Origin of the sequence: Mesorhizobium sp. M0991 (genome assembly GCF_040318915.1) — a bacterium.
Lineage (GTDB): Bacteria > Pseudomonadota > Alphaproteobacteria > Rhizobiales > Rhizobiaceae > Mesorhizobium.
In genome coordinates this window covers 56,594-110,999 of the sequence record NZ_JAMYNE010000012.1, presented here as the reverse complement: position 1 = coordinate 110,999, position 54,406 = coordinate 56,594, and the positions used below count along the sequence as shown (strand labels likewise).

At 62.9% G+C, this 54,406-nt stretch carries 57 protein-coding genes, 1 tRNA gene, 1 other RNA gene and 2 pseudogenes (1 of these 61 only partly in view); 41 read left to right on the top strand and 20 right to left on the bottom strand.

Going from position 1 to position 54,406, the window contains the following annotated elements:
• From NKH70_RS18910 to NKH70_RS18900, 3 genes and pseudogenes are all read right to left on the bottom strand, one after another.
• Positions 1–680, bottom strand: the 5' portion of a protein-coding gene (locus NKH70_RS18910; protein ID WP_352721868.1) for a DUF2182 domain-containing protein. The gene continues 118 nt to the left of window position 1, outside the view; 680 of the gene's 798 nt are visible here — the first part of the coding sequence; the start codon lies at positions 678–680; its stop codon lies off the left edge, out of view.
• Between the two features lie 61 nt (positions 681–741).
• Positions 742–1,380, bottom strand: a pseudogene (locus tag NKH70_RS18905) (DUF1326 domain-containing protein).
• Between the two features lie 432 nt (positions 1,381–1,812).
• Positions 1,813–1,902: transfer RNA gene (locus NKH70_RS18900), tRNA-Ser, on the bottom strand.
• A 338-nt stretch (positions 1,903–2,240) separates the two neighbouring features.
• Here NKH70_RS18900 and NKH70_RS18895 point away from each other — a divergent pair.
• The 3 genes from NKH70_RS18895 to NKH70_RS18885 all read left to right on the top strand — a co-directional run bounded on the left by NKH70_RS18895 (position 2,241) and on the right by NKH70_RS18885 (position 4,021).
• Complete coding sequence (locus NKH70_RS18895; protein WP_352909791.1) at positions 2,241–2,948, top strand: 50S ribosomal protein L21; 708 nt, start codon at positions 2,241–2,243, stop codon at positions 2,946–2,948.
• A gap of 98 nt (positions 2,949–3,046) precedes the next feature.
• A complete protein-coding gene (gene rpmA, locus NKH70_RS18890) occupies positions 3,047–3,316 on the top strand; it encodes a 50S ribosomal protein L27 (RefSeq protein ID WP_023678077.1) in 270 nt (89 codons plus the stop codon).
• Positions 3,317–3,433: 117 nt separating this feature from the next.
• Complete coding sequence (locus NKH70_RS18885; protein ID WP_254820471.1) at positions 3,434–4,021, top strand: GNAT family N-acetyltransferase; 588 nt, start codon at positions 3,434–3,436, stop codon at positions 4,019–4,021.
• Positions 4,022–4,193: 172 nt separating this feature from the next.
• Here the strand turns inward: NKH70_RS18885 and NKH70_RS18880 are convergent, their stop codons facing one another.
• Positions 4,194–5,063, bottom strand: coding sequence for an endonuclease/exonuclease/phosphatase family protein (locus tag NKH70_RS18880; RefSeq protein ID WP_352909794.1), 870 nt, complete (start codon positions 5,061–5,063; stop codon positions 4,194–4,196).
• Between the two features lie 189 nt (positions 5,064–5,252).
• On the opposite strand from NKH70_RS18880, the gene obgE reads away from it, so the two are divergent.
• The 5 genes from obgE to NKH70_RS18855 all read left to right on the top strand — a co-directional run bounded on the left by obgE (position 5,253) and on the right by NKH70_RS18855 (position 10,943).
• Positions 5,253–6,284: a GTPase ObgE gene (obgE, locus tag NKH70_RS18875; RefSeq protein ID WP_352909797.1), complete on the top strand. Its 1,032-nt coding sequence runs from the start codon at positions 5,253–5,255 to the stop codon at positions 6,282–6,284.
• Between the two features lie 2 nt (positions 6,285–6,286).
• Positions 6,287–7,441: a glutamate 5-kinase gene (proB, locus tag NKH70_RS18870; RefSeq protein WP_352909799.1), complete on the top strand. Its 1,155-nt coding sequence runs from the start codon at positions 6,287–6,289 to the stop codon at positions 7,439–7,441.
• A 13-nt stretch (positions 7,442–7,454) separates the two neighbouring features.
• Positions 7,455–8,741, top strand: a complete 1,287-nt coding sequence (locus NKH70_RS18865; protein WP_353025805.1) for a glutamate-5-semialdehyde dehydrogenase — start codon at positions 7,455–7,457, stop codon at positions 8,739–8,741.
• A 250-nt stretch (positions 8,742–8,991) separates the two neighbouring features.
• Positions 8,992–9,579, top strand: a complete 588-nt coding sequence (locus NKH70_RS18860) for a nicotinate-nucleotide adenylyltransferase (RefSeq protein WP_352910771.1) — start codon at positions 8,992–8,994, stop codon at positions 9,577–9,579.
• Positions 9,580–9,653: 74 nt separating this feature from the next.
• On the top strand, positions 9,654–10,943 hold the full coding sequence (locus NKH70_RS18855; RefSeq protein WP_352714529.1) for an MFS transporter: 1,290 nt from the start codon (positions 9,654–9,656) through the stop codon (positions 10,941–10,943).
• Positions 10,944–10,969: 26 nt separating this feature from the next.
• Here the strand turns inward: NKH70_RS18855 and NKH70_RS18850 are convergent, their stop codons facing one another.
• Positions 10,970–11,827, bottom strand: coding sequence for a mechanosensitive ion channel family protein (locus tag NKH70_RS18850; RefSeq protein ID WP_352714527.1), 858 nt, complete (start codon positions 11,825–11,827; stop codon positions 10,970–10,972).
• Between the two features lie 239 nt (positions 11,828–12,066).
• Between NKH70_RS18850 and rsfS the strand changes: the two genes are divergently transcribed.
• The 8 genes from rsfS to NKH70_RS18810 all read left to right on the top strand — a co-directional run bounded on the left by rsfS (position 12,067) and on the right by NKH70_RS18810 (position 20,316).
• Positions 12,067–12,444, top strand: coding sequence for a ribosome silencing factor (gene rsfS, locus NKH70_RS18845; protein WP_023678068.1), 378 nt, complete (start codon positions 12,067–12,069; stop codon positions 12,442–12,444).
• 61 nt (positions 12,445–12,505) lie between these two features.
• Positions 12,506–12,988, top strand: coding sequence for a 23S rRNA (pseudouridine(1915)-N(3))-methyltransferase RlmH (gene rlmH, locus NKH70_RS18840; protein WP_352714525.1), 483 nt, complete (start codon positions 12,506–12,508; stop codon positions 12,986–12,988).
• 151 nt (positions 12,989–13,139) lie between these two features.
• On the top strand, positions 13,140–14,483 hold the full coding sequence (locus NKH70_RS18835; protein ID WP_352909806.1) for a murein hydrolase activator EnvC family protein: 1,344 nt from the start codon (positions 13,140–13,142) through the stop codon (positions 14,481–14,483).
• Positions 14,484–15,809 (top strand): S41 family peptidase, encoded by a 1,326-nt coding sequence (locus tag NKH70_RS18830; RefSeq protein WP_352978949.1) that lies wholly within the window; start codon positions 14,484–14,486, stop codon positions 15,807–15,809. It begins immediately after the preceding gene.
• Between the two features lie 199 nt (positions 15,810–16,008).
• A complete protein-coding gene (locus NKH70_RS18825) occupies positions 16,009–17,205 on the top strand; it encodes a divergent polysaccharide deacetylase family protein (RefSeq protein ID WP_352909808.1) in 1,197 nt (398 codons plus the stop codon).
• Position 17,206: 1 nt separating this feature from the next.
• Positions 17,207–17,728: an RNA pyrophosphohydrolase gene (locus tag NKH70_RS18820; RefSeq protein WP_352714520.1), complete on the top strand. Its 522-nt coding sequence runs from the start codon at positions 17,207–17,209 to the stop codon at positions 17,726–17,728.
• 29 nt (positions 17,729–17,757) lie between these two features.
• Positions 17,758–18,927, top strand: a complete 1,170-nt coding sequence (gene alr, locus NKH70_RS18815; protein ID WP_352909811.1) for an alanine racemase — start codon at positions 17,758–17,760, stop codon at positions 18,925–18,927.
• A gap of 138 nt (positions 18,928–19,065) precedes the next feature.
• Positions 19,066–20,316, top strand: coding sequence for a D-amino acid dehydrogenase (locus NKH70_RS18810; RefSeq protein ID WP_352909814.1), 1,251 nt, complete (start codon positions 19,066–19,068; stop codon positions 20,314–20,316).
• A 39-nt stretch (positions 20,317–20,355) separates the two neighbouring features.
• Here NKH70_RS18810 and NKH70_RS18805 read toward each other — a convergent pair whose 3' ends face one another.
• On the bottom strand, positions 20,356–21,237 hold the full coding sequence (locus tag NKH70_RS18805; RefSeq protein WP_352666100.1) for a LysR family transcriptional regulator: 882 nt from the start codon (positions 21,235–21,237) through the stop codon (positions 20,356–20,358).
• A 375-nt stretch (positions 21,238–21,612) separates the two neighbouring features.
• Here NKH70_RS18805 and NKH70_RS18800 point away from each other — a divergent pair, with 375 nt between their 5' ends.
• Positions 21,613–23,109, top strand: coding sequence for a CoA-acylating methylmalonate-semialdehyde dehydrogenase (locus tag NKH70_RS18800; RefSeq protein ID WP_292658506.1), 1,497 nt, complete (start codon positions 21,613–21,615; stop codon positions 23,107–23,109).
• On the opposite strand, the gene NKH70_RS18795 is transcribed toward NKH70_RS18800, so the two are convergent.
• Entirely contained in the window at positions 23,090–23,278 is a 189-nt protein-coding gene (locus NKH70_RS18795) for a hypothetical protein (protein WP_352909817.1), read from the bottom strand. The two genes, NKH70_RS18800 and NKH70_RS18795, sit on opposite strands and share 20 nt — an antisense overlap.
• A gap of 137 nt (positions 23,279–23,415) precedes the next feature.
• Here NKH70_RS18795 and NKH70_RS18790 point away from each other — a divergent pair, with 137 nt between their 5' ends.
• Together NKH70_RS18790 and NKH70_RS18785 are read left to right on the top strand one after the other, a co-directional pair.
• Positions 23,416–23,712: a hypothetical protein gene (locus NKH70_RS18790; protein WP_352909819.1), complete on the top strand. Its 297-nt coding sequence runs from the start codon at positions 23,416–23,418 to the stop codon at positions 23,710–23,712.
• A 304-nt stretch (positions 23,713–24,016) separates the two neighbouring features.
• Entirely contained in the window at positions 24,017–24,331 is a 315-nt protein-coding gene (locus tag NKH70_RS18785) for a hypothetical protein (protein WP_352909821.1), read from the top strand.
• 14 nt (positions 24,332–24,345) lie between these two features.
• Here NKH70_RS18785 and NKH70_RS18780 read toward each other — a convergent pair whose 3' ends face one another.
• Positions 24,346–24,999 carry a GntR family transcriptional regulator gene (locus NKH70_RS18780; protein ID WP_352909824.1) on the bottom strand — a complete coding sequence of 218 codons (654 nt, stop codon included), beginning with the start codon at positions 24,997–24,999 and terminating at the stop codon, positions 24,346–24,348.
• Between the two features lie 103 nt (positions 25,000–25,102).
• On the opposite strand from NKH70_RS18780, the gene NKH70_RS18775 reads away from it, so the two are divergent.
• The 13 genes from NKH70_RS18775 (at position 25,103) to NKH70_RS18715 (ending at position 39,690) form a co-directional block, all read left to right on the top strand.
• Positions 25,103–25,996: a dihydrodipicolinate synthase family protein gene (locus tag NKH70_RS18775; RefSeq protein ID WP_352714509.1), complete on the top strand. Its 894-nt coding sequence runs from the start codon at positions 25,103–25,105 to the stop codon at positions 25,994–25,996.
• Positions 25,997–26,044: 48 nt separating this feature from the next.
• Positions 26,045–27,295: an NAD(P)/FAD-dependent oxidoreductase gene (locus tag NKH70_RS18770; protein WP_352909826.1), complete on the top strand. Its 1,251-nt coding sequence runs from the start codon at positions 26,045–26,047 to the stop codon at positions 27,293–27,295.
• Positions 27,296–27,323: 28 nt separating this feature from the next.
• Entirely contained in the window at positions 27,324–28,325 is a 1,002-nt protein-coding gene (locus tag NKH70_RS18765; protein ID WP_352714506.1) for a 4-hydroxyproline epimerase, read from the top strand.
• 336 nt (positions 28,326–28,661) lie between these two features.
• Positions 28,662–29,564 carry a branched-chain amino acid ABC transporter permease gene (locus NKH70_RS18760; RefSeq protein WP_023678052.1) on the top strand — a complete coding sequence of 301 codons (903 nt, stop codon included), beginning with the start codon at positions 28,662–28,664 and terminating at the stop codon, positions 29,562–29,564.
• Positions 29,565–29,568: 4 nt separating this feature from the next.
• Positions 29,569–31,197 (top strand): high-affinity branched-chain amino acid ABC transporter permease LivM, encoded by a 1,629-nt coding sequence (gene livM, locus NKH70_RS18755; RefSeq protein WP_352714504.1) that lies wholly within the window; start codon positions 29,569–29,571, stop codon positions 31,195–31,197.
• The gene (locus NKH70_RS18750) at positions 31,197–32,345 is read left to right on the top strand and encodes an ABC transporter ATP-binding protein (RefSeq protein WP_352909829.1); all 1,149 of its coding nucleotides are present in this window, start codon (positions 31,197–31,199) and stop codon (positions 32,343–32,345) included. The genes livM and NKH70_RS18750 overlap by 1 nt, the downstream gene beginning before the upstream one ends.
• A complete protein-coding gene (locus tag NKH70_RS18745; protein WP_254816420.1) occupies positions 32,345–33,073 on the top strand; it encodes an ABC transporter ATP-binding protein in 729 nt (242 codons plus the stop codon). Before NKH70_RS18750 ends, NKH70_RS18745 begins: the two co-directional genes overlap by 1 nt.
• A gap of 18 nt (positions 33,074–33,091) precedes the next feature.
• Positions 33,092–33,439 carry a DUF6867 family protein gene (locus NKH70_RS18740; protein WP_254816421.1) on the top strand — a complete coding sequence of 116 codons (348 nt, stop codon included), beginning with the start codon at positions 33,092–33,094 and terminating at the stop codon, positions 33,437–33,439.
• 138 nt (positions 33,440–33,577) lie between these two features.
• Complete coding sequence (locus NKH70_RS18735) at positions 33,578–34,708, top strand: branched-chain amino acid ABC transporter substrate-binding protein (protein WP_352714501.1); 1,131 nt, start codon at positions 33,578–33,580, stop codon at positions 34,706–34,708.
• A 234-nt stretch (positions 34,709–34,942) separates the two neighbouring features.
• Positions 34,943–38,401, top strand: coding sequence for a pyruvate carboxylase (pyc, locus tag NKH70_RS18730; RefSeq protein ID WP_352714499.1), 3,459 nt, complete (start codon positions 34,943–34,945; stop codon positions 38,399–38,401).
• A 160-nt stretch (positions 38,402–38,561) separates the two neighbouring features.
• A complete protein-coding gene (locus tag NKH70_RS18725; RefSeq protein WP_023719653.1) occupies positions 38,562–38,822 on the top strand; it encodes a DUF2312 domain-containing protein in 261 nt (86 codons plus the stop codon).
• 41 nt (positions 38,823–38,863) lie between these two features.
• A complete protein-coding gene (locus tag NKH70_RS18720; RefSeq protein ID WP_292658543.1) occupies positions 38,864–39,304 on the top strand; it encodes a hypothetical protein in 441 nt (146 codons plus the stop codon).
• Between the two features lie 71 nt (positions 39,305–39,375).
• The gene (locus NKH70_RS18715) at positions 39,376–39,690 is read left to right on the top strand and encodes a hypothetical protein (protein ID WP_352714497.1); all 315 of its coding nucleotides are present in this window, start codon (positions 39,376–39,378) and stop codon (positions 39,688–39,690) included.
• Between the two features lie 3 nt (positions 39,691–39,693).
• Here the strand turns inward: NKH70_RS18715 and msrB are convergent, their stop codons facing one another.
• The 5 genes from msrB to NKH70_RS18690 form a co-directional block, all read right to left on the bottom strand.
• Positions 39,694–40,098, bottom strand: a complete 405-nt coding sequence (gene msrB / locus NKH70_RS18710; RefSeq protein WP_352978950.1) for a peptide-methionine (R)-S-oxide reductase MsrB — start codon at positions 40,096–40,098, stop codon at positions 39,694–39,696.
• Positions 40,099–40,208: 110 nt separating this feature from the next.
• Positions 40,209–41,030 carry an MBL fold metallo-hydrolase gene (locus tag NKH70_RS18705; RefSeq protein WP_352909837.1) on the bottom strand — a complete coding sequence of 274 codons (822 nt, stop codon included), beginning with the start codon at positions 41,028–41,030 and terminating at the stop codon, positions 40,209–40,211.
• On the bottom strand, positions 41,031–42,221 hold the full coding sequence (locus tag NKH70_RS18700) for a vWA domain-containing protein (RefSeq protein ID WP_352909839.1): 1,191 nt from the start codon (positions 42,219–42,221) through the stop codon (positions 41,031–41,033).
• 8 nt (positions 42,222–42,229) lie between these two features.
• The gene (locus NKH70_RS18695; RefSeq protein ID WP_352909841.1) at positions 42,230–42,676 is read right to left on the bottom strand and encodes a GNAT family N-acetyltransferase; all 447 of its coding nucleotides are present in this window, start codon (positions 42,674–42,676) and stop codon (positions 42,230–42,232) included.
• 118 nt (positions 42,677–42,794) lie between these two features.
• On the bottom strand, positions 42,795–43,634 hold the full coding sequence (locus NKH70_RS18690; protein WP_352909843.1) for an AAA family ATPase: 840 nt from the start codon (positions 43,632–43,634) through the stop codon (positions 42,795–42,797).
• Between the two features lie 176 nt (positions 43,635–43,810).
• Between NKH70_RS18690 and ssrS the strand changes: the two genes are divergently transcribed.
• The 4 genes from ssrS (at position 43,811) to NKH70_RS18670 (ending at position 46,460) form a co-directional block, all read left to right on the top strand.
• Positions 43,811–43,966: non-coding RNA, 6S RNA (ssrS, locus tag NKH70_RS18685), on the top strand.
• A gap of 141 nt (positions 43,967–44,107) precedes the next feature.
• The gene (locus NKH70_RS18680; protein WP_352909845.1) at positions 44,108–44,695 is read left to right on the top strand and encodes a 5-formyltetrahydrofolate cyclo-ligase; all 588 of its coding nucleotides are present in this window, start codon (positions 44,108–44,110) and stop codon (positions 44,693–44,695) included.
• Positions 44,696–44,776: 81 nt separating this feature from the next.
• Positions 44,777–45,601 carry a TIGR00282 family metallophosphoesterase gene (locus NKH70_RS18675; RefSeq protein ID WP_352909846.1) on the top strand — a complete coding sequence of 275 codons (825 nt, stop codon included), beginning with the start codon at positions 44,777–44,779 and terminating at the stop codon, positions 45,599–45,601.
• A gap of 70 nt (positions 45,602–45,671) precedes the next feature.
• Positions 45,672–46,460, top strand: coding sequence for a TerC family protein (locus tag NKH70_RS18670; protein WP_352909848.1), 789 nt, complete (start codon positions 45,672–45,674; stop codon positions 46,458–46,460).
• Here the strand turns inward: NKH70_RS18670 and NKH70_RS18665 are convergent.
• From NKH70_RS18665 to NKH70_RS18650, 4 genes are read right to left on the bottom strand one after another with little or no spacing between them, the layout of a single operon-like run.
• Positions 46,457–46,924 carry an SRPBCC family protein gene (locus NKH70_RS18665; protein ID WP_352909849.1) on the bottom strand — a complete coding sequence of 156 codons (468 nt, stop codon included), beginning with the start codon at positions 46,922–46,924 and terminating at the stop codon, positions 46,457–46,459. The two genes, NKH70_RS18670 and NKH70_RS18665, sit on opposite strands and share 4 nt — an antisense overlap.
• Positions 46,925–46,955: 31 nt before the next feature.
• The gene (locus NKH70_RS18660) at positions 46,956–47,318 is read right to left on the bottom strand and encodes a VOC family protein (RefSeq protein WP_352909851.1); all 363 of its coding nucleotides are present in this window, start codon (positions 47,316–47,318) and stop codon (positions 46,956–46,958) included.
• A 55-nt stretch (positions 47,319–47,373) separates the two neighbouring features.
• Positions 47,374–47,766, bottom strand: coding sequence for a VOC family protein (locus NKH70_RS18655; protein ID WP_352640129.1), 393 nt, complete (start codon positions 47,764–47,766; stop codon positions 47,374–47,376).
• A gap of 28 nt (positions 47,767–47,794) precedes the next feature.
• A complete protein-coding gene (locus tag NKH70_RS18650) occupies positions 47,795–48,277 on the bottom strand; it encodes an SRPBCC domain-containing protein (protein ID WP_352909854.1) in 483 nt (160 codons plus the stop codon).
• Positions 48,278–48,328: 51 nt separating this feature from the next.
• Between NKH70_RS18650 and NKH70_RS18645 the strand changes: the two genes are divergently transcribed.
• The 3 genes from NKH70_RS18645 to NKH70_RS18635 all read left to right on the top strand — a co-directional run bounded on the left by NKH70_RS18645 (position 48,329) and on the right by NKH70_RS18635 (position 49,944).
• The gene (locus NKH70_RS18645) at positions 48,329–48,652 is read left to right on the top strand and encodes an ArsR/SmtB family transcription factor (RefSeq protein ID WP_352909856.1); all 324 of its coding nucleotides are present in this window, start codon (positions 48,329–48,331) and stop codon (positions 48,650–48,652) included.
• 234 nt (positions 48,653–48,886) lie between these two features.
• Positions 48,887–49,636, top strand: a complete 750-nt coding sequence (locus NKH70_RS18640; RefSeq protein ID WP_023678028.1) for a YebC/PmpR family DNA-binding transcriptional regulator — start codon at positions 48,887–48,889, stop codon at positions 49,634–49,636.
• Positions 49,633–49,944, top strand: coding sequence for an Rdx family protein (locus NKH70_RS18635; RefSeq protein WP_352909859.1), 312 nt, complete (start codon positions 49,633–49,635; stop codon positions 49,942–49,944). The genes NKH70_RS18640 and NKH70_RS18635 overlap by 4 nt, the downstream gene beginning before the upstream one ends.
• Positions 49,945–49,971: 27 nt before the next feature.
• Here NKH70_RS18635 and NKH70_RS18630 read toward each other — a convergent pair whose 3' ends face one another.
• Positions 49,972–50,451, bottom strand: coding sequence for an anthrone oxygenase family protein (locus NKH70_RS18630; RefSeq protein ID WP_352909861.1), 480 nt, complete (start codon positions 50,449–50,451; stop codon positions 49,972–49,974).
• Between the two features lies 1 nt (position 50,452).
• Positions 50,453–51,278 (bottom strand): annotated as a pseudogene (locus NKH70_RS18625) (Rossmann-fold NAD(P)-binding domain-containing protein).
• Positions 51,279–51,390: 112 nt separating this feature from the next.
• On the opposite strand from NKH70_RS18625, the gene NKH70_RS18620 reads away from it, so the two are divergent.
• On the top strand, positions 51,391–52,032 hold the full coding sequence (locus tag NKH70_RS18620) for a TetR family transcriptional regulator (protein WP_352909866.1): 642 nt from the start codon (positions 51,391–51,393) through the stop codon (positions 52,030–52,032).
• A gap of 67 nt (positions 52,033–52,099) precedes the next feature.
• On the opposite strand, the gene rpmE is transcribed toward NKH70_RS18620, so the two are convergent.
• Positions 52,100–52,321 (bottom strand): 50S ribosomal protein L31, encoded by a 222-nt coding sequence (gene rpmE / locus NKH70_RS18615; protein WP_006327661.1) that lies wholly within the window; start codon positions 52,319–52,321, stop codon positions 52,100–52,102.
• A gap of 203 nt (positions 52,322–52,524) precedes the next feature.
• Between rpmE and NKH70_RS18610 the strand changes: the two genes are divergently transcribed.
• Entirely contained in the window at positions 52,525–54,327 is a 1,803-nt protein-coding gene (locus NKH70_RS18610) for an ABC transporter transmembrane domain-containing protein (RefSeq protein WP_352909869.1), read from the top strand.
• Positions 54,328–54,406: the final 79 nt, after the last annotated feature.

Genomic DNA, 54,406 nt, shown 5'->3' with positions numbered 1-54,406 from the left:
AAGACGACCAGCGTCAACAGCAGCATCCAGGCGACGCTCAAGACGCCCACCGCGACCAGCACGGCAAACAGAGCCCAGCAGCAACCAAAGCAATAGAGTCCGTGCCGCAGCCCCATCTCGAGTGCGCCAACCCGCCCGTCGCGCCAATGCTGCGCAACGAAAGCGAGCGGCGAACGGCAATGGCTGAGGCAAATGTGCTTGAGGGTCGTGAATTGGTAGAGTCCGGCCACGCCAAGCGTCATACCGAGCGCGAGCGGCGCCCATTTCGAACGCTGAGGCGGATCGAGGCTCGACGCAAACTCGCTTCCTAGCTGGACCAGGACATACACAAGAAGGCCCGCCGCCGCCCAGACGAGCATGTAGCCGGCGACGAATATCCACGCCGGGATGGCGACGTGCTGTTCGCGCCTAGCCTGCGCCGCCGCGAACATAAAGATCATGGGCGCGGCCGCCGGCAGCATCATAGCAGCCATCATCACCGTCCATACAGCAAGAAAGGCGGCGGCGCCGGCGAGTGACCAACCGTCGGCGGCAATTCCGGCCGTCGCCATGCCGGCCATGCCTTCCATACCCTCCATCCCGCCGCGCACCGCAATGCCCATAGGCATATCCATGCTGAGGGTCAGCGCCCACGCCGCCGCTGTTAGCACGACGAGCGATGCGAGAAGGCCGAGCGGCATGCCACGCAAATTCCGGAGCCGCCACGATTTCCCGGGGAACGCGTCAGGCATCGGCACGTCCCTAGTTCGGGCCGGTCCAGTCGAACGGAATGTGTTTGCTCGAGCGGGCCGTGCCCGTCCAGTCGAGCCCGAAGCCTTTGGTGCTCACCTCGACCGAACGCCCCCAGGTGGCAACCTGGCCCGGGCCGACCTCCGAGCCCGGCGGGTTGATCGTCTGCACCCGCTTGCCGGGTGGTGTCGTGGGACCTGAAAGCGCTTCCGCATGCCCGACGACGAGGCCAGGAATCTCGACCCGCCAGGTGGCAAGGTCGCCCGCCACCTCGAAAGTGATCGGCACGAACTCCATGCCACGCATCTCGCCGATGTTGGCGGCAAAACCCGCCGGCCAGCCGCCAGCCTGCCCGCCGAAGATCGCCTGCAGGGCTTCACGTTGCCGCTCGTTCGCCTTCTCGTCGAGGTACATGCCCATCACGGCCTTTGCCTCGCCGGCCCATAGATTGCCTTCGAACTCGCCGAGCGCCACCAGCGACAGGCCGTCGAGCTTCACGTCGCCATACTGACCCTCGCGTACATGCTAGGCGAGCACGCCCTGGCAGTGATTGCCGGTCGGCCGCTGGGCGAACTCGCAAGGGCAAGGGATATCGCAGCTGCAGATGTCGAACCAGTCGCCTGCGAGCCGCCATTGAGGCACTGCATTCATGGCTCTTCCTCCCGGAATGTAGCGCCATTTATACGTCGAAGGCGGGGCGCACTCCAGCAGTTAGTGCATCGCTCGCTGATTTTGGTGGACTTGCCGCCCCAGACCGAAGTCACCGCGTTTTGATCAGCAACTGCTCGCAACAGAACCCAGCCGCCATCCAGTGCGACCACGGAGGTGGTTTCTTGCTCCGTTCCATGTGATCGATGAGGTCGTGGGTAGGTTCGCGACGGGTCGATCACCAAATACACGATCCGGCTGACACTCGCTTGACCCACACTGCGAACTGACAACCTTCCGCAACACCGCTCGGCTGCTTCGTCAACGATCTAGCGGGCCAAGGGTTAACGCCGGCTGCAATTGAGCTCCGCGGCTTCACGAGCATTTATGGCTGAGTTAGGCAGGCAAAAATCAAGAGAATGAAATTAGGATCACTGGCGGAGAGGGAGGGATTCGAACCCCCGATGGGCTTGCACCCATGCCGCATTTCGAGTGCGGTGCATTCGACCACTCTGCCACCTCTCCGCGGTCATGGTCCGCCGTTGCCGGCGCGGCGCACTAGATAACGGCTGGACAGGCAGGTTACAAGGGCCAATCTGCCCCGGCGCCGCAGGTTCCCGTTCGTGCTTTCTTCAAGGCTCCGGTAGCCGCTGTTCGATATTTGCCGGACTGGGCTCAACTCATTCGCCGCTTGCCCGCGGCGCTTGCCTTGACTCAAGCCGAACCTTCGGTTAGGGACAGCGCGCAATCGGCGTGGAGGGATCTTCCGCGCCGCTTGTTTTTTGAACCCGCAGACTGACAAAAAGACGGCCGAACCGCCTGAAGCGGTTCATCAAGGCCGACCGAACAGCGAAAGGCAAAAAATGTTCGCAGTCATCAAAACGGGCGGCAAGCAGTATCGCGTTGCCGCCAACGATCTCCTGAAGATCGAAAAACTCGAAGCCAATGTCGGCGACATCGTCGAAATCGGTAATGTGCTCGCGCATGGCGAGGGCGAGAACGTCACGTTCGGCGCGCCGTTCGTCGATGGTGCGATGGTCACCGCCGAAGTCGTCGAGCAGGGCAAGAACCGCACCGTCATCGCCTTCAAGAAGCGCCGCCGGCAGAATTCGCGCCGCAAGATCGGCCATCGCCAGCTTTTGACCACCGTCAGGATCGCCGAGATCCTGCTGGCTGGCGCCAAGCCAGCGAAGAAGGCCGCGGCCAAGACCGAAGCGAAGGCCGAGATTGCAGCCAAGACCGAGGCGAAGGCTGAAGCCGCGCCGAAGGCCGCAGCGAAGGCAGAGGCTGCGCCGAAGAAGGAAGCCAAGGCTGAGACGACCGAGGACAAGACTGCCGAAGCCGCCGCACCGTTGTTCAAGGCGCCGAAGGGCGAGCCGGACGATCTGACGGTGATCAAGGGCATTGGCCCGGTTGCCGCCGGCCAGCTCAACGAACAGGGCATCACCACCTTCGCCCAGATCGCCAAGCTGTCCGACAAGGATGTCGCCAAGATCGACGAGCACATGCCGTTCAGCGCCGACCAGATCAAGGACTGGCGCGAGCAGGCCAAGGAATTGGCGAAGAAGTAGAACGAACCGGCGCAATCGTCGCCGGATCGGACTTGAAACGGAACGCGAACGCGTTCATAAGATCGTTTAGGCGCCTCACGGCGCATCGGAGTAGTTAGATGGCACACAAGAAAGCTGGCGGATCGTCGCGCAATGGTCGCGACTCCCATTCCAAGCGGCTCGGCGTGAAGAAGTTCGGCGGCGAAGCCGTGATTCCGGGCAACATCATCATTCGTCAGCGCGGCACGACGTGGCATCCCGGCACCAATGTCGGCATTGGCACGGACCACACGCTGTTTGCGCTGGAAGCTGGCGCAGTCACCTTCAACAAAAAAGCCAATGGCCGAACCTACGTATCGGTGAACCCGATGACGAAGGCAGCGGAGTAGCCGGTTCCGCACGAGAACACCGGCACCCATCTCGGGACCGGTGTCTGGCCAAGCCAGGAAAAGGATCAGGGGAGATGGGTTTCCATCTCCCTTTTTTCTTGCCTGGAGGACTTTGACATGGTTGCCGAAGCGGAAGACTCAGACGACGAAAGTTACACGATAGATTGCCCGGTGCTCGCGACCGAGCGGCTGGTCATGCGTGCCCCGCGTGAAAGCGACATCGAGCAATTGGTGGCGCTCGCCGACAACCGCCATGTCGCGGAAATGCTGGCTCGCATGCCGCATCCCTATGGCGAGGCGGAGGCACGCGCTTTCCTGGCCATGACGGCATCGCGCCGGGCCGGAATTGCCTATGCGTTGACGCTGGCCGGCACCGAGACCTTCGTCGGCTGTGCCGGGCTCAACACCACGGATCGCGGGTTGGAGCTCGGCTACTGGATCGGCGAGCCGTACTGGAAACGCGGATACGCGACGGAAGCGGCGCACGCACTGGTCGACCTTGCGTTCCAGAGAACCACGATCCAGGTGCTGCACGCCTCGACGCGGGTGATCAATCCGGCCTCGCGCCGGGTCATCCACAAATGCGGCTTCCAGTATGCCGGCCAGGGCATGCTGAATTCGATCGTTGCCGGTCAGGTGCCGGTCGAGCGCTATCGCCTCGATCGCAAGACCTGGACCAGCCTGCGGAACTGGGTGCATTTCTGAGGCATGCCGATATTCAGGTGATGCCGGCCTGCAAATGGCGGCTTCCTGCGCTTCCGGTGCTCACGTACTTTAAGTACGCTCCGCTCCGGTTCTCGGAAGCCACCACTCTCGGCACGGTCTGACCTGAATCTCGACACACCTCGGCGCGAAAGATTGCGGACCAACGTTGACGTCACGCTATCTCGACCCAGACCGGCAAGTGGTCCGAACCGGCCGCTTGCCGGTCGACCCACAGGCGCCTCAGCGATTTGGCAAGCGAAGCGCTGGTGAAGATGTAGTCGATGCACTTGTGGCGGCTGGCATCGTCCGGCCGCTTGGGGTCGACCCAGGTGACGAGATCGGCGCCGGCAGCGCCGAGGCGCGCGGCGGCATCGACGGCGAGGTCGGCGGTCACCGGCATGCCGAATTCATGGTCAGGCTGGCCGGCGAGTTCGACATGTTCCGGCGATCCGGCCAGCATGTTGAAGTCGCCCATGACGACGAAGGCATCGGGACAAGGCAGCTCCGGCAAGCCGATCTCGGCGACGCCGGAGAGCCCGCCGCCCTCGAGCGGGTAGTTCAACAGGCGCAGGCGCAGAAAGCGGATCTGGCTCAGGCGTTCGACCGGGCTGCGATGGTCGAGATGGGTGGAATAGAAGCGGACGAAGCCAAGCGGTGTTTCGATCAGCGCCTCCAGCGCGCCGCGCTGGAAGTTCATCGCCTCGAAACTGCGGCTGCGCGGCAAAAGGAGATTGCGCGACAGGTGGATCGGCGTTCTCGACAGCACCATGTTGCCGAGCTGGAAGGTGGTCGTGATGGCGCGGCCGTTCTCCACGTGCGAGCCGGCGTCGGCCTCGAAATTACTGCCGTAGACTGAGAAGTATTCGGACAGCGCCTCGCCGAGCTCGGCCACCATGTCGCGGCCGCCATTCTTCGGGTTGGCGCGGGTGACCTCCTGCAGCGCGATCACGTCGGCGCCGCGCACGGCATCGGCGATACGGCCGACATCATAGCGGCCGTCGAGACCGACGCCGTAGTGGATATTGTAAGTTACCAGCTTCATTCCGACATCTCGCGCTTGGAAAGCCGAAGATCGATTTTCGGCAAGGGTCAACCAAATGCTACGCGTCAACCAAATGCTACGCGTCCAGAGATACGCGCGACGTTACAGTAGCAAAAACGGCCCTCGCCCTTTGACCCGCCTTGGTTTAGAGCAATCCCGCAAAGCCAATAGCAGAAACCATACAATCCGATGAAATTTCTCGATCAAGCCAAGGTCTACATCCGCTCCGGCGACGGCGGCGCCGGTTCGGTGTCGTTCCGGCGCGAAAAGTTCATCGAGTTCGGCGGCCCGGACGGCGGCGATGGCGGCCGCGGCGGCGATGTCTGGGTCGAGGCGGTCGATGGGCTGAACACGCTGATCGACTATCGCTACCAGCAGCATTTCAAGGCCAAGACCGGGACGCACGGCATGGGCCGCAACATGACCGGTGCCAAGGGTGCCGACGTGATGCTGAAAGTGCCAGCCGGAACACAGGTCTTTGCCGAGGACAATGAGACACTGATCTGCGATCTGACGGTCGTCGGCCAGCGCTTCCTGTTGGCCAAGGGCGGCAATGGCGGCTTCGGCAACCAGCATTTCAAGACCTCGACCAACCAGGCGCCGCGCCGCGCCAATCCCGGACTGCCGGGCGAAGAGCTTAATATCTGGCTCAGGCTGAAGCTGATCGCCGATGCCGGCCTGGTCGGGCTGCCCAATGCCGGCAAGTCGACCTTTCTGGCGGCGGTCACCGCGGCCAAGCCAAAGATCGCCGACTATCCCTTCACCACGCTGCATCCGGGCCTTGGCGTGGCCCGCATAGACGGTCGTGAATTCGTCATCGCCGACATTCCCGGCCTGATCGAAGGCGCGCATGAAGGTGTCGGCATCGGCGACCGCTTCCTCGGCCATGTCGAACGCACGCGCGTCCTTCTGCATCTTGTCTCGGCGCAGGAAGAAAATCCGGCCAAGGCCTACAAGACCGTGCGCGCCGAGCTCGAAGCCTACGGCAACGGGCTGACCGACAAGGTCGAAATCGTCGCGCTTTCCCAGGTCGACATACTCGATGCCGACGCACGCAAGAAAAAGACCGCCTCGCTGAAACGCGCCGCTGGCCGCGCGCCGATGCTGCTTTCGGCGGTCACCGGCGAAGGCGTCGAAGCGGTGTTGCGCGCGCTGATGTCTGTGGTGGCCGATGCGCGCGAGGCTGTCGCTGCGCCGGTCGAGACGCGCTGGAACACGTAGCCATGGCCGCGCAATCGCTGAAAAATTATCGGCGCATTGCCGTCAAGATCGGCTCGGCGCTGCTTGTCGACCGCACGACGGGCCTGAAGCGCGACTGGCTGGCCTCGCTTGCCGACGACATCGCCGTGCTGGCCAATGGCGGCGCCGAAATTCTCGTCGTGTCTTCCGGGGCGATTGCACTCGGCCGCACCATCCTCGGCCTCGGCAAGCGAGCGCTGAAGCTCGAGGAGAGCCAGGCCGCTGCTGCCGTCGGGCAGATCGCATTGGCCGGCGGCTGGTCGGATGCGCTCGGCAAGTATGGTTTGAAATCGGGCCAGATCCTGTTGACCCTCGGCGACACCGAAGAGCGCCGCCGCTACCTGAATGCGCGCGCGACGATCTCGACGCTGCTCAAGATGAAGGCAGTGCCGGTCATCAACGAGAACGACACGGTGGCGACGTCGGAAATCCGCTATGGCGACAACGACCGGCTGGCGGCGCGTGTCGCCACCATGATGGGCGCCGATCTTTTGGTGCTGCTTTCCGACATTGACGGGCTCTACACGGCACCGCCAGCGCGCGATCTGCAAGCCCGGTTCATTCCGGTCGTCGACCGCATCACCCCCGATATCGAGGCGATGGCGGGTGCTGCCGCTTCGGAATTATCTCGCGGCGGCATGCGCACCAAGCTCGACGCCGGCAAGATCGCCACCGCCGCCGGCACCGCCATGATCATCACATCGGGCACGCGGCTGTCGCCGCTGCTGGCAATCGAGCGCGGCGAGCGCGCCACGTTCTTCCGGCCGAGCGCCAATCCGGTCAAGGGCTATAAGACCTGGATCGCCGGGCAGCTCGAACCGGCGGGGCGGCTGACCGTCGACGCCGGCGCCATCGGCGCGCTGCTCTCCGGCAAGTCGCTGCTGCCGGCCGGCGTCAAACTGGTCAGCGGCAATTTTGCGCGTGGCGACACGGTGGCGATCCTGTCGCCCGAGGGCCGCGAGATAGCGCGCGGACTGGTTGCCTATGATGCCGCCGATGCCGTAAGGATCGCTGGCCTAAGGACGACCGAGATCGAAACCGTGCTCGGCTACGAGGCGCGTTCGGCGATGATCCACCGCGATGACCTTGTGGTGAGCCATGCCGGTGGCGAGCAAATAGTCGGTGACCGGCTTACATAGCGGAGGATGAGCCATGCTGACGCTGCATGAAAAATCCCGGGATGATACCGTGGCGCTGATGGCCGATATCGGCCGCCGCGCGCGTGCCGCAGCCCGACCGCTGGCCATAGCTGCGGCCGAGCGCAAGCACACGGCGCTGCTCGGCATGGCTCAGGCGATCCTTCGACATGAGCAGGATATCCTCGACGCCAATGCCATCGACATCAGAAATGGCGAGGAGGCTGGCCTATCGGCAGCGTCGATGGATCGGCTGAAGCTCGATCCCGCTCGCATCCGCGCCATGGCAGACGGCATCAGCGAGATCGCCGGGTTACGCGATCCGGTCGGCGATGTCATTGCCGCATGGGAGCGGCCGAACGGGTTGCATATCGAACGGGTGCGCACGCCACTCGGCGTCGTCGGCGTCATCTATGAGAGCCGGCCGAACGTGACCGCCGATGCCGGTGCGCTCTGCCTCAAGGCGGGCAATCCGGTGATCCTGCGCGGCGGCTCGGATTCGGTGAATTCTTCCGCGGCAATCCATGCCTGCCTGGTCGAGGGGCTCAAGGCAGCCGGGCTGCCGGAGGATGCCATACAATTGGTGCCGACCACCGATCGCGCCGCCGTCGGCGAAATGCTGAAAGGGCTTTCCGGCAATCTCGAGGTCATCATTCCGCGCGGCGGCCGCAGCCTGGTCGAGCGTGTGCAAAACGAGGCACGGGTGCCGGTCTTCGCGCATCTCGAGGGCATCTGCCATCTCTATATCGACCGATCGGCTGATCTCGACATGGCGGTCAAGATCGCGGTCAATGCCAAGATGCGGCGCACCGGGGTGTGCGGTGCTGCCGAGACGCTGCTGGTCGACCGTGCCGTCGCCGGCACGCACCTGGTGCCGATCCTCGAGGCCCTACGGGCGGCAGGCTGCGAGATCCATGCCGATGCCGGGGTGCTGAGGCTTTATGCCGATGCCCAGCCGGCGACCGATGCAGACTGGGTGACCGAATATCTCGACGCCATCATTGCGGTGAAGCTGGTCGACGGCATTGGCGGCGCCATCGAGCATATCGAGACGTTTTCCTCGCATCACACCGAGGCGATCATCGCCGAGGATGCAAAGGCCGTCGAACGGTTCTTCAACGAGATCGATTCGGCGATCCTTCTGCACAACGCCTCGACCCAGTTTGCCGATGGCGGCGAGTTCGGCATGGGCGCCGAAATCGGCATCGCCACCGGCAAGATGCATGCACGCGGGCCGGTCGGCGTCGAACAACTGACGTCCTTCAAATATCGCGTAGGCGGGTCGGGACAGGTGAGGCCTTGAATCCGTTCGCAGTCAGAGCCTGAGAGGCGTGCGCCCAGCCACCCCCCTCTGTCCTGCCGGACATCCCCCCCGCAAGGGGGGAGATCGGATGTCGCATATACTTTCGCCAATTTTCGATGTCGCACTAAGGGCGCCAGGGATGAAGCTGACAATCTCCCCCCTTGAGGGGGAGATGCCCGGCAGGGCAGAGGGGGGTGCCTGACGCATGCTTGCCTTGTCCGAACATGCGATATCCTCTCATTACCTCAAGATGCCGCATGCCGGGAAAGGCGTGGCGGTCGGGCTGTTTGGCGGTTCGTTCAACCCGCCGCATGCCGGCCATGCGCTGGTCGCCGAGATCGCGCTCAGACGCCTTGCGCTCGACCAGCTGTGGTGGATGGTGACGCCCGGCAATCCGCTCAAGAATGCCGGAGACCTGGCGCCGCTGGCCGAGCGGCTGCAGCTATCCGAAAAGATCGCGAAGAACCCGAAGATCAAGGTCACCGCATTCGAGGCGGCCCACCGCGTCCGCTTCACCGCCGACACGCTGGCGCTGGTCAAGGCGCGTAACCCGGGCGTCGATTTCGTCTGGATCATGGGGGCCGACTCGCTTCGCGACTTCCACCGCTGGCAGCGCTGGCGCCGCATCGTCATGACGTTCCCGATCGCGGTGGTCGACCGGCCAGGCGCGACGCTGTCGTTCCTGTCGTCGGTGGTCGCCAAGACCTTCGACTATGCCCGCGTCGACGAAGGCGACGCACCGCGGCTCGCCCGCATGACGGCGCCGGCCTGGACCTTCATTCACGGCCCGCGTTCGTCGCTGTCGTCGAGCGCGATCCGCAAGGTGGGAAAGGGCTGAGCCAACACGGAAGGCAAGACCGGTGATGTCGCTTTTGCCGCTGCCTTGATCTGCTTGATGGGCGATCCTCGGTAATGACGATTCTCGAGCGCGACCAGGACAAGAACGGTCTAGGGCAGCCGGCGCCGTCGATCGCCATTGCCAGCATCCTCTTGTCGATGGCGCTGATCGCCGTCGGCAATGGGCTGATGTTCGCCTATATCCCAGTTCGGCTCGGCGCCGAGGGCTTCGATCCGACATGGGCGGGGCTGATCGTCACCGGCCTTTCGGCTGGCGGCCTCGCCGGCTGTATCCTGACCGGGCCGCTGGTGCGGCGTGTCGGCCATGCCCGCGTGTTCATGGTGCTGTCGGCACTGATCGTGCTGTCCAACGCCGCGGTCGGCGCCGGGCCGCACCCATTGCCATGGATCGCTGCACGGGCGCTCTACGGCTTTGCCATATGCGGCCTGTTCATCGTCGCGCAGAGCTGGCTGAACGATGTCGTTGCCAACGCCATCCGCGGCCGGGTCATGGCTATCTTCTACGTTGCCTATGTCGCCGGGCTCGGCGTCGGCTACTCGACACTGGCGTTGATCGATATCCGCGCGGCTGACGCGCCGCTGATCGGGATTGCCTTCACCGCGCTGTCGATCCTTCCCGTCGGGCTGACGCGGCTCGCGCAGCCGCCGGCGCCGCAAGCGGCGTCGGTGGCGCTCGGCAGGGCCTGGCGGATCTCACCGGTCGGCGTTGCCGGCATGCTTGCCGTCGGTGGCCTGTCGATGACCATTTCGGGTTTTGCGCCAATCCATGCCACCGCCAAGGGCTACAGCCAGGCCGACGTCGCCTTGCTGCTTTCGGCAATGCCGGTCGGCACGCTGATCCTGCAGATCCCGCTCGGCTGGATTTCCGACCGCACCGACCGGCGCTTTGTGCTGATCGCGGCGTCGGCGCTTGCCGCCGCGGCGGGCCTGTTTGCCCTCGGTTTCGACGGTGGCGCGCTGGCGGCGCTGCTCGTCATCTACGTGGTCTGGGACGGCGCCTCGGAATCGATCTACTCTCTGGCCAGCGCCCATGCCGGCGACCGCGCCGGCAAGGACGACATGGTGGCGTTGTCGAGCTCGCTTTTGTTTGCCTGGTCGCTATCCGGCTTCGTCGTGCCCGGCATTGTGACCGGGCTTTCCGCCATCTACGGCACGCAAGCCTTCATCTATGTGGCGATCGTCATTGCCGCCGCCTATTGCCTGTTCGTTCTCTGGCGCGTCGTCGTGGTGCGGCCGGTGCCCGCCACCGAGACCGGCAGTTTCGCGCCAATGACGGCGCAGGCGCCGTTGCCTGTCGATCTCGCCTTCGCGCCCGAAGATCAGCGCCGGCGCGAAGGACTTTGAACACCCTCCAGCTGGTTTCAAATGCTCTATTGCCGCGTGGCTGAGGCATCCGGCTGAGGCGCCTGCGGCGCCGGCGCTGGTATTGAAAGGCCTTCGGCATCGAATGCCTGCTTGACGCTCTTAGTGAGGTCGATCTGGGCGACGAAGAAATCGGCGGCCGCCGTCCAGTAGCGCAAGGTGATGGCGACGGTGCTGTCGCCGACGGTCGCGACAAAGGCGATCGGCGCCGGCTGCCGCCTGACGCGCCGGTCGGCGGCGGCGACGCCAAGCATGGTCTTTTGCGCGAAATCGATGTCGTTCCACGAGCCGATGTTGAGCGTGATGTCGCCGCGGCGCACGCCGTTGCGGGTGAAATTGCGGACCGGCTGGTTCCACAGGGTCGAGTTGGGTGCAAGCACGTAGACGCCTTCGACCGTCCTCAGCGTTGTGGCAAACAGCCCGATCTCCTCGACGGTACCGGATATGGCGCCGACTTCGACATATTCGCCGATGCGGAACGGCCGCAGCGCCAGGAGCATGATACCGGCGGCAATGTTCTGCAGCGTGCCTTGCAGCGCCAGGCCGATGGCCAGGCCGGCGGCACCGATAGCGGCAATGATCGAAGCCGTCTGCACGCCGAACTGGCCGAGAACCATGATCACGACAAGCCCCAGGATGGCGTAGCGGACGACCTGCGAGAAGAAATGGCGGAGCGTTTCGTCGAAGCCGTGAACGTGGCCGAGGCCGGCATAGATCGAACGCTCGGCGAGGCCGGCGACGATGTAGCCGATGACCAGCAGGATGACGGCGCCGACCGCCGAAAGCGAGTAGGAAACGATCAGCATGCTGAGCTGCGCAAGGCCGGATTGCACGGTGAGGAGAGCGTTCTGGGGATCGATTGGCATGTCGGGATTCCGGTTCGTGGATGAGCCGATAACCGCTGCGGGGCGAGGCGGTTCCGAATTTCTGGCCCGAAAAGCCGGATATTCGGCCGCTGCCGGGCGCCTGCTTGCGAGCGGTGTCTTGAAACTGCAACCTAACTCTGCCTATCTAAGCAGTGTCACCTGATTTCAGAGGTGATTTGGTTGTTCTTGCTGCGAAAGGAAATACACTGAGAACAGCACTGCGGAAGAAGGCCGACATCGTGCCTTCGCCGGCCGGGATCAGCGTAAACGACGCCGTGTCCCGCGCCATCAAGACAGTCCTTGCCAGTCTGGAAGACTCCAAGGCCGAAAACATCGTCTCAATCGACATCCAGGGAAAATCGAGCCTCGGCGACTACATGGTCGTTGCATCGGGCCGATCGCACCGTCATGTCTCGGCTGTCGCCGATCATCTCCTCAAGGCGCTCAAGGATGCCGGGCTCGGCACGGCGCGCGTCGAGGGGCTGGCTGGCGCCGACTGGGTCCTGATCGATTCGGGCGACATCATCGTCCATGTCTTCCGCCCCGAGGTCCGCGACTTCTACAATCTCGAAAAGATGTGGCAGGCGCCTGATCTCGAGGAGGAGACCCTCCACTGAGCCGTATTCGTCTTGATGCATGTCGTTGTCCGACATGCATCAGCGGCTCTTCGAGGCAGGGATGAAGATTACCGTTCATGCCGTGGGCCGAATGAAAGCCGGCCCCGAGAAGCAGTTGGCCGACCGCTATTTCGAGCGTTTTGCCAAGAGCGGCCCTGCCGTAGGCCTCGAATTCGCCGGGATCGTCGAGATTTCCGAAGGCCGCGCGCAGACGGCCAATGAGCGCCGGCGCGAGGAAGGCCAGAAGCTGCAGACGCACTTGCAACCGGGCACGGCGCTGATGCTGCTGGATGAGCGCGGCAAGAACCTTTCCTCCGAGGATTTCGCCGGCCGCATGGGCTCGCTGCGCGATGGCGGGCGCAAGGCGCTGGTGATCGCCATTGGCGGCGCCGACGGCCATGACCAGTCGCTGCGCGACCTGGCTGATCTGACGGTGTCGCTCGGCGCACAGACCTGGCCGCATCAACTGGTCCGCGTGATGCTGGGCGAGCAGCTTTACAGGGCGGCCACGATCCTTTCCGGCCACCCCTACCATCGTTCATGAAGTCGACTCGGTCGGCGAATTGACGCCAGTCGCCCGGATTTTTGCCCCAATGCTCATCGACAGTTTGGGCTCACGGGGTTTGCGGATGGCGGCCGGGGCTCGAACATGGTTGATGGTTCGTTAACGAAGCCGCGCATAGAGTTAGGCTTCAATGTCTGAAGACTGGAAATCACGAACGGGCTCCTGGCGCGTGCGCTGCGGCATCGCCGTGGCGACGATCGCGCTTTCGCTCGGCGTCGCGCGGGCCGAGAACACGCTCGACCTGGCGCCCGACCCGGACCAGAGCCGCGCCGAATACGAAAAAGTATCGAAAGAGATCACGCTGTCGTCCGAGCGGCTGGCCAAGCTCGCCGCCGACATAGCGGCGGTCAAGAAGGACCACGCCTCGATCACAGCCGCGCTGATCCAGTCGGCGATGACCGAGCAGAAGCTCGGCCAGGACATCGAGGACATTGGCGGCAAGCTCGAGGGGCTGAAGGCGCAGGAGCAGAAGATCCGCGCCTCACTGGCGGCTAGACGCGATGTTCTGGCCGAAGTGCTCGGCGCTCTGCAGCGCATGGGGCTTAACCCGCCGCCGGCGATCCTGGTCAAGCCGGAGGACGCATTGTCGTCGGTGCGCAGCGCCATCCTGCTCGGTGCCGTGGTGCCGGAACTGCGCCAGCAGACCGACATGTTGCTGGCCGACCTCAAAGAGCAGTCGCGGGTGACGGGCTCGATCGAGGCCGAGCGGGCGCGGCTGACGGCAGCGGTCGGCGAGCAGGCGGCGGAAAAAAAGCGGCTCGGCATGCTGCTCGAAGCCAAGCAGAAGCTCGCCGCCGATACGCAAACCGCGCTGGCCGCCGAAAAGCAGCGGTCCGCGACGCTGGCGGCCAAGGCCGGCAGCCTGAAAGAACTGATCGCCTCGCTCGAGGCCGATAGGGCCCGCAAGGCGGCGGATGCGGCCAAGGCAGCCGAGCAAAAGACGGCGGACGCCGACAAGGGCCCGGCATCAACCCCGGCCCCGACGGAATTGGCCTCGCTGCCGGTGCCGGAGAGCAACAGGCTCACCGCTGCCGCGCCGTTTTCCGCGCTTCAAGGGCAGATCGCGCTGCCGGTCACCGGCAGGATCAAGCGGCGCTTCGGCGCCAACGACGGTAACGGCGCGGTGATGCTCGGTGACATGGTTGCGACACAATCGGGAGCCATCGTCACAGCGCCGGCGGATGGAAATGTGCTTTATGCGGGGCCTTTCCGCTCTTACGGTCAACTCTTGATCCTGAATGCGGGTGACGGCTATCATGTCGTCCTGGCGGGGATGAGCAGAATCAGCGTCGCGTCTGGCCAGTCGGTGCTCGCAGGAGAGCCGGTCGGCGCGATGGGAGAGGCCCGGGTGGCGAGCACCTCGGCATCGAAGAATGGAAATGCCACGCCGGAGCTCTATGTCGAGTTCCGCAAGGATGGAAAACCCGTCGATCCGGCCCCATGGTGGGCGGACCGTTTTTCTGGAAGGACGTGAATGATGCGGAAACTGTCGCTTCTGTTTGCCGGTGCGCTGATGGGTGCATCGGCGATGAGCCTGGTCTATGGCGCGCCCGGCTCGACGGCGAAGGCTGCGGGCTCCGAGACCTATAAGCAACTGGCGATCTTCGGCGATATCTTCGAACGGGTGCGGGCGAATTATGTGACGCCGCCCGACGACAAGTCGCTGGTTGAAAATGCCATTAACGGCATGCTGTCCTCGCTCGACCCGCACTCCTCCTACATGAACGCCGAAGAAGCGCAGGACATGCGCGTGCAAACCAAGGGCGAGTTCGGCGGCCTCGGCATCGAGGTCACCATGGAAAACGATCTGGTCAAGGTGATCACGCCGATTGACGATACGCCGGCCGCCAAGGCTGGTGTACTCGCCGGCGACTATATCGCCAAGATCGACGGCGAGGAGGTCCGCGGCCTGACGCTCAACGACGCCGTCGAGAAGATGCGCGGGCTGGTCAACACGCCGATCAAGCTCACTATCCTGCGCCAGGGCGCCGACAAGCCGATCGAACTGACGGTGGTGCGCGACATCATCAAGGTCAAGGCGGTCAAGTTCCGGGTCGAAAACGACATCGGATACATGAAGATCACCTCCTTTACCGAAAAGACCTATGACGATCTCGAGAATGCCATCGACACCATCAAGAAGCAGGTGCCGAACGACAAGCTCAAGGGCTATGTGCTCGACCTGCGCCTCAATCCGGGCGGTTTGCTCGACCAGGCGGTGAGCGTTTCGGATGCCTTCCTCGACCGTGGCGAGATCGTCTCGACGCGCGGCCGCGATCCGAAGGACGTCAGCCGCTTCGACGCGCGCGCCGGCGATGACATCGGCGGCAAGCCGCTGATCGTGCTCGTCAATGGCGGCTCGGCCAGTGCATCGGAAATCGTTGCCGGCGCGCTGCAGGATCTGCGCCGCGCCACGGTGGTCGGCACGCAATCCTTCGGCAAGGGTTCAGTGCAGACCATCATCCCACTTGGTGAGAACGGGGCGCTGCGGTTGACGACGGCGCTCTATTACACGCCGTCCGGCAAGTCGATCCAGGGCAAGGGTATCACGCCCGACATCAAGGTCGACCAACCGCTGCCGGCGGAACTGCAGGGCAGGGACCTGACGCGCGGCGAATCCGACCTCAAGGGCCACATCAAGGGCGCCGACGAAGGCACGACCGGTTCGGGTTCGGCAGCCTATGTGCCGCCGGAACCGAAGGACGATTTGCAGCTCATCTATGCCGAGCAGCTGCTGCGCGGCCAGAAGACGGATCCGGCGTTCCCGCCGAATCCGCAAAAGGCCGTGTTGAACCAGTAAGGGCGGCAAGCCGGGCCAAACAGGTCTGGCTGCCTGAGCGAAGCGATGCGATGCTGCCGGGGCCGCGAGGCTCCGGCAGTTTGATTCGGGGCTGCGGCCGGCATGCTGCGCGTCAGTGAAGCAAGGGGACGCGCCGACATTTTGGATTTTGCGCCTCCGGAGAAGGTTTACTTCGGGGATGCACGCCGGGGGTGCGGGCTTGGCTGATATCGGCAAGGACATAGAACGACCTCTCGGACAGGCGATCCGGCCGCCGCGCTCAGGCAGCGGGATCAGCGCCGGTGCGGTCGCGGCCGCGCTTGTCGTGCTGTCCGTGGTCGGCGTTTCCAGCGCGATCGCTTTGCGCGACAAGCCATTCCGCAAGCCGCAAGAAGTCGCCGTTTCGGCGCCGAAGATGCCGGCAGCGGCCGAAACCGCCGCGGCGCCGGCCAAGGCGACGCCCGCAACGGAAGCGCCAAGCAACGCAAGCGAACAAACGACAAGCGGGAAGACGGGCGGTCCGCAGATCATCCATGTCCAGACCGAAGAGGGCGACGGTCCGCCCAATGCGGCCATCGTCATCCGCGACCCTTCGACGATCGGCCAGAACCTCAGGATCGCGCACATTCCCGACAAGGCGCTGATCGAGGCCAGCGAAACCGGTTTGTTGCCGATCCGCGCCGCCGACGGCCGGCGCCCGTTCGATGTCTATGCGCGGCCGTGGTCGGGCGCACGCGGTGCACGCGTGGCCCTCGTCATCGGCGGGCTTGCCGTGTCGCAGACCGGCACGCAGGCAGCCATCGCCAAGCTGCCGGCGGAAGTGACGCTGGCCTTCGCGCCGCAAGGCAACAGCATTGGCCGCTGGATGCAGATGGCGCGGCAGAGCGGCCATGAGGTCATCATGCAGGTGCCGCTCGAGCCGTTCGACTATCCGAACGTCAATCCCGGCCGCAACACGCTGACCGTGGCTGCGACGCCGGACGAGAATTTGAAGAATCTACGCTGGGCGCTGTCGCGAACGACCAACTACACCGGCGTCATGAACTATATGGGCGCCCGCTTTTCAGCGGACGCGACGGCGATGGGGCCATTGATGGCCGAGCTTGGCAAGCGTGGTCTCGCCTATGTCGATGACGGTTCCTCGGCGCGCAGCTTGGCACCCGAACTGGCACTGAAGGACGGCGTGCCGTTCGTCGGCGGCGATACGGCGATCGACGCGGTGCAGGACCGCGGCGCCATTTTGAAGAAACTGGATGGGCTGGAAGCGACGGCGCGAGCGAAAGGCTTTGCCGTCGGCATCGGCTCGGCCTTCGACCTGACGGTGGATACCGTGTCTTCCTGGGTGACCGAGGCCAAGAAGCGCGGCATCGAGATCGTGCCGGTTTCGGCGGTGGCGATAGATCCGGAAAAAGGCTGAGATGGCAAAGAACAAGCTCGTTGACGCCGAGACACTGCCCTACCGGCCCTGCGTAGGGGTGATGGTCCTCAATGGCGACGGCCTGGTCTGGGTTGGTCACCGCATTGCCGAGCCGGACAGCGAGTTCGCCGGAACGACACAGCTCTGGCAGATGCCGCAGGGCGGCATCGACGATGGCGAGGAGCCGCTGCCCGCGGCGGCGCGTGAACTCTACGAAGAGACCGGCATGCGCTCGGTGTCGCTGCTGGCCGAGGCGCCGCACTGGATCAACTACGACCTGCCGGCCCATCTGGTCGGTGTCGCCTTCAAGGGACGATATCGCGGCCAGACGCAGAAATGGTTTGCCTTCCGCTTCCACGGCGACGAAAGCGAGATCGAGATCAATCCGCCGCCGGGTGGCCACAAGGCCGAGTTCGACCGGTGGGCGTGGCGGCCGATGCTGGAATTGCCGGGCCTGATCGTGCCGTTCAAGCGCAAGGTTTACGAAGACGTGGTGGCAGCGTTCCGGCACCTGGTGGCGTAGCCGTCGGCCTTCCGCTAAAACAGGTCGGCATGAACGATATCTCCAGCAAATCTCTTCCGCAGACCGTCTCTGTACCGCAGGCTGGCGCCCCGAGCGAGCCGATCAGCGAAGCGGCGGCGGGGGCGATCCTGACCATCGATCTCGGCGCCGTCCGTGAGAATTACCGGCGGCTGAAGGCGCGGCTGGGCGGCGTCAGCTGTGCTGGAGTGGTCAAGGCCGACGGCTACGGGATTGGCGCGGCGCCGGTGGCGGCGGCGCTGATGGCTGAAGGCTGTGACATTTTCTTTGTCGCGCATTTGGCCGGCGGCATCTTGCTGCGCAAGGCGCTCAGCTCAGACCCGGCCATCTATGTGCTGAACGGCATTCCGCCGGGTGCGGAAAGGGAAGCGGTTGCGGCAGGGCTTTGCACCGTACTCAACAGCGCCAGCCAACTCGCGGCATGGCGCGAGATGGCCGGGCGGGTGGGGCGTAAGTTGCCGGCCGCCGTCCAGGTCGACAGCGGCATGTCGCGGCTCGGCATGACGCCGGCGGAGGTGAAAGCGGTGGCGCGGGATCCGCAGGCCTTCGACGGTGTCGAACTGACCTTCGTGATGAGCCATCTCGCCTGCGCCGACGAACCCGAGCAACCGGCCAACGAACGGCAACGGCTGGAATTCGAACGGCTGCGCCGGATGCTGCCGGAAGCGCCGGCTTCCCTTGCCAATTCATCAGGCATTTTTCTCGGGCAGCGCTATCACTACGACCTCGTCCGTCCGGGTGCCGCTCTCTACGGCATCAATCCGACGCCGGCGAAGGACAATCCGATGCTGCCGGTGGTGCGATTGCAAGCCAAGGTCATCCAGACGCGGATATTGGAGGCCGGCGCCGGTGTCGGCTACGGTCACACTTTCCATGCCAAGGCTCCGCTTGCCGCGGCGACGATTTCGCTCGGCTATGGCGATGGCTGGCATCGACGCGCCGCTTCCTCCGCCTGGTTCGAAAATGTGCGGCTGCCCTTCGTCGGCCGGATTTCGATGGATACGATCATCCTCGACATTTCCGCGCTGCCGCCCGGCAGGCTGAAGGCCGGCGACCTCGTCGAACTCATCGGGCCGTCGTCGCAGACGGTGGACCAGGTAGCCGGCCATGCCGGCACCATCGGCTACGAGGTCTTGACCAGCCTCGGCCACCGTTTCCATCGGCGCTATGTGAATGGCTAGGACGCAAGCTTGTTGTCCTTACGCATGTCTTTTCCCTAAGCATCGGCACTTGGCTGACGCCGCAGAATCCGGCAGACAGAAGGCGGCGATGATCCCGGTCTCGGACCCTGACGAGACGTCGTTGCGGAGAACCAAACGATGAAGATCTTCGTGCTGGGCGGCGGCGTGATCGGGGTCACCTCCGCCTATTTTCTTGCCGAGGCCGGCCATCAGGTGACGGTGATCGATCGCCAGAAAGGCCCGGCGCTGGAAACCAGCTTTGCCAATGCCGGCGAGATCTCGCCCGGGTATGCCTCGCCCTGGGCCGGGCCCGGCGTTCCGCTGAAGGCCATCAAATGGCTTTTGATGAAGCACGGTCCGCTGGTGGTGCGGCCGGCGCTCGATCCGCATATGTGGATATGGCTGGTCAAGATGCTGCGCAATTGCACGGCTGAACGCTACGCGCTGAACAAGGCGCGCATGGTGCCGCTGGCCGAGTACAGCCGCGACACGCTGAAGGCGCTGCGCGAGGCGACCGGCATCGCCTACGACGAGCGCGCCAAGGGCACGCTGCAGCTCTTCCGAACGCAAAAGCAGCTCGACGGCGTCGGCGGCGATGTCGAGGTGCTGAAGGCCTATGGCGTCCCCTACGAGGTCCTCGACCCCGACGGCTGCATTGCGGCCGAGCCTGGGCTGGCCGGCGTGCGCGAAAAATTCGTCGGTGGCCTGCGGTTGCCCGGCGACGAAACCGGCGACTGCAAGATGTTCACCGACAGGCTTGCCGAGCTTTGCGCGGCACGCGGCGTCACCTTCGAATACGACACGGAGATACGGCGCGTCGTCAAGAAGCGTGATCGCATCACCAACATCAGCACCAGCAAGGGCTGGATGGTCGCTGATGCCTATGTGATGGCGATGGGCAGCTATTCGGCGCGGTTCATGCGCATGCTGAAGCGGCCCATCCCGGTCTATCCGGTCAAGGGCTATTCGATCACCCTGCCGATCAAGGACGCCGCCGCGGCACCGGTCTCGACCGTCATGGACGAGAGCTACAAGGTAGCGATCACCCGGCTCGGCGACCGTATCCGGGTCGGCGGCACGGCGGAGATTTCCGGCTTCGACCTGCGGCTGCACGAATCGCGGCGGCGCACGCTCGAACATTCGGTCGGCGACCTGTTTCCGGGCAGCGGCGACATGCGATCGGCGACCTTCTGGTGCGGGCTGCGGCCAATGACACCGGACGGGCCGCCGCTGATCGGCCGCACCGATTTCTCCAATCTCTATCTCAACACCGGCCATGGGACACTCGGCTGGACCATGGCCTGCGGCTCGGCCAAGGTTCTAGCCGACATCATCTCCAGCCGGGTGCCAGACGTCGGCGATCTCGGGCCGGGACGATACGCCAAGTAAGACCCCCAGCAGCTTAAGACAGCCAACGGCCGATACGCTTCACGCGAACAAACCCCTGTCCCGTTCGACGGCCTTGGTGATGAAGCTTGAGACGATCTGGACGCGGCGCAGCGGTCTGACCGATTCATGATAGACCAGCCAGTAGGCGCGGCGGATGGGTGCGACGATATCGAGAGGCACTAACTCCGGCATCGAGCGGGCAACGAAGGTGTGCAGGATGCCGATGCCGGCGCCGGAACGCACCGCTTCGGCCTGGCCGAGCGCTGAGGAAATGGCGAAGCTGGTGCGCCAGTCGGCGCTGAATTCGGCCGCGTAGTCGAGCGAGGGACTGACGATCAGGTCCGGCACGTAGCCGATCAGCGTGTGCTGCCCTAGCTCGGCGGCGGTTCCGGGCAGGCCATGCGTGTCGGCGTAGGCCCGCGACGCGAACAGGCCGAGCGTGTAGTCGACTAGCTTTCCCGCCACCAGGCGGCCTTCCGTCGGCCGTTCGACGGTGATGGCAATGTCGGCCTCGCGCCGGGATAACGAGAAGGAGCGCGGTACCGGCACCAACTGGATGGTGAGTTCACGGTGCAGAGCGGTCAGCGCGCCGAGGCGCCTGGCCAGGAAGGCGACGCCAAAACCGTCCGGCGCGCCGATCCGCACGGTGCCCGAGACGTCGTCGCCTTCGCCTGAAACAGTCGAGCGCGCGGCGATCATGTCGCCCTCCATGCGTTCGGCGATCTCGAGGAAACGCTCGCCCGCCGGCGTCAGCTCGCTGCCGGTGGTAAGCCGGCGAAACAGTTTTGTCCTGAGCGCATCCTCGAGGGCGGCAATGCGGCGCGAGACGGTGGCGTGATTGAGCTCCAGCCGCCTGGCGGCGCCGAGGATCTGGCCGGCCCGCGCCACGGCAAGGAAGATGCGAGCGTCATCCCAGTTCATGGGGATGGTCCGTTTCGATAGGGAGCGCCGCGTTCCCGCCCACCCCCCTCTGGCCTGCCGGCCATCTCCCCCGCAAGGGGGGAGATCGGATGCCGGGTCGGCTTTCGCCAATCTCCAACGTCGCAAAAAGGGCGGTAAGGCCGAAGCCGCCAATCTCCCCCCTTGCGGGGGAGATGTCCGGCAGGACAGAGGGGGGTGTGAAGAAACTCAACTCAGCAATCCAAGCGATAGGAGTACACTCCCTACCATTTGCGCCATTTGATGCACAGGCACCTCTCGCACTCTATTTTATGCACAACGGTTGCGTTTTCGCTCGCGTTGCCATCGCTCCCGCAAAGGCGGACAATGCCTCATCACGAACCAGGGAGAGAGATCATGATCGAATATGGTCATTTCATCGGCGGCAAGCGTGTCGCAGGAACCAGCGGCCGCAAGCAGGACGTCATGCAGCCGATGGACGGCACGGTGCGCGGCACGGTGGCGTTGGCTTCGCAGGCGGAATTGCGCGCGGCGGTCGAAAACGCCAAGGCGGCACAGCCCGGCTGGGCGGCGACCAACCCGCAGCGGCGCGTGCGCGTCTTGATGCGATTCCTCGAGCTGGTCGCCAAGGAGTATGACGCGCTGGCCGAGATATTGGCGCGCGAACACGGCAAGACCATCGCCGACGCCAAGGGCGACATCCAGCGTGGCCTCGAAGTGGTCGAGGTCTGCATCGGTGCGCCGCATATGATGAAGGGCGAGTTCACCGATGGCGCCGGCCCCGGCATCGACGTCTATTCGATGCGCCAGCCGCTCGGCGTCGTCGCCGGCATCACACCATTCAATTTTCCGGCGATGATCCCGTTGTGGAAGATCGCGCCGGCCATCGCCTGCGGCAATGCCTACATCCTCAAGCCGTCGGAGCGCGATCCGGGCGTGCCGATGCGGATTGCCGAACTGTTCATAGAGGCCGGCCTGCCGGCCGGCATCCTTAATGTCGTCAACGGCGACAAGGAAGTGGTCGACGCCATCCTCGACGATCCCGACATCAAGGCTATCGGTTTCGTCGGCTCGACACCGATCGCCCAGTACATCTATTCGCGCGGCTGCGCGGCCGGCAAGCGCGTGCAGTGCTTCGGCGGCGCCAAGAACCACATGATCATCATGCCCGATGCCGACATGGACCAGACCGTCGACGCGCTGATCGGCGCCGGCTACGGCTCGGCCGGCGAGCGCTGCATGGCGATCTCGGTGGCCGTCCCGGTCGGCAACGACACCGCCAACCGGCTAATGGAAAAACTGGTGCCGCGCGTCGAGAGCCTGAAGGTCGGTCCGTCGACGGATTCTTCCGCCGATTTCGGCCCGTTGGTCACGGCGCAGGCGCTGGAGCGGGTCAAGTCCTATGTCGACACCGGCGTCAAGGAAGGCGCCAAGCTGGTCGTCGACGGCCGCGGCTTTTCCATGCAGGGCTACGAGAACGGCTACTATATGGGCGGCTGCCTGTTCGACAATGTGACCGCCGACATGCGCATCTACAAGGAAGAGATTTTCGGGCCGGTGCTATCGGTGGTGCGCGCACCGACCTACGAGAACGCCATCAAGCTCGCCAACGAGCACGAGATGGGCAATGGCGTCGCCATCTTCACCCGCGACGGCGACGCGGCGCGCGACTTCGCCTCGCGGGTCCAGGTCGGCATGGTCGGCATCAACGTGCCGATCCCGGTGCCGATCGCCTACTACACCTTTGGCGGCTGGAAGGCGTCCTCCTTCGGCGACCTCAACCAGCACGGGCCGGACGCGTTCCGCTTCTACACCAAGACCAAGACGGTGACGTCGCGCTGGCCGTCCGGCGTGAAGGATGGCGCCGAGTTCGTCATTCCGACGATGAATTAGCCGGACGGTTTTCTGTCTGCGCGTCCTCGCCTTCGGCGGCGCGCGCGCGGGCCGGCGTGAAGGATGGCGCCGAGTTCGTCATCCCGACGATGAACTGATCCAGATCGCGGAAAGCAAAAGAAGGCCTGGGCTCGACCCGGGCCTTTTTTGTCGCGGTCTTCATCGGCATGAACACTAATGTGATGGAACCAAGAAGGCAGCAATCTTCTTAGGTTCCAGTCCTGCCGCGAAGGAGACGCTGGCAGATCAACCAACGGCGCTGGTGACGGCTCCGGGGCATATCGTCCGGCGCAAAGGAGGTGTCAGATGACACGTCTCATGGCGACTATAGCTTGCGCGGCAATGGCCCTTTCCGCCGCCCCGGCAACGGCTGCCGAGCAATGTGCGGCACGCGCCGATATGGTCAAGGCGCTCGGCGAGAAGTTTCATGAAAACCCGAGCGCGGTCGGCGTCGTCAATCCGAATGTGGTGCTTGAAGTTTTCGTTTCCGACAAGGGCACCTGGACCATCCTCGCCAGCGATACAAAAGGTCAAAGCTGCGTGATTTCAGTCGGCGAAGGCTGGGAGAGCGCGATGACGATAGCGGCGCTGCCCGGTATCTGAAGTAGGCCTTTCCTATTCACCTGGCCGCAGCCTCGGCACGGCAGCCGGGCTGCGGCCTTATTCTCGGCGACTTTGAAACGGATCTCCCCGCGCCCGCTTGAGGCGCGCACGGCTTGCTATTTTTCGATAGCGATACCATATATGGGAACATAGCGAGAACATCTAGAATTGATCGCTGACGGCAGACCGGAACACGGAAAGGAGCGACGCGATGATGACGTCGGAACCGGCCTGGATCGCTCCGGCAAAATGAGGCCGTCAATCACCTCCCTTTGCCGGATCGTGATGGCAAAGGAGGTGCCCTATGGCACGCAAATCGCTGTTAGGATGGGTGAAGACCGTAGCTTTTGCTGGCTTATTCGCGGTGGGTACGAATGCCGCGAGCGCCCAATATCAATACTGCGTTGAACATGCCGACCTCGTCGCCCACCTGACTGAGAATTTCCAGGAAAAACAGTTTGCTCTCGGACTGATCGGTCAGGAGGCGGTCATGGAAGTTTTTGTCGCCGATAGCGGAAGCTGGACGGTCATCGTGACCGACGTCGCCGGCAGAAGCTGCATTGTCGCAGCCGGCGAAAATTGGGAAAGCGTGGAGGCCCTGCCCGGCCAAAACTCATGAGGGAGCGGGCGGCGTCAGCGCGTCGCGGCCGCCTCGGCATGGCCGCGCAGCAGTGTCATCAGCCGCTTGGCGTCCTTGGCCGCGGCCTCTTCGTCGCCGGCGAGGATCGAGCGGATCAGCGCAACATGGTGCTCGGCGGATTCGGCCAAGCCGGTGTCGGCCTTGTAGCGGAACCAGAAGCGACGGCTGTGGGTTTGCAAGGGTGCCGCCAGGCGCGCGGCGAACGGGTTGTCGGCAGCCAGCGCCAGCGCTTCGTCGAGCGCCTTGTCGGCCTGGATGAAGTAAAACACATTTTCCGAAATCACCGCCTTTTGCATGGCAAGGGCAGCGTCATGAAACAGGTCGGCGGCCTCGCGGGTGACGAAGCGGGCGGCCGAGCGGGCAAGCACGACCTCGACGCCACGGCGGGCGTTGAGGACGCGTAGCCAGTCGCCAGGGTGAAGCGGCGCAATGGCGATGCCGGCACGCGGCCGGACCTCAAGCAGCCCCTCCCATGCCAGCCGCTGGATTGCTTCGCGAACGGGCGTGCGGCCGAGGCCGAGCCTGTCGATCAGCGCCCCCTCGGTGATGAAGCTCGCGGGCGCCAGTTCGAGCGTTACGATCATGTGCTCGAGCCTGCGGTAGGCCTTTGCAGTCGCCGGCTCGGAGCCTGGGTTGTCATATACCAATGCGGCGTCTCCTGATATATTGTTGATATATCATATCAGATTCAATGTTGACAGCCGGCTTCTTAAGAAATATACAGCTGATATATCAGATGGAGCGACCGACATGTGGGCCGGAGTCTTCCCCGCCGTTACGACCAAGTTCACCGAGGATGACCGCCTCGACCATGCCGAGATGGAGCGCTGCTTTGCGCTGCAGATGGAGGCCGGCTGCGACGGCATCATCGTCTGTGGCTCGCTTGGCGAAGGACCGATGCTGTCGCATGACGAAAAGATCGCGGTGCTGAAGACCGCGCAGAAGATCGCCGGCAACAAACCGGTGCTGTTGACGGTCAACGAAGCCGGCACACGCGAGGCGGCGGCGATCGCACGCCGCGCCGCAAAAGAAGGCGCCAACGGTTTGATGGTGGTGCCGAGCCCGATCTATCATACCAATGCCGAGGAGACAGTCGCGGCACTCAGCGCCGTCGCCGCGGCCGGCGACCTGCCGGTGATGATCTACTCCAACCGGCTTGCCTACCGCGTCGACGTCACTGTCGACCAGATGGAGGAGCTGGCGAAGGACCAGCGCTTCGCTGCCATCAAGGAGTCCTCCGACGACATCCGTCGCTCGACCGAGATCATCAACCGCCTCGGCGACCGCTACGATCTGTTCACCGGCGTCGACAATCTCGCCTTCGAGGCGCTGTCGGTCGGCGCCATTGGCTGGGTGGCGGGCCTGGTCACCGCGTTCCCGCGCGAGACGGTCGCCATCTACCAGCTGATGAGACAGGGCCGCCGCGAGGAGGCGCTGAAGATCTACCGCTGGTTCCGGCCGCTGCTCGATCTCGACGTATCGACCTATCTGGTGCAGAACATCAAGCTCGCCGAAGTCTTGGCGATCAACACCAACGACCGCGTGCGCATGCCGCGCCAGCCGTTGGCGGGCGAGCGGCGCAAGGCTGTCGAAAAGATCGTCAGGGACGCGCTGGCGGTGCGGCCAGAGCTGCCGACATTCTGATCCAGTCCCTTCGAGGGTATTTGCAGATGTGCAGCGCGGCGCATGGCAATGAATGATAATGCTACGCTCGATGTTGCCATCATTGGTGGCGGCATTATCGGCATCTGCGCCGCCGCCTTTCTGGCCGAGGCGGGCCGAAACGTCACGATTTTCGATCGGACGGGGATCTGCGAGGAAACCAGCTCCGGCAATGCCGCTGCCTTTGCCTTCTCCGATGTGCTGCCGCTGGCTCACAAGGGCATGATCAGGCAGTTGCCGAAATGGCTCGCCGACCCGCTCGGCCCGCTCAGCATTCCGCCCGCCTATTTGCTGAAGCTGTTGCCCTGGCTGGTCCGCTTCTGGCGCGCCGGCCGAAGCGACCGCTATGAAGCCGGCCTTGCTGCGCAGGCCGGGATGATGAAGCTCGCCGAGGCGGAATGGATGGGCTTGCTCGACCGTTCCGGCACACGGCCGATGCTGCACGAGGACGGCTCGCTCGAACTCTATGACAGCGAGGCCGAGTTCAAGGCGTCGCTGCCCGGCTGGGCGGCAAGACAGCGCTTCGGCATCGGCTTCAGCCATGTCGAGGGCAGCGCTCTCGCCGCCTTGCAGCCCGGTCTGTCGCCGCGCTTCGTCAAGGGAACGTTCGTGCCGGGGTGGAAAACCGTCGCCGATCCCAAGCTGCTTGGAAAGGCCTTGTGGGCCTATGCCGAGGGGTTGGGCGCGGGGTTCGAAAAGGCCCGGATCGAGCGTGTCGAGGCGGGACAGGACGGCGCGATCCTGACCACGGCCGACGGCACGCGGCGAGGGGCGAAGCATCTCGTCATCGCTGCCGGGGCCTGGTCGCATCTGCTGGCGAGACATCTCGGCGACGGAATCCCGCTGGAGACCGAGCGTGGCTACAACACGACGTTGTCGAAGACTGCCTTCGACGTAAAGCGACAATTGATCTTCTCCGGGCATGGCTTCGTCATCACGCCGCTCGATACGGGCCTGCGGGTCGGTGGTGCGGTCGAACTCGGCGGCCTTGAGAGGCCGCCCAATTATGCGCGCTCGAAAGCGCTGCTCGAAAAGGCGCAGAAATTCCTGCCGGGACTGGATCCGGCCAATGGCCGCGAATGGATGGGGTTCCGGCCGTCGCTGCCGGATTCGCTGCCGGTGGTCGGACGTTCGCAACAAACGCCGTCGGTGGTGTACGGTTTCGGCCATGGTCACCTCGGGCTGACCCAGGCTGCGGCGACCGGGCGCTTGATCCGCGAGCTCGTTCTCGGGCAGAATCCATCGCTCGATCTCGGCCCGTTCAGCCCGCAACGGTTTTGAGTTCGACGATATTCAGTTGGAAGCCGGCATGGCCAAGAATTCCTTCTTCTGCATAGACGGCCACACCTGCGGCAATCCGGTGCGGCTGGTCGCCGGCGGCGGACCGCTGCTCAACGGCTCGACGATGATGGAGCGGCGAGCGCATTTCCTGGCCGAATATGACTGGATCCGCACCGGCCTGATGTTTGAGCCGCGCGGCCATGACGTGATGTCCGGCTCGATCCTCTATCCGCCGACGCGTGAGGATTGCGACATCGCCATCCTGTTCATCGAGACCTCGGGCTGTCTGCCGATGTGCGGCCACGGCACCATCGGCACTGTGACCTTTGCCGTCGAAAATGGATTGATCAAGCCGAAGACGCCGGGCGTGCTCAGGCTGGATACGCCGGCGGGCCTGGTCGTCGCCGAGTACAAGCAGGTCGGCGACTATGTCGAGGAGGTGCGCATCACCAATGTGCCGTCGTTCCTCTATGCCGAGGGACTGACGGTCGAATGCCCCGGGCTCGGCGAGATCAGCGTCGATGTCGCCTATGGCGGCAATTTCTATGCCATCGTCGAACCGCAAAAGAACTATCGCGACATGGCCGATCATTCGGCCGGCGACCTGATCGCCTGGAGCCCGGTGGTGCGGCAGCGGCTCAACGAGAAATATTCCTTCGTCCACCCGGAGAATCCCGGCATCGACAAGCTGTCGCACATATTGTGGACCGGTGCGCCGACCAACCCGCAAGCCGATGCCCGCAACGCCGTGTTCTACGGCGACAAGGCAATCGACCGCTCGCCCTGCGGAACCGGCACCTCGGCGCGGATGGCGCAGCTTCACGCCAAGGGCAAGCTTGGGGTAGGCGACGACTTCGTCCATGAATCGATCATCGGTTCGCTGTTCAAGGGCAGGGTGGAGAAAGAGGTCACCGTCGCCGGCAAGCCGGCAATCATTCCGTCGATTGGCGGCTGGGCACGAATGACCGGATTGAACACGATCTTCATCGACGACCGCGACCCGTTCGCGCACGGCTTCGTCGTCAAATAAGGAAAATCGCTGACGCAGGGGAAAGAAAGAGAGCGCAAGCGGATTGACGTCAACGGCGCAACGATCCCGCTCATCAACTTATTTTGACGGCGATTTCTTCGAAATGGAGTGCATGCTGCGATTGAATCGTCAAAGACATTGCGTTAGGCCAATGGTAGGGTCCTCGATAGTCCAGGGGTCGGACGGGAACAAAACGGGCAATCGGATGGCGTGCGGCGAAAACACGCATAACCATCGAAAAATCACGTTGCAATCCGGGCTCGAAACTTTACGACTAGGGGAAATACGAAAAGGAATGCGTCTGCATGGGCGACATTCCAGGGGAGCCACGACAGCATGCAGTATTTTGTCCAGCAGCTTATCAATGGGCTGACGCTGGGATCGATCTATGGGCTGATCGCGATCGGCTATACGATGGTCTACGGCATCATCGGCATGATCAATTTCGCCCATGGCGACATTTTCATGATCGGCGCTTTCACCGCGCTCATCGTTTTCCTTATCCTCGGTGCGTTGTTCTATTCGTTGCCGATCGTCGTTGCGCTGCTGATCATGATGATCGTCGCGATGCTGCTGACCAGCCTGTATAATTGGACGATCGAGAAGGTCGCCTACCGGCCTTTGCGCGGTTCATTCCGGCTGGCGCCGCTGATCACCGCGATTGGCATGTCGATTGCGCTGTCCAATTTCGTTCAGGTGACGCAAGGGCCGCGCAACAAGCCGGTCCCGCCAATGGTGTCCAAGGTCTACAACATCGAAGGCATCAGCGTCTCGCTGAAGCAGATCATCATCGTCCTGGTCACCATAGTCCTGCTGGCGCTGTTCTGGTACCTGGTCAACAAGACCTCGCTCGGCCGGGCGCAGCGCGCTTGCGAGCAGGACCGCAAGATGGCGGCGCTGCTTGGCATCGACGTCGACCGCACCATCTCGATCACCTTCATCATGGGCGCCGCCCTTGCCGCCGTCGCCGGCACGTTGTTCCTGATGTACTACGGTGTGGTGGTGTTTTCCGACGGCTTTACGCCCGGTGTGAAGGCATTTACTGCCGCGGTGCTCGGCGGCATCGGCTCACTGCCCGGCGCCGTGCTCGGCGGGCTGATGATTGGCTTCATCGAAAGCATGTGGTCGGCTTATTTCTCGATCGATTACAAGGACGTCGCCGCCTTCTCCATCCTGGCGATCGTGCTGATCTTCCTGCCTTCCGGCATTCTCGGCCGGCCAGAAGTCGAAAAGGTCTGAGTTCATGGCGGTCACCGTATCTCCGGAAAACACCGTCGTCGCCACCCCGGTCCAGCGCGCTTTTCGCGAAGCGCTCTATGCCGGCGCCATCTCGCTTGGCCTGTTCGTGCTGTTCATCGGCCTGAAGACCGACCAGAACATCTCCAACGAACTGATCCTGTTGCAGCGCTGGGGCTTGCTCGCCGGCGTCGTGATCGCCACTATGGCCGGACGCTTCCTTTACGTCGCCTATGGCCAACCTTTCCTGGCGAACCAGAAGATCATCGACGTCGCCACCGGCCTGCTGCCGGTCAGCCTGGCTTCGCGATTCTTCCGCCTTCCCGCGTTCATCGTGGCGGTCGCCGTCGCCGTTATTCTGCTGGCGCTCAGCGGCTTCCTGACCGAGGCCTTAGGGCCGGAACTTTCCGATTTTGTGCGGTTCCTGCGGGCGCTTGCAATCATCTATGCGCTGGCCTGGCTGATTTATCGTTTCCGGGCCTTCATTCATGCTCATTTCTCGGCATTGGGCATAACCGCACTGGCGCTCTACCCGATCGTCGTGGTGTTGGTGCTGGCGCTATATGCCGGGTCCATGGCGGTCGGTTTCCAGGGTTCGCTGAAGTATGTCGACAATTTCGGCATCCAGATCCTGATCTACGTGATGCTGGCCTGGGGGTTGAATATCGTTATTGGCTTGGCCGGCCTGCTCGACCTCGGCTATGTCGCCTTCTACGCTGTCGGTGCCTATGCCTATGCGCTGCTCGGCACGCATTACGGCCTTTCCTTCTGGATCCTGCTGCCCGCCGCCGGCATGATGGCTGCATTCTGGGGCGTCATGCTGGGCTTCCCGGTGCTGCGCCTGCGCGGTGACTATCTGGCGATCGTGACGCTCGCTTTCGGCGAGATCATAAGGCTAGTGATCATCAACTGGCGCGAATTGACCAACGGCTCGGCCGGGATTTCCGGCATCCCGAAGGTCTCGTTCTTCGGCCTGATGTCGTTCAACGTCTCCGACCCGAACTACATCTCCAAGGTGCTCGGCATCGCGCAGTCCGGCGCCTACTACAAGATCTTCCTCTACTACCTAATCCTTGGACTCTGCCTGCTGACCGCCTTCGTCACGGTGAGGCTCAGGCGGCTGCCGGTCGGCCGCGCCTGGGAAGCGCTGCGCGAAGACGAGATCGCCTGCCGCTCGCTCGGCATCAACACCACCACCACCAAGCTCACGGCCTTTGCCACGGGCGCGATGTTCGGCGGCTTCGCCGGCTCGTTCTTCGCCGCGCGGCAAGGCTTCGTCAGCCCGGAATCCTTCGTCTTCCTGGAATCGGCGATCATCCTTGCCATCGTCGTGCTTGGCGGCATGGGCTCGCTGGTCGGCATTGCCGTCGCGGCCATGGTGATGATCGGCGGCACCGAAATCCTGCGCGAACTGGATTTCCTCAAGACCGGCCTGAGTTGGGGCAACATCAAGGTCATACCCGGGTTTGGCCCCGACTTCACGCCGGAACTTTATCGCATGCTGTTGTTCGGCATGGCCATGGTCATCGTCATGCTGTGGAAGCCGCGTGGCTTCGTCGGCAGCCGCGAGCCGACGGCCTTCCTCAAGGTGCGCAGGGCGGTGTCCGGGTCCTTCACCAAGGAGGGACACGGCTGATGAACGCGAGCCCCTCCGTGAACAATGCCATCCTGCAGGTCGAGCATCTGTCGATGAAGTTCGGCGGTCTCGTCGCCATCGGCGATTTGTCATTCCAGGCCAAACGTGGCGAGATCACCGCTCTGATCGGTCCCAACGGCGCCGGCAAGACCACCGTGTTCAATTGCATCACCGGTTTCTACAAGCCGTCGGAAGGCATGATCACGCTCAACCGGCGCGACGGCTCGACCTTCCTGCTCGAACGCTTGCCGAACCATGAGATCCCGGCGCGTGCCAAGGTGGCGCGCACCTTCCAGAATATCCGCCTGTTCTCGGGCATGACGCTGCTGGAGAACCTTCTGGTCGCCCAGCACAACAAGCTGATGAAGGCGTCCGGCTATACTATTCTCGGCCTGTTCGGCTATAGCGGATACAGACAGGCTTCGGCGGAATCGGTTGAACTGGCCGAGCACTGGCTGGAGAAGGCCGATCTCGTCGACCGCGCCGACGATCCTGCCGGCGATCTGCCATATGGCGCGCAGCGACGGCTCGAAATTGCTCGCGCCATGTGCACCGGCCCTGAGCTTCTGTGCCTCGACGAGCCGGCTGCCGGCCTTAATCCGAAGGAATCGGCGGCGCTCAATGCGCTGTTGATGGACATCAAGGACAACACCGGTACGTCGATCCTGTTGATCGAGCACGACATGGCGGTGGTTATGCAGATTTCAGACCATGTCGTCGTGCTCGAATACGGGCGCAAGATCTCCGACGGCAACCCGCAATCGGTACGAACCGACCCGCGCGTCATCGCCGCCTATCTCGGCGTTGAAGACGAGGACGTCGAGACGGTACTGACCGAAGTCGGCGACGAGGACGTCATCGAGCAATTGGATACCGGTCCGGATGCCGCGCATGGACCGGGCACATCGTCTTCCTATCTTGCCGGACCGGTGGCCGATACGGTCGGCCATAGCGAGGGCGAACGCGTCACAGTGTCAAAGGGCGCTTCGAAGGCCGGGCAGATCGATGCAAGGTCGAGCGCTGCTGCAAAGTCCGGATCGCCGGCCAAAGCCAAATCGGCCGCGAAATCTTCCACGGCAAAGCCGGGCAAGGCTCCGGCGAAGTCGAAAACTCCCGGCACCTCTAATCGGCGTGGGGGGCGGAAATAATGGCCGGCACAACGCTGCTCGATATCAAGGGCGTCCAGACCTACTACGGCAACATCAGGGCGCTGAACGGCGTCGACGTCACCGTCAAACAGGGCGAGATCGTGGCGCTGATCGGCGCCAACGGCGCCGGCAAGTCGACACTGATGATGACCATTTTCGGTGCTCCGCGCGCTCGTGCCGGCACTATCACTTTCGCCGGCACCGATATCACCCAGATGCCGACCCACGAGATCGCGCGCATGCGTATCGCGCAGTCGCCGGAGGGCCGGCGCATCTTTCCGCGCATGACGGTGATGGAAAACCTGCAGATGGGCGCCAGCCTCGACGGTCTCAAGCATTACGACGAGGACGTCGAAAGGGTCTTCACGCTGTTCCCGCGGCTCAAGGAACGCGTCGGCCAACGTGGCGGCACGCTTTCGGGCGGCGAGCAGCAGATGCTGTCGATCGGCCGCGCGCTGATGGCAAGGCCGAAGCTGCTCTTGCTGGATGAGCCGTCGCTAGGCCTGGCGCCGCTGATCGTCAAGCAGATCTTCGACGCCATTCGCGAGCTAAACCGCACGCAGGGACTGACCGTGTTCCTGGTCGAGCAGAACGCCTTCGGCGCACTGAAGCTCGCCACGCGCGGCTATGTCATGGTCAACGGCAATGTGACGATGAGCGGCACCGGCAAGGAACTGCTCGCCAATCCGGAAGTGCGCGCCGCCTACCTCGAGGGCGGCCATCACTGAGTTTCAGGAGTCTTCATCATGCAGGGCATTCTTTATGAGGAACCCTCGATTTGGCAGTTCTTTTTCGTCACCTGCCTGCTCGGTGGCTGGGCGGCCTGGATGACGGGCAAGGCGTGTGCCCAAACATGGCGCAGCTTCGCCCAGCTATTCGCCTATATGCTGGGGCTCGGCATCGGCGTAAGATTCATCCATCATGCGCTGTTCGGCGGAACGATGTTTTCGCTGCATTACTACGTGGTCGACACCATCGTGCTGATGATATTGGGCTTCATTGGCTACCAATACACGCGCACCAACCAGATGGTAACGCAGTATAATTGGCTTTACGAAAGAGCCTCTCTTTTGAGCTGGAAACCAAAAGGTTGACATTTATCATTAACGGCGTTTCAGGGATGAATCGGCGTGACAAGTGCCTGAAAATCGGCAAAGTACTCTTTCTGCGAGCAAGAGTGGGCATCGCATGAAAGCAACATCCACGCCCACTCGGTAAATGGGAGCGTTTCAATGAAAAAGTCACTTTTGTCCGCCGTCGCCCTGGCCGCGCTTGTCGCGTTCAGCGGCAACGCGTGGGCTGACATCCTGATCGGCGTTGCCGGTCCGATCACCGGTCCGAACGCAGCGTTCGGCGCCCAGCTTCAGAAGGGTGCCGAACAGGCAGTCGCCGATATCAATGCGGCGGGCGGCGTTCTTGGCCAGCAGCTGAAGCTTGAAGTCGGCGACGACGTCTCCGATCCCAAGCAAGGCATCTCGGTCGCCAACAAGTTCGTCGCCGACGGCGTCAAGTACGTCGATGGCCACTTCAACTCCGGCGTCTCGATTCCGGCGTCGGAAGTCTACGCCGAGAACGGCATCCTTGAGATCACGCCGGCCGCGACCAATCCGAAGCTCACCGAACGTGGCATGTGGAACACCTTCCGCACCTGCGGACGCGACGATCAGCAGGGCAAGGTCGCTGGCGACTATCTCGCCGCGAACTTCAAGGATGCCAAGATCGCTGTCATCCATGACAAGACGCCTTATGGCCAGGGCCTCGCCGACGAAACCAAGAAGGCGCTCGCAGCCAACGGCGTGACTGAGGCCATGTATGAAGGCATCAATGTCGGCGACAAGGATTTCTCGGCCCTCATCGCCAAGATGAAGGACGCGGGCGTCTCGGTCGTCTACTATGGCGGCCTGCACACCGAAGCCGGCCTGATCATACGCCAGCTCGCTGACCAGGGCCTCAAGGCAACCTTCATGTCCGGCGACGGCATCGTGTCGAACGAATTGGCCTCCATCGCCGGCGACGCCGTCGAGGGCACGCTGATGACGTTCGCTCCGGATCCGCGCAAGAATCCGAACGCCAAGGAACTCGTCGAGAAGTTCCGTGCGGCCGGCTTCGAGCCTGAGGCCTATACCCTCTACTCCTACGCCGCGATGGAAATCATCGCGGCCGCCATCACCAAGACCGGTTCAGCCGACGACGCTCAGAAGGTAGCCGAGACCATCAAGTCGGCCGGCCCCTGGAAGACCGCGATCGGCGAGATCGGCTACGACGCAAAGGGCGATATCACCCGTCCGGACTACGTCATGTACACCTGGAAGAAGGGTGACGACGGCAAGTACACCTATGTCGAGAACGCACCCGGCAAATAACCGGACGTTGCTACATGAAAATGCCCGGCGCCTCGCGCCGGGCATTTTTCATGGGGGTTTCCCGAACGCTTGGATCGGAACTGCCCAGGCGTTCTCCGGATCGACACGCAATGCGTCGACGCGATAGATCAAACTAAATCGATTTAATCCTCTTTTCGATTTTGTTTGCACTGCAGCATTTTCGCGTTAATCATGTCGTCAGTTTCCTTACCCTCCGCGTCCGGAGCCTTGTCCTTGGCAATCTCGAAGATTCTTGTCGCCAACCGCTCCGAAATAGCCATCCGCGTCTTCCGCGCGGCCAATGAGCTCGGCCTCAAAACTGTGGCGATCTGGGCAGAGGAGGACAAATACTCGCTGCATCGCTTCAAGGCCGACGAAAGCTACCAGGTCGGCCGCGGGCCGCACCTGACCAGGGATATGGGGCCGATCGAAAGCTATCTGTCGATCGAGGAGGTTATCCGCGTCGCCAGGCTTTCGGGCGCCGATGCCATCCATCCGGGTTACGGGCTGCTGTCGGAGAGCCCGGAATTCGCCGAGGCCTGTGCCAAGGCCGGCATCATCTTCATCGGACCAAAGCCCGATACGATGCGCCGGCTGGGCAACAAGGTCGCCGCCCGCAATCTCGCAATCGAAGTCGGTGTGCCGGTAATTCCCGCTACCGATCCCTTGCCGGACGACATGGCGGCGGTAAAGGAACTCGCCAAGACGATCGGCTACCCGGTGATGCTCAAGGCGTCGTGGGGCGGCGGCGGCCGCGGCATGCGCGCCATCCGCTCCGAGGCCGATCTCGCCCGCGAGGTGATGGAAGGCAAGCGTGAGGCGAAGGCGGCTTTCGGCAAGGACGAGGTCTATCTCGAGAAGCTGATCGAGCGCGCACGCCATGTCGAGGTGCAGGTGCTGGGCGACCGCCAAGGCAACGCCGTGCACCTGTTCGAGCGCGATTGTTCGATCCAGCGCCGCAACCAGAAAGTGGTCGAGCGGGCGCCGGCGCCGTATCTTGAAATGCCACAGCGCGAGGAGCTTTGCGGCTACGCGCTGAGGATCGCGCGCGAAACCAGCTATATCGGCGCCGGCACGGTCGAGTTCTTGCAGGATGCCGATACCGGAAAATTCTATTTCATCGAGGTCAATCCGCGTATCCAGGTCGAGCACACCGTCACCGAACAGGTGACCGGCATCGACATCGTCAAGGCGCAGATCCATATCCTCGACGGCTTTGCCATCGGCACGGCGGAATCGGGCGTTCCGGCGCAGAAGGACATCAGGCTCAACGGTCACGCACTGCAGTGCCGCATCACCACTGAAGATCCCGAGCATAATTTCATCCCCGACTATGGCCGCATCACCGCCTATCGCGGTGCCACCGGCTTCGGTATCCGCCTTGATGGCGGCACCGCCTATTCGGGCGCGGTCATCACCCGCTTCTACGATCCGCTGCTGGAAAAGGTGACGGCGTGGGCGCCGACGCCGGCCGAGACCATCGCCCGCATGAACCGGGCGCTGCGCGAATTCCGGATCCGCGGCGTGGCGACCAATCTCACCTTCCTCGAGGCGATCATCAATCACCCGAGCTTCGCCGACAATTCCTACACCACCAAGTTCATCGACACGACGCCGGAACTGTTCGCCAGTGTGAAGCGGCAGGACCGCGCGACCAAGCTGCTCAACTATCTTGCCGACGTTTCGGTCAATGGTCATCCCGAGACGCGCGGCCGGCCGCAGCCAAAGGCCGATGCGGCGCCACCAGTGGTGCCATATCTCAACGGCAATGTGCCTCAAGGCAGCAAGCAGAAGCTCGACGTGCTCGGGCCGGAGAAATTCGCCGCGTGGATGCGCGAGCAAAAAGAGGTGCTGGTCACCGACACGACAATGCGCGACGGGCATCAATCCCTGCTCGCGACGCGTGTGCGCACCTATGACGTCGCCGGCATTGCCGGCACCTATGCGCGTGCGTTGCCGCAGCTTTTGTCGCTCGAATGCTGGGGCGGCGCCACATTCGACGTCGCCATGCGCTTTCTCACCGAAGACCCATGGGAGCGGCTGTCGCTGGTGCGCGAGGCAGCACCCAACCTTCTGCTGCAGATGCTCCTGCGCGGTGCCAATGGCGTTGGCTATACCAACTATCCCGACAATGTCGTGCAGCATTTCGTCAAGCAGGCTGCGGCCGGCGGCATCGACCTGTTCCGCGTCTTCGACTGCCTGAACTGGGTCGAGAACATGCGCGTCGCCATGGATGCGGTCGGCGCCGAGGGCAGACTGATCGAAGCGGCTATCTGTTATACCGGCGACATACTCGATCCGGCGCGGGCCAAATACGATCTGAAATATTATGTCGGCCTGGCCGGGGAATTGCAGGCGGCAGGCGCCCATATCATCGCCGTCAAGGATATGGCCGGGCTTTTGAAACCGGCGGCGGCCCGCGTGCTGTTCAAGGCACTGCGCGAGGCGACGGACCTGCCGATCCACTTCCACACCCACGACACATCCGGCCTGTCGGCGGCAACCGTGCTGGCGGCGGTGGAGAGCGGCGTCGACGCCATCGACGCGGCGATGGATTCGCTATCGGGCAACACCTCGCAGCCGTGCCTGGGTTCGATCGTCGAGGCGCTGAAGGGCACCGAGCGCGACCCGGGCCTCGACCCGCAATGGATCAGGAACATCTCGTTCTACTGGGAGGCGGTGCGCAACCAATACGCCGCCTTCGAGAGCGACCTGAAGGGGCCGGCATCGGAGGTCTATCTGCACGAAATGCCGGGCGGGCAGTTCACCAACCTCAAGGAACAGGCGCGCTCGCTCGGGCTGGAGACACGCTGGCACGAAGTGGCGCAGACCTATCACGACGTCAATCTGATGTTCGGCGACATCGTCAAGGTGACGCCGTCATCCAAGGTCGTCGGCGACATGGCTCTGATGATGGTGAGCCAGGACCTGACCGTCGCCGATGTCGAGAATCCGGCGAGGGACATCGCCTTCCCGGATTCGGTGGTGTCGATGTTGCGCGGCGATCTCGGCCAGTCGCCGGGCGGCTGGCCAAAGCCATTGCAGAAGAAGGTGCTGAAGGGCGAAAAGCCGATCACGGTGCGGCCGGGTTCGCTGCTCAAGCCGGCGGATCTCAAGGCCAGCCGCGCGGAGGTCGAGGAAAAGCTCGAGCGCAAGCTCAGTGAGTTCGAGTTCGCGTCGTGGCTGATGTATCCGAAGGTGTTTTCCGATTTTGCCGCCGCGCAGGAGACCTACGGGCCGGTCAGCGTGCTGCCGACGCCGACCTATTTCTACGGCATGAAGCCGGAAGATGAAATTTTCGTCGACATCGAAAAAGGCAAGACGCTGGTGGTGCGCTGCCTTGCCCTGGGCGATGTCGACGAAAAGGGCATGGTCACCGTGTTCTTCGAGCTCAATGGCCAGCCGCGCCGCGTGAAGGTGCCGGACCGGGCGCATGGCGTATCCGCCGCCAAGGCGCGGCGCAAGGCGGAGCCGGGCAACGAGGCGCATGTCGGCGCGCCGATGCCTGGCGTCGTCTCGGCGCTTGCGGTCGCTGCCGGCCAGGCGGTGAAGGCTGGTGACGTGCTGCTGTCGATCGAAGCGATGAAGATGGAAACGGCGTTGCATGCCGAACGCGACGGCACCATAGCCGAAGTGCTGGTCAAGGCCGGCGACCAGATCGATGCCAAGGATCTGCTGATCGCGTTCGGGTGAAATAGGCCGGCATCAGGGAGTCTTGTCGGCGCCTGGCAGCAGCCCTTCATGCCGCATCGATAGCACCTTGACCCGCCGCGCCCGGTCGGGCATCGAACCGCTGCAATTCGCCGCTCGGGTCACCCCGAGTCGCGGCGAGAAACGACGCGGAGAGAAGACTATGGCCGACGACATCACCGAGACCAGCCAGACTGTTGCCGCCGGCCAGCTGCGCGCCTTCATCGAACGCATCGAGCGGCTCGAGGAAGAGAAGAAGACGATTGCCGACGACATCAAGGAAGTGTTCGCTGAGGCCAAGGGCACCGGCTTCGACACCAAGGCGATGCGGTCGATCATCCGGCTGCGAAAGAAGGACCAGGCCGAGCGGCAGGAAGAGGAATCCATTCTCGATCTGTACAAGGCCGCGCTTGGAATGGTGTAGAGACAACAGTCTCGGCCTGATGCTGGAGCGGGCATCGAACCATGAGCGAATTCGATTTTGGCGCCCGCCGCGCCTCTGAATTCCGCCAACGCAGCTTCTGGACGCTGTTCGCGGAACGGCATCCGGATGAAAGGGCTCTGCTGGCGAGGCGCGGACCGTGGTTCTGGCAGCGTGGGCTGCCCGACTTCGCATTGGTCCTTTCAATGTATGTCGCGCCTGCGCACAATCATGTCGGCGTTTTCTTCGGCCGCAACGAGAAGTTCGGTGCCACGCAAGCCTGGTCGCGGTTGAAGCCGTTCCAGCCGGCCATCGAAGACAGGCTGAAGCTCAGGCCAGAACAAAGTTGCGACGGCCTCGGCATCAATTCGATGTGGCGGGTGAATTGTTTCGCCGAGGACAATTGGCCGGCGATGACCGACTGGCTGGTGACGGAAGCCTCACGTTTCGAGCGTGCGATTGCCGAAGTTCTGGGTCAGGAATAAAGCAGAGTTTCCAGACGCAATCCTTGTGGAAGGATTGCTCTGGTGAGCAGAGCGAGGGAGCCGGTGGATCGATGACGATCATGTCGCGCGTTGCCGCCTTCTTCCGCTCACGCTGGCTGGGCGGCGTGCCGCTCGATCGGCTGTTCTGGCGCGACCTGGTCGTTGTCGGCACAGCGATCAACGTCGCGTCGTCGGTGGCGGCGCTCATTCTGCTTGGGCTGAAGCTGCCGCTTGCGCTCGTCCTGGCGGTGCATTTCGCGCCGGTGCCCTACAATATCTTCCTGACCTTTGCCGTTTGGCGAACTGCCGGAAAATCGAGTGGTGTCAAGGCCTCGCTGATGACGCTTGGCGCCACGTTGTGGCTGATTCTGGTGGTTGTGGCCTGACGATCAGGCGGCCGGCTCGAATTTGAGCGCCACGCCGTTGATGCAATAGCGCAGACCGGTCGGCGGCGGGCCGTCGTCGAAGACGTGGCCGAGATGGCTGCCGCAGCGGGCGCAATGGCACTCGGTACGGACCATGCCGTAGCTGCGGTCGACGGTGGTCTCGACCGAGCCCGGCACGGGATCGTTGAAGCTCGGCCAGCCGGTGCCGCTCTCGAATTTCAGCTTGGATTCAAACAAGGGCTGGTCGCAGCCGACGCAGGAGAAGGTGCCGGGGCGCTTCTCGTGCAGCAGTGCGCAGCTTCCCGGCCGCTCGGTGCCGTGGTTGCGCATCACCGCATATTGCTCAGGCGTCAGGCGGGCGCGCCATTCGGCATCGGTGCGGGTAACGGGGTAGGTGTGGCTGTCCATTTTTTCCTCTTAGCTTATGTCGCTATTTGGGTTGCCTTCCCAACTTCGCCTGAAATAGGCATTTGTTACGGCGTTTGCCCGTATTTCCAATTCCTGCTGCGAAGAATTCCTCAGACGATGGCAGCGAGATAGCGCGCAACCGATGCTGAAAATGCCGCCTTTGCATCTCCGATGACGTTCTGGTTCCACCACGCGCCGTAGATATGGTCGAACGCGAAAGGCTCCAGCGCGGCCTTGATGCCGTGCACTTTCGTCGCGTTGAGCGGGATATAGTTCGGATAGCTGTACATGAAGCTGACATGACGGCGAGTCGGCGTCACCTGCAGGATATCGCCGGCCAGGATGGCATTGCCGCCGTCGCGCTTCCAGTGCAGCACCTGGCCACCGGCAAAGTGGCCGCCGCAGCGGATGAGCGTCAGCGACGGGTTTATGGCGCGCGTCTCGCCTTCCCAGCTGATGATCGCCGGATGCGGCCGCATGATCCACTGACGATCATCGGCGTGCAGATAAATCGGCACGCCGCCAAACGCCTCGCTCCACTCGACCATTGCCGAATAATAATGGCAATGCGAAATGGCGATGGCGGCAAGGCCGCCCCGGTGGTTGATCTCGGCCACCGCCTCGTCGCTGACCATCGAGATGCAGTCCCACAGCATATTGCCATGCGGCGTTTGCGCCAGCAACGCCCGCTGGCCGATGGCGAAGCGCGGCTCGATGCCGAAGGCGAGCACGCCGGCATCATCCTTGATCACGACCCGATGCCCGGCGGCGAGCTCTTCCGGCGTGATCCAGGCCTGGCCCTCCCAGCGCACATATTGCCGCTCGTCCTCGCAGATCGGGCAATGTCGCGGCGGCGCCGCTGTCGCCGCGAACTGGACACCGCATTGCAGGCAAAGGAAACAGGTCGACCGTCCTGTTTTGCGCGGATCCATTCAGTGCTTCCTTGAAAGTTGCTTCGTCGCGGCTTCGAGGCCGGCGAGCGTCAGCGGAAACATGCGGCCGCCAAAGATATCGCGGATCATGGCGATCGAATGGGTAAAACCCCAATTCTTCTCGGCTTCGGGGTTGAGCCATACCGCGTTTGGCCATTGCTGCAGCAACCGGCCGAGCCAGACGGCGCCGGCCTCCTGGTTCCAGTGCTCGACCGAGCCGCCGGGTTGGGCGATCTCATAAGGGCTCATCGAGGCGTCGCCGACGACGATCACCTTGTAGTCGGGGCCATATTTATGGAGGAGATCGAAGGTCGGAATCACCTCGGCATGGCGGCGGCGATTGTCCCTCCACACCCCTTCGTAGAGACAGTTGTGGAAGTAGAAATACTCGAGCTGGCGGAATTCGGCGCGGGCGGCCGAAAACAGCTCCTCGACACTCCTGATATGGTCGTCCATCGAGCCGCCGACATCGAAGAACATCAGCAGCTTCACGGCATTGCGACGTTCGGGTTGTGTCTTAACATCAAGATAACCGTGCTCGGCGGTGGCGTGGATGGTGCCAGGCAGGTCGAATTCCTCTTCGGCGCCTTCGCGCACCCAGCGGCGCAAGCGCTTCAGCGCGACCTTGATGTTGCGGGTACCGAGTTCGACGGCGTCATCGAAATTCCTGAACTCGCGCCTGTCCCAGACTTTTACCGCGCGGCGGTTGCGGCTTTCGTGCTGGCCGATGCGCACACCTTCGGGATTGTAGCCATAGGCGCCAAAGGGCGAAGTGCCGCCGGTGCCGATCCATTTCGAACCGCCCTGATGCCGGCCCTTTTGCTCCTCCAACCGCTTCTTCAGCGTCTCCATCAGCTTTTCGAAGCCGCCCAGCGCCTCGACCAGCTTCTTCTCCTCATCGGTCAGGTGCTTTTCGGCGAGCCTCCGCAGCCATTCCTCCGGGATGTTTGCGACATCGACCGGGTCTTCGCCGGCCAGCGCCTCGACACCTTTGAAGATGTGCGAAAAGACCTGGTCGAAGCGGTCGATGTGGCGCTCGTCCTTCACCAGAGCGGCGCGGGCGAGATAGTAAAAGCCCTCGACATCATAGTCGACCAGCCCGGCCTCCAGCCCCTCCAGCAGCGACAGATATTCGCGGAGCGAGACCGGAACCCGCGCTGCCTTCAGTTCGAGGAAGAAGGGGATGAACATCTCACGGTCTACAGCAGATCATACTCGATGAAGCCGGTCCTGCGCGCCACGTGGTCGTAGAGCTTGCGTGCGGTGGTGTTGGTCTCGTGGGTCATCCAGTAGACGTTCTTGACGCCGATCTTGCCGGCTTTCTGCTTGACCGCTTCGATCAGGGCGGCGCCGACGCCCTTGCCGCGCACATCGGGGTCGGCGAACAGGTCCTGCAGGTAACAGTTGTTTATCTCCGACCAGCAGGAGCGATGGTAGAGATAGTGCGTCAGGCCGACGGCCTTGCCGTCGAGGGTGGCGATGAAACCCTTTGGCTCGAACTCGCCCGCCGTGAACAGCCGTTTCCAGGTGACGGCGTAAACCTCTTCCGGCAGCTTGGTTTCGTAGAAGGTGAGATAGGCGGTCCACAGACGTCGCCAGTCGGCATGGTCGGATTGCGCCAATGGGCGGACGGTGATCTCGGTCATTTCGTTTCCCTCTGAAGTCGGCAACCCGAAGCTGCCTCCGTGCCTGGCCAAGGGCAACGGTCCAGCGACGGGAAAGCGCTGTCCGGGGGCTTTCGTCGGCTTCCGACTGACCGGCCCTTCACCCTTGCCGTCTCGCCATGAAGGCTAGGCGCTCGAACAGATGCACGTCCTGTTCGTTCTTCAGCAACGCGCCATGCAATTTCGGCAGCGCATTCTTCGGGTCGGCGCGCAGGTCCTCGGGCGCGATGTCGTCGGCGACCAAGAGGCGGATCCAGTCGAGTGCCTCGGAGGTCGACGGCTTCTTCTTCAGGCCCGGCACGTCGCGGATTTCATAGAATTGCGTGAGTGCGGCGCGCACCAGGTTCTGCTTGATGCCGGGATAGTGCACGTCGACGATTTTGTGCAGCGTCTCGACGTTGGGAAAGCGGATGTAATGGAAGAAGCAGCGGCGCAGGAAGGCGTCCGGCAGCTCTTTTTCGTTGTTGGAGGTGATGATGACGATCGGCCGGACGGTGGCGCGGATGGTCTCGCCGGTCTCGTAGACGAAGAACTCCATCCGATCCAGTTCCTGCAACAGATCGTTGGGGAACTCGATATCGGCCTTGTCGATCTCGTCGATCAGAAGCACGACTTTCTTGCCGGCAGCAAAGGCATCCCACAGCTTGCCGCGCTTGATGTAATTGCGAATGTCGTTGAAGCGCTCGTCGCCGAGCTGGCTGTCGCGCAACCGCGAGACGGCGTCATATTCATAGAGGCCCTGCTGCGCCCGTGTCGTTGATTTGACGTGCCATTCGATCAGATCCAGGTCGAGCGCCGCCGCCACCTGGCAGGCAAGTTCGGTCTTGCCGGTGCCGGGCTCGCCCTTGACCAGCAACGGCCGCTCCAGCGCGATCGCCGCGTTGACCGCCACCATCAGATCCTTGTCGGCAACATAGGCTGCCGTGCCTTCGAAACGCATTTTTGCTCCCGGGTTCATCGCGCGACCCTAAGGACGCGGCCTTCGCTGTGCAAGGCGCCGCTGGCGAAACGGGGATCTTGCGGGCGCTGACCTCGTCGAGGGGTTCTGCGTCGAATTAAGCGTCGAAACATGTCGTCTCTCTGGCGCATGGTCTGGCGTCAGCCTATATTGGGTATGACGGTCTGCGCTTCCCGGCAGGAGAACATTTTCCCCGGGGCCTTAATGATCCCTAGGGAGCTGTCCCTGGGAAGACCCGTGGGTTTTCTCATACGGCGCCCACCTACTTTGTAGGTTCCCGGGATCGCTCTCTCCACCGGTTGTGTGGATCGTCACCTATCGAAAAGGCCATATCTGGCGGATCTTGTCGTCGCGCCGCTTTGTGCGGTGCTCTCACGAACGAAAAGTTCGCTCCGCTCCTCCAAAACGTCGCTCGTAAAACTCCATCCAAATCTGACCTTTTCTACCGTCGGCGCATGACCTCCCCAAAAGACCTGAAAAAAAATCTCCGCAACCAAGCCCTCGGGCGCCGCGACGCGCTCGATCCGTTCTGGCGGGTGGAGGCAGCACTCGAAATGGCCGAGACGACGCGCGACCAGATCACGGTCGAGCCGGGCCAGATCGTCTCCGGTTTCTGGCCGATGCGCTCGGAAGTCGACGTCCGGCCGCTGATGTTCGCCTTGCGCGAGAAGGGGGCAAGGCTCTGCCTGCCGGCCATCCTGGACAAGACCACCATCGTTTTTCGCGAACTGGTGCGCGGCGCCCCGATGATCGACATGGGCTTCGGCACCGTCGGGCCGCATGAGGAAGCCGAGGTGCTCGATCCGCAGGTTATGCTGGTGCCGCTTGCCGCCTTCGATGCGCGCGGCCACCGTATCGGTTACGGCGCAGGCTATTACGACCGGGCTATCGCGCGGCTGGTCGACAAGGGACAGCAGCCGCGGCTGATCGGCATTGCCTTCGACTGCCAGGAGGTGGCCCTGGTGCCGGACGAGCCGCATGACATGATCATTCCGGAAATACTCACCGAGAGCGGGTTGCGCCGGTTCGCGTCGAAATTGTAGATAAGTTCCTGGACGCATGGTCTTTTCCGAAAGTCATGCAGCTTTTTGCTTCGCTGACCTTCAGTTCAGGATCACGCTTATATGAGACTTCTCTTTCTCGGCGACATGGTCGGCAAGACAGGACGTACGGCGGTATGGGATCAACTGCCCGGCCTGATCTCGGATTTCAAACTCGACTTCGTCATCGTCAATGGCGAGAACGCCGCTGGCGGCTTCGGCATCACCGAGGAGATTTTTCGCGAGACGATCTCGGCCGGCGCCGATGTCGTCACCACCGGCAACCATGTCTGGGACCAGCGCGATGCGCTGGTTTTCGCGCCGCGCGAAGAGCGCTTCCTGCGTCCGTCCAATTTCCCCAAGGGTACGCCGGGGCGCGGGTCAGGCGTCTACATTGCCAGGAACGGCGCGCGCGTGCTGGTCGCCAATATCATGGGCCGGGTGTTCATGCATCCCGAGCTCGACGATCCGTTCCAGGCCGGCGAGCGCGAACTTGCCGCTTGTCCGCTTGGCGAGCAGGCCGATGCGATCGTCATCGATTTCCATGCCGAGGCGACCTCGGAAAAAATGTGCTTCGCCCATTTCGTCGACGGCCGTGCCAGCCTTGTTGTCGGCACTCATACGCATCAGCCGACCGGCGATCACCAGATCCTCAATGGCGGCACCGGTTATATTTCCGATGCCGGCATGTGCGGCGATTACGATTCCTCGCTGGGCATGGACAAGGAGGAGCCGCTCAACCGGTTCTTATCCAAAGTGCCGAAAGGCCGCTTCGAGGCGTCGACCGGACCGGCGACATTGTGCGGCGTCGGCGTCGACATTTCCGACCGTAGCGGCCTGACCGAACGGATCGCGCCGTTTCGCCGCGGCCCGCGGCTGGAGGAAACGGCTCCATCCTTCTGGTCATGACATTGATATAGACGCTTGCAATACCCAATTGCCGGCGAAACTGCTCTAGATCGTAGAGGGGACGACCTCCATGCAGCTAGTCGAATTCCTGGCGCCGCATTTCGCCTTTGTCTCCGATCCGACGGCATGGGTCGCGCTGCTGACACTGATCGTGCTGGAGGTCGTGCTCGGCATCGACAATCTGATCTTCATCTCGATTTTGACCAACAAATTGCCGGTAGCGCAGCGGGCCCGCGCCCGGCGGCTCGGCATCTCCGCCGCGCTGGTGATGCGGCTGATCCTATTGGCCACCATCTCGATCATCGTCCAGTTGACGACGCCGATATTCACGGCCTTCGGCCATGGCTTTTCCTGGCGCGACCTGATCCTGATTGCCGGCGGCCTGTTTCTCGTCTGGAAGGCGACCAAGGAGATCCACCACACGGTCGATCTCGATGATCACCAGGACACGATGATGGGCGAGACACTGCAGCTGTCGCTGGCCGGCGCCATTTTCCAGATATTGCTGCTCGACCTCGTCTTCTCGATCGACTCGATCATCACCGCCGTCGGCATGACCGACGAAATCGCGATCATGTACATCGCGGTGATCGTGGCGGTGAGCGTGATGATGCTGGCGGCCGGGCCGCTGGCGGATTTTATCGCCAAGAACCCCAGCATCGTCATGCTGGCGCTCGGCTTCCTGCTGATGATCGGCATGACGCTGATCGCCGACGGCATGGGTTACCATGTGCCGAAAGGCTATATCTACGCTGCCATGGGCTTTTCGGCACTGGTCGAAGGGCTCAACATGCTGGCGCGGCGGCGGAAGAAGGCAAAGGCGGCGGCCACTGAGGATGGCCCACCGCGGCTGACCTAATGCCCCGGCACGCCTTTCGGATGGCGGTCGCCGGTCAGGCCAAGCGTCAGGCCTTGCTCGAGCCACGCCTTGGCGCCGGCGAGCACCAGCGCAAAACCGCCGGTCGAGTCGATCGCCTGCTTGACCTGCTCATCGGGGCTGCCGACAAAGCCGAAATTGCGGACCTCGACAAAGGTCGTGCCGCCCGGCATTTCGGTAAAAGTCCACACCACCGTGGTCGGCGGATCGCTCCATTGCATGACGATCTTCTTGTTTTCGACGATCTCACTGACATTGACCGTCGTCGAGACGCCATACATGCGCCATTCCCAACGGATTTCCTTGCCGCTGTCTAACCTGTTGCTGCCATGGGTGAACCAGAACTTCGTCGTGATCGCCGGATCGATGAAGGCTTCGAATACGTCGGCGACCGGCCGCCTTATCAGCATGCCGGCTTCGGCGGTCGGTGTTTCACAGATTTCCATAGCGTCCTCCTTTCACGGCACCGACGCCTTTTCACCAGGCATCGGGTTCGCGCACCAGGTGAATGATGTTGGCCGGGTTGGTGATCCAGCCGCCGCGAAAGCCTTCACCCAGTGCCTCGATGGCGTCGCAGCGCACGACACCGGCCTTGGCGAGATGCTCCGCAGCGGCCGGAAAATCATCGGTGAACAGTTCCAGCCAGATCTCGGCCTGGCTCATCATCGGCGCCTCGTCGATCCACAGCCGATTGGGACCGAGTTCGAAGCCGACGGCCGGCGGCTTGGCCGTGAATGGCTTCAGGCCGACGACGTCGCGATAGAAGGCGATCGTCGCCTGGTATTGATGTGGCGGCACCTTCATGGCGATGTTGATGCCGCCGGCGATCTTCGGGGTCATTTGCTGGCTCCATTCCCGTGTTCAGGTTCGATTGGCCGGTTCGGTCCAGAACTCGCTATGCCAAATTGATTTGCCAGGAGACTCCGAACCTGTCGTTGAGCCATGCAAACCGGCGGCTGAAACCATAATTGTCCAGCGGCATCAGAAATTTGCCGTCCTTGGCCAGCGCCTCGACAATGCCGTTCAGCTCTGCCTCCGTGGAGCAATCCACATACAGCGAGACCGACGGCGTGAACGTGAAGGCATGGTGCACGGGGCTGTTGTAGACCATCACTTCCAGACCGCTTATGGACACGCGCGCCAGCTTGACCGTTCCTTCCGGCCCGTCTTCGCCGGAGCCGTAACGTGTGACGTCAAGGACGCTGCTGTCGGGGATCGTCTCGCAATAGAAGGTCATTGCCTCTTCGGCCTTGCCCTCAAACATCAGAAATGGCGTCACTTGCTTCATCGCAGGCCTCCGTCATCTTGGTGGTTTTTCAGATGTTGTTCTCATTGGCCGGCTCGCCCTTCATCTCGCTGCGGTAATAGCCGTCGCGCAGATTGATGCCGTATTCGACATAGGCCTTCATGCAGGCCAGCATCTGCGACCAGCCCTCGCAATTGAGGTAGGATTTCTTCAGGCCGACCGCGTCCTCGTGCCAGCCGGTCTCGGCGATGGTGACGAAGGTGCCGCCATCGTCGAGCGGTTCGAAATCCATCTCGATGCGGGTCTTGTAGGCTGGCTTGCCGTCGGCGTCGGTGGCATCCCAGCGCAGCACGATGCGGCTGTCTTTCTCCACCTTGTCGACCTCCACGGGAACCTTGCCCCACCAGATGACGGTGGCGCCCGCCACCAGCGGTGCGCTGGCGCCGCCGATCGTGGTGAAGTAGCCGCTAAGCTTCTTCGGATTGACGACCGCGTCGAAGACTTCTGCGATCGGTTTGCCGATACGGCCAGAAACCCTGAATCCAAGAGACATATCCACAGCTCCTTCCTTGAATGGCTCAACGATATGTTATAGAAACATAACATGTCAAGCCATTCGCGAGACGACAATGTTTTCAAGGCGCTGGCGCATCCGCGCCGGCGTGCGTTGCTGGACCGGCTGAAGGATGCGCCGCAGACCACCGGCATGTTGTGCGACGCCTTTCCAGACATGGACCGCTGCACCGTCATGCTGCATCTGAAGGTGCTGGAGGAGGCCGACTTGGTGGTGGCGCGGCGCGAGGGCCGCGAACGCTGGAACCATCTCAACGCGCTGCCGATCAAGCACATCCACGACCGCTGGATCAGCCAATATGCCACGCACGCGATCAGCATCCTCGACCGGCTGAAATCCGATCTTGAGGGATGAAAGGTTGCCGAGGCCTGCCGATTTTCGGGTCTTGAAACCCTTGCGTGCCGACGCAATGGCGCGGCTGGACGAATTGAGCCGATTTATCTATAAGCCGGCCATTCCGACAGAGAGCGCCGTACGTCCGTCCGGACGCAGCAGGACGTTCTGAAATTTTGAATTCGAGCATTTTGCAAGATGCCGGGTGGTTCACCAGGCGGCAGATGCTCTAGCCGAGAAGACGACAGGGGTGCCATGGCTGGCCATTCACAGTTCAAGAACATCATGCACCGCAAGGGCCGCCAGGATGCGGTGCGGTCGAAAATGTTTTCCAAGCTGGCGCGCGAAATCACCGTCGCCGCCAAGAGCGGCACGCCCGATCCATCGATGAACCCGCGCCTGCGCCTTGCGGTGCAGAACGCCAAGGCGGTGTCGATGCCAAAGGACAATATCCAGCGCGCCATCAACAAGGCCTCGATGGGCGATGCCGAGACCTACGAAGCCGTTCGCTACGAAGGTTACGGGCCAGGCGGCGTCGCGCTGATCGTCGAGGCGCTGACCGACAACCGCAACCGCTCGGCGTCGAATGTGCGCGCTGCCTTCACCAAGGCCGGCGGGGCGATGGGCGAAACCGGCTCGGTTTCGTTCATGTGGGACCGCGTCGGCGAGATCTACTATCCGGCATCGGCCGGCAGCGCCGAGAAGGTGATGGACGCAGCGATCGAGGCCGGCGCCGACGACGTCCAGTCGGACGAGGAAGGCCACACGATCTATTGCGCCTTCGAGAATCTTGGCGAAGTGTCGAAGGCGCTGGAAGGCGCACTCGGCGAGGCTGAATCGGTGAAGCCGATCTGGAAGCCGCAGACCAATATCGCGGTCGACGAGGAGCGGGCACAATCGCTGATGAAGCTGGTCGCGACGCTCGAAGACGACGACGACGTGCAGAGCGTCTACGCCAATTTCGAGGTCGACGAGGAGACCTTGGCGAAGCTCAGCGCGGCATGACCCAACACGCGCTGCCCACCGTCCGCATCACCTATTGCACCCAGTGCCAATGGCTGCTCAGGGCCGGCTGGATGGCGCAGGAGTTGTTGTCCACCTTCGGTACCGATCTCGGCGAAGTGACGCTGGTGCCCGGCACCGGCGGCATCTTCACCATTTCCTGCAATGACACGCTGGTCTGGGACCGCAAGCGTGACGGCGGTTTTCCCGACGCCGCAAAGCTCAAGCAACTGGTTCGCGACGTCATCGATCCGGATCGCGATCTCGGCCACGCCGACCGCAAGGGCCATAAGTCAAAAGACCCTGCCTGACCGGCCTTTTACACTTCCGTCCTGCATTCACCGCCATGCGAAGATGAAGCAGCCCAGCGCCACGATGGCGGTGATGGTGCGGACGTGGTTCCACATCACCCAGTCCCTGAGATAAGTGGCCCATACCGCGGTGCCGTTGGCGCTTGCCGGATCGATGGCCGCCAGGGCGTTGTTGAGCGGCACGTTGAACATCATCGTCACGATCGGGTTGCCGACGACATAGATTAGGGCACCGGCGAGGAGCCAGAATGCACCCGGTTGGCTCCAGCCGATAAGAGCGCCGGCGGCAAGGACAAGGCAGACCAGCCCGGTGCCGAAAAGCGCGGTCATGAATGCAGGCGTAATCACGGTGATGTTGATCGAATTCATGGCGGCGATGCCGCCTCCGGCGGGCAAGCGGGCGAGCGCCGGCATGATAAAGTTGGAGAAGGCGAAGAAAACGCCGCCGACAACGCCTGAGCCAATGGCAGCGACGAAGGTGAGGGTGGGAAGCAGCTTCATGATCATGTCAGTTCCTCCAGATGCCCGTGGCGGCGGTTTCGGTTGCGTAGGCGGAAAAGTCTTTTGGGGCGCGGCCGAGCACGCGCTGGACGCCGTCGGTCAGCGACTCGTTGCGGCCGTCAAGCACTTCGGTGAACAGCTCGTTAAGCAGCCACGCGAATTCGGCCGGCAATTCGTGCTCCGCTGTGGTGGCGGTGAATTCGGCATGCGAAATCCTGATAAAACGGATGTCGCGGCCGGCCGCCCTGCCGATCTCGGCGACCGCGTCGGCAAAGCTCAGCAGCCGCGGTCCGGTCAGCTCATAGAGCTCTCCGACATGTCCTTGCTGGGTTAGTACGGCAAAGGCGGCCTCCGCGATATCGTCGGCATCCACAAATGGTTCGCCCACACTGCCGACCGGCAACGCCACCTCGCCCTCCTGCAAAGATTCGACGAGGAAGCCTTCACTGGGAAAACCAGGCGCAGCGCAGGATCGTCCAATCGGCGCCTGAACCTTTGAGCATCTCTTCGGCGCGCTGTGCTTCCGTTTCGCCGCGCCCCGACAGCAGTACCAGCCGGCGCACACCACACTCCACGGCAAGATTAGCGAAGGCGCCGACCGTTTCCGCCGCGCCGGGAACGGCAAGATCAGGATAGTAGCTGATGTAGACGGCGCCGACACCATCAAGCGCGGGTTCCCAGGTCGTGTTATTTTCCCAGTCGAAGGGCGGCGTACCCGAGCGCGAGCCGATCTGCACCGGCAGGCCCCGCGCCGTCAGCCGCTCGGCGAGACGGCGGCCGGTCTTGCCGGTGCCGCCGAGGATCAAAGTTGGTTTCGTTACAGTAGGGTTCATGTCGATTTTCCTCAGTTTGCAAATGTGAGTAATCCTCACATTTGCAAAACGTGATAAACCCTCGTATTTTGCGAGTCAAGCCAATTTGTTGATTGTTCGTCTGGAGACAGTGATGGAAGGCTCTGCCGTATCGGATTCACAGGATGGCCAGATCGCATCGCCGCGCCGGGCACCGAGCCAGCAGCGCAGCCGCGAGCGGGTCGAGCGCATGTTGGCCGCCGCGTCGGCGCTGATCGCCGAGCAAGGCAGCGATGCGATGCGCATGGGCGAGGTGGCCGAGAGGGCCGGCGTGTCGATCGGCTCGCTCTACCAGTTCTTCCCGGACAAGCGGGCGATCATCTGGGCGCTGGCCGAACGCCACACCGCCGAAAGCCAGGCCTGCATTGCGGCAGCACTTGCCGACGTCAGTGACGCCGACGGCTTGCGCCACGCATTTTCGGAGCTGGTGGATATCTACTACCGGTTATTCCTGGCCGAGCCGGTGATGCGCGACATCTGGTCGGGGACACAGGCCGACAAGGCATTGCGCGAGCTTGAGCTTGCCGACAGCCGGGCCAACGCCGAATTCCTCACTGCGGTGCTGAAGCGGTTGCGGCCGTCCGCCGATCCGGAAGCGCTGGAAACGACGGCGTTTCTCATCTGGCAGATGGGCGAGGCCGCAATGCGGCTGGCGATCTCGGTCGGGCGGCAGGAAGGCGACAGGCTGGTTGCCGCCTACAAGCGGATGGCGCTCAGGGAGTTGCTCGATCGGTAGGACCGCACCTAGGCAACAAAAAACCCGCCACGAGGGGCGGGTTTTCGATGTACGAAAGGTCGTTGGCTTAGAGGCCGAAACCTTCGAAGCGCTTCTTGAACTTCGACAGGCGGCCACCGCGGTCGAGCAGGGTCTGCTGGCCGCCGGTCCAGGCCGGATGGGTGGTCGGGTCGATATCGAGGTTCATCGTATCGCCTTCCTTACCCCAGGTCGAACGGGTCATGTATTCGGTGCCGTCGGTCATGACGACCTTGATGGTGTGATAGTCGGGATGGATGTCGGTCTTCATGGTTCTGTTCCTGGCTTGCCGGGTGCTGCCGACGGGCTGAAGCCTGCGTCGATGCGCCCCTTTTTAAAACTCGAAGCCGCAGCTATTGAGGAGCCACGGCTTCTAAAACGGTCGGCGAGCCTATACATCAGCCGGAATTGAATCACAAGCCGCGGCAAGCGCATATTGATGGCGCAAACCTCAAAGGGCCAAAGGAAACGGTCATGGCGAACATCAGCGGCGATGCAGACGAGCGCAGGCGCTCGCTGAGGCCGCTGCAGCGCCTGTTTCCCTACATCACCCATTACCGCAAAATGGTCATTGGCGCGATCGTCTCGTTGGCCGTCGCGGCGGCGACGACGCTTGCGCTGCCGCTGGCCGTGCGGCGGATGATAGATCACGGCTTTTCCGCTTCCGACTCCAGCTTCATTGCCGAATATTTCGCCATGCTGGTGGTGATGGCCGCCGTGCTGGCGGCGGCATCAGCCAGCCGCTACTATTTCGTCATCACGCTTGGCGAGCGCGTCGTTGCCGATATCCGCCGCGATGTCTTTGCCCACGTCACCACGCTGTCGCCCTCCTTCTTCGACACGGCCCAGTCGGGCGAGATCGTCTCGCGGCTCGCCGCCGACACGACACAGGTCAAATCGGCCGTCGGTGCTACCGCCTCGGTGGCGCTGCGCAACGTCATCCTCGGCCTTGGCGCCGTGGCGATGATGGTCTTCACCAGCCCAAAACTGTCCGGCCTGGTCATCGCGGCCATTCCGGTAATCGTGCTGCCGCTGGTCGCCTTCGGCCGCTCGGTGCGGCGCAAGTCACGGCTGGCGCAGGATACTCTGGCCAATGCCACCGCCTACGCCAGCGAGCAGATCGGCGCGGTGCGCACGCTGCAGGCCTTCACCAACGAGAAGCTTGTAACCGGGTATTTTTCATCCGCCGTGGAAGCAGCGTTCGAAGCGGCGCGGGCCTCGATCCTTGCCCGCTCCTTTCTCACCTTCTTCGCCATTTTCATGATTTTTTCTTCGGTGGTGGCGGTGCTGTGGTTCGGTTCGCGCGACGTGCTCGACGGCACGCTGTCGCCAGGGACGCTTGGCCAATTCCTGCTCTATTCGGTGTTCGCCGCCGGCGCGCTCGGCGCCCTGTCGGAAGTCTGGGGTGAACTTGCCCAGGCAGCCGGCGCTGCCGAACGGCTGACCGAGATCCTGGCCGAGAAACCCGCGATCCAGGCGCCCGCCGATCCGAAGCCGCTGCCGGCAAAGGCGAGAGGCGCGATCAGCTTCGACGATGTCTCCTTCTCCTATCCGGCCCGGCCCGACCGCGCCGCCGTCCACGGCCTCAGCTTTCAGGTCAAACCCGGCGAGACGGTGGCGATCGTCGGGCCATCCGGCGCCGGCAAAAGCACCGTCTTTTCGCTGCTTCTGCGCTTCTACGATCCGGAGGCCGGCAGGATCGTCATCGACGGGGTCGATCTGCGCGAGGCCGATCCGGCCGCGATCCGCGCGCGCATCGCCATCGTGCCGCAGGACGTCACCATCTTTGCCGCAAGCGCGCGCGACAATATCGGCTTTGGCCGGCCGGGGGCCGCCCAGGCCGAGATCGAGGCGGCGGCGAAGGACGCGCTTGCCGACGAGTTCATCCTAAAACTCGAAAAGGGCTATGACAGCCAGGTCGGCGAGCGCGGTGTGACGCTGTCGGGCGGCCAGCGCCAGCGCGTGGCCATCGCCCGCGCCATTTTGCGCGATGCGCCGATCCTGCTGCTCGACGAGGCGACCTCGGCACTAGATGCCGAAAGCGAGACGCTGGTGCAGACGGCGCTGGACCGGCTGATGCAGGGCCGCACCACGATCGTCATCGCCCATCGGCTGGCAACCGTGCTGAAGGCCGATCGCATCCTGGTCATGGATGGCGGCCGCATCGTCGAGGAAGGCACGCATCAGAGCCTGGTCGCCAAGGGCGGCATCTATGCGCGGCTGGCCAAGCTGCAGTTCGATACCGGGGCGAATGCTTTCAGGGGCGCGGCCGAGTAGCATCGGCTACCGAGCCAGAGCCTGTTCCATACCGATGACATCGGGGTCGGGCTCTATCTTCTCATTTGACCGTGATCTT

What these genes read in the sequence shown, in the direction of transcription:
- NKH70_RS18860 (WP_352910771.1), top strand. Translation starts at nt 8,992, where the DNA reads ATGCCGCATGCCGGGAAAGGCGTGGCGGTCGGGCTGTTTGGCGGTTCG.
- NKH70_RS18680 (WP_352909845.1), top strand. Translation starts at nt 44,108, where the DNA reads ATGACCTCCCCAAAAGACCTGAAAAAAAATCTCCGCAACCAAGCCCTC.
- NKH70_RS18790 (WP_352909819.1), top strand. Translation starts at nt 23,416, where the DNA reads ATGACACGTCTCATGGCGACTATAGCTTGCGCGGCAATGGCCCTTTCC.
- NKH70_RS18770 (WP_352909826.1), top strand. Translation starts at nt 26,045, where the DNA reads ATGAATGATAATGCTACGCTCGATGTTGCCATCATTGGTGGCGGCATT.
- NKH70_RS18800 (WP_292658506.1), top strand. Translation starts at nt 21,613, where the DNA reads ATGATCGAATATGGTCATTTCATCGGCGGCAAGCGTGTCGCAGGAACC.
- NKH70_RS18670 (WP_352909848.1), top strand. Translation starts at nt 45,672, where the DNA reads ATGCAGCTAGTCGAATTCCTGGCGCCGCATTTCGCCTTTGTCTCCGAT.
- rpmE (WP_006327661.1), bottom strand. Translation starts at nt 52,321, where the DNA reads ATGAAGACCGACATCCATCCCGACTATCACACCATCAAGGTCGTCATG.
- msrB (WP_352978950.1), bottom strand. Translation starts at nt 40,098, where the DNA reads ATGGACAGCCACACCTACCCCGTTACCCGCACCGATGCCGAATGGCGC.
- NKH70_RS18880 (WP_352909794.1), bottom strand. Translation starts at nt 5,063, where the DNA reads ATGAAGCTGGTAACTTACAATATCCACTACGGCGTCGGTCTCGACGGC.
- NKH70_RS18805 (WP_352666100.1), bottom strand. Translation starts at nt 21,237, where the DNA reads ATGAACTGGGATGACGCTCGCATCTTCCTTGCCGTGGCGCGGGCCGGC.
- NKH70_RS18610 (WP_352909869.1), top strand. Translation starts at nt 52,525, where the DNA reads ATGGCGAACATCAGCGGCGATGCAGACGAGCGCAGGCGCTCGCTGAGG.
- NKH70_RS18885 (WP_254820471.1), top strand. Translation starts at nt 3,434, where the DNA reads ATGGTTGCCGAAGCGGAAGACTCAGACGACGAAAGTTACACGATAGAT.
- NKH70_RS18635 (WP_352909859.1), top strand. Translation starts at nt 49,633, where the DNA reads ATGACCCAACACGCGCTGCCCACCGTCCGCATCACCTATTGCACCCAG.
- NKH70_RS18865 (WP_353025805.1), top strand. Translation starts at nt 7,455, where the DNA reads ATGCTGACGCTGCATGAAAAATCCCGGGATGATACCGTGGCGCTGATG.
- NKH70_RS18695 (WP_352909841.1), bottom strand. Translation starts at nt 42,676, where the DNA reads ATGACCGAGATCACCGTCCGCCCATTGGCGCAATCCGACCATGCCGAC.
- NKH70_RS18700 (WP_352909839.1), bottom strand. Translation starts at nt 42,221, where the DNA reads ATGTTCATCCCCTTCTTCCTCGAACTGAAGGCAGCGCGGGTTCCGGTC.
- NKH70_RS18620 (WP_352909866.1), top strand. Translation starts at nt 51,391, where the DNA reads ATGGAAGGCTCTGCCGTATCGGATTCACAGGATGGCCAGATCGCATCG.
- NKH70_RS18830 (WP_352978949.1), top strand. Translation starts at nt 14,484, where the DNA reads ATGATGCGGAAACTGTCGCTTCTGTTTGCCGGTGCGCTGATGGGTGCA.
- NKH70_RS18765 (WP_352714506.1), top strand. Translation starts at nt 27,324, where the DNA reads ATGGCCAAGAATTCCTTCTTCTGCATAGACGGCCACACCTGCGGCAAT.
- NKH70_RS18850 (WP_352714527.1), bottom strand. Translation starts at nt 11,827, where the DNA reads ATGCCAATCGATCCCCAGAACGCTCTCCTCACCGTGCAATCCGGCCTT.
- NKH70_RS18720 (WP_292658543.1), top strand. Translation starts at nt 38,864, where the DNA reads ATGAGCGAATTCGATTTTGGCGCCCGCCGCGCCTCTGAATTCCGCCAA.
- NKH70_RS18655 (WP_352640129.1), bottom strand. Translation starts at nt 47,766, where the DNA reads ATGAAGCAAGTGACGCCATTTCTGATGTTTGAGGGCAAGGCCGAAGAG.
- NKH70_RS18795 (WP_352909817.1), bottom strand. Translation starts at nt 23,278, where the DNA reads ATGCCGATGAAGACCGCGACAAAAAAGGCCCGGGTCGAGCCCAGGCCT.
- NKH70_RS18675 (WP_352909846.1), top strand. Translation starts at nt 44,777, where the DNA reads ATGAGACTTCTCTTTCTCGGCGACATGGTCGGCAAGACAGGACGTACG.
- livM (WP_352714504.1), top strand. Translation starts at nt 29,569, where the DNA reads ATGGCGGTCACCGTATCTCCGGAAAACACCGTCGTCGCCACCCCGGTC.
- NKH70_RS18690 (WP_352909843.1), bottom strand. Translation starts at nt 43,634, where the DNA reads ATGCGTTTCGAAGGCACGGCAGCCTATGTTGCCGACAAGGATCTGATG.
- NKH70_RS18725 (WP_023719653.1), top strand. Translation starts at nt 38,562, where the DNA reads ATGGCCGACGACATCACCGAGACCAGCCAGACTGTTGCCGCCGGCCAG.
- NKH70_RS18630 (WP_352909861.1), bottom strand. Translation starts at nt 50,451, where the DNA reads ATGATCATGAAGCTGCTTCCCACCCTCACCTTCGTCGCTGCCATTGGC.
- NKH70_RS18715 (WP_352714497.1), top strand. Translation starts at nt 39,376, where the DNA reads ATGACGATCATGTCGCGCGTTGCCGCCTTCTTCCGCTCACGCTGGCTG.
- NKH70_RS18835 (WP_352909806.1), top strand. Translation starts at nt 13,140, where the DNA reads ATGTCTGAAGACTGGAAATCACGAACGGGCTCCTGGCGCGTGCGCTGC.
- NKH70_RS18745 (WP_254816420.1), top strand. Translation starts at nt 32,345, where the DNA reads ATGGCCGGCACAACGCTGCTCGATATCAAGGGCGTCCAGACCTACTAC.
- alr (WP_352909811.1), top strand. Translation starts at nt 17,758, where the DNA reads ATGAACGATATCTCCAGCAAATCTCTTCCGCAGACCGTCTCTGTACCG.
- NKH70_RS18660 (WP_352909851.1), bottom strand. Translation starts at nt 47,318, where the DNA reads ATGACCCCGAAGATCGCCGGCGGCATCAACATCGCCATGAAGGTGCCG.
- NKH70_RS18785 (WP_352909821.1), top strand. Translation starts at nt 24,017, where the DNA reads ATGGCACGCAAATCGCTGTTAGGATGGGTGAAGACCGTAGCTTTTGCT.
- NKH70_RS18740 (WP_254816421.1), top strand. Translation starts at nt 33,092, where the DNA reads ATGCAGGGCATTCTTTATGAGGAACCCTCGATTTGGCAGTTCTTTTTC.
- NKH70_RS18895 (WP_352909791.1), top strand. Translation starts at nt 2,241, where the DNA reads ATGTTCGCAGTCATCAAAACGGGCGGCAAGCAGTATCGCGTTGCCGCC.
- NKH70_RS18645 (WP_352909856.1), top strand. Translation starts at nt 48,329, where the DNA reads ATGTCAAGCCATTCGCGAGACGACAATGTTTTCAAGGCGCTGGCGCAT.
- rlmH (WP_352714525.1), top strand. Translation starts at nt 12,506, where the DNA reads ATGAAGATTACCGTTCATGCCGTGGGCCGAATGAAAGCCGGCCCCGAG.
- NKH70_RS18810 (WP_352909814.1), top strand. Translation starts at nt 19,066, where the DNA reads ATGAAGATCTTCGTGCTGGGCGGCGGCGTGATCGGGGTCACCTCCGCC.
- NKH70_RS18650 (WP_352909854.1), bottom strand. Translation starts at nt 48,277, where the DNA reads ATGTCTCTTGGATTCAGGGTTTCTGGCCGTATCGGCAAACCGATCGCA.
- NKH70_RS18735 (WP_352714501.1), top strand. Translation starts at nt 33,578, where the DNA reads ATGAAAAAGTCACTTTTGTCCGCCGTCGCCCTGGCCGCGCTTGTCGCG.
- NKH70_RS18705 (WP_352909837.1), bottom strand. Translation starts at nt 41,030, where the DNA reads ATGGATCCGCGCAAAACAGGACGGTCGACCTGTTTCCTTTGCCTGCAA.
- NKH70_RS18640 (WP_023678028.1), top strand. Translation starts at nt 48,887, where the DNA reads ATGGCTGGCCATTCACAGTTCAAGAACATCATGCACCGCAAGGGCCGC.
- obgE (WP_352909797.1), top strand. Translation starts at nt 5,253, where the DNA reads ATGAAATTTCTCGATCAAGCCAAGGTCTACATCCGCTCCGGCGACGGC.
- NKH70_RS18820 (WP_352714520.1), top strand. Translation starts at nt 17,207, where the DNA reads ATGGCAAAGAACAAGCTCGTTGACGCCGAGACACTGCCCTACCGGCCC.
- proB (WP_352909799.1), top strand. Translation starts at nt 6,287, where the DNA reads ATGGCCGCGCAATCGCTGAAAAATTATCGGCGCATTGCCGTCAAGATC.
- NKH70_RS18855 (WP_352714529.1), top strand. Translation starts at nt 9,654, where the DNA reads ATGACGATTCTCGAGCGCGACCAGGACAAGAACGGTCTAGGGCAGCCG.
- NKH70_RS18665 (WP_352909849.1), bottom strand. Translation starts at nt 46,924, where the DNA reads ATGGAAATCTGTGAAACACCGACCGCCGAAGCCGGCATGCTGATAAGG.
- rpmA (WP_023678077.1), top strand. Translation starts at nt 3,047, where the DNA reads ATGGCACACAAGAAAGCTGGCGGATCGTCGCGCAATGGTCGCGACTCC.
- NKH70_RS18775 (WP_352714509.1), top strand. Translation starts at nt 25,103, where the DNA reads ATGTGGGCCGGAGTCTTCCCCGCCGTTACGACCAAGTTCACCGAGGAT.
- NKH70_RS18750 (WP_352909829.1), top strand. Translation starts at nt 31,197, where the DNA reads ATGAACGCGAGCCCCTCCGTGAACAATGCCATCCTGCAGGTCGAGCAT.
- NKH70_RS18760 (WP_023678052.1), top strand. Translation starts at nt 28,662, where the DNA reads ATGCAGTATTTTGTCCAGCAGCTTATCAATGGGCTGACGCTGGGATCG.